Below are 57671 nucleotides of genomic sequence, written 5' to 3'. Positions count from 1 at the left end.
TAAGCCCTTGTCCCTGCCATGGCATACTTGGACACATTGCTAAGGATGTTGTCAAAGATGCGACCCATCTGCCTACCATCGGCATTAATCATCAACGGCTCGTCAGAAGTGGTGCATATCAGCTGAATGTTCTGCTTGTCCAGGCGCTCTGTCCACTCACCACCTGCCTGCGCCACCAGCACAGAAGCATCAAGCGGCGCCAGTGCAACTGAGATATTGCCTGTCTGTGCCTTGGAAGCCTCAATCAAATCCTCAATGAGCTTGCGTAGGCGCACAGACTGACGGGCGAGCACATCAGAGCATTCCTCAAGCTTGTCTTCATCGCGACCCTCTGGAGCAATAGCAAGCTCAGCAGAAAGCAAATCGGCATAGTTGATTACCGAAGTCAACGGCGTCTTGAGATCATGGCTCACATTGGCAATGAGCTCGGTGCGGAGACGCTCAGCGCGCACCTTGTCCTGCTCGGCATCAAGACTCAAGCGCAAGGCATTAGCCTGCTCATCTGCAGCCACAGAGCTCACGTGCGCTAATCTATTGATATCGCTTGCGAGCTCGCGAAGATTACCGCGCATCAAACTTTCATCCACCTGCGCTGTAAAGTCACCAGCAGCCAGACGCTTAATTGTTTTGCTTATATCGTCAAGACGGGCCTGGCGTTCACCCAGCATCACAAAGCTTAAAGAACACAGCGCTAACACCAGCAACGCGATAAAAAGACCCGAGGATACGCAAAACAGTACTACGACGACGACTGCGACATATCCCAGTGCCCAGCGCCAAAGGTGTGACCAAGCGGTTTTGATGTCGTCAGCCATCGCCCAATGCTTTGCCACAAAGAGCATAAAGAGCACTAGTGCACAATCAAGAGCGCACATAACGTAATAGCTCTCAGGGAAATCGGTCATGCCATGTGCAGCATAGATAAAAAAGGCATGGACCAGAGGAACCAACAAAAAGACGCTGATAACCGCCAAGACGCACATGAGCCAAACCCAAAGGGCACCAGCGTGCTCATTGGGGATTTGCTGGTTGTTGCGCTTCATCGTGCGCCTCCCATCTTGTAGCCGCGGCCCCACACCACCATGAGATAGCGAGGCTCAGCAGGGTTAATCTCTATTTTTTCTCGCAGATGACGTACGTGAACAGCAACGGTATTTTCACAGCCATACGAAGGCGCGCCCCAGACTGCCTCGTAGATTGCAGCTGGGCTGTAGACACGTCCAGGATGCTTCATGAGAAAATGGCAGATGTCATATTCTTTGGGTGTAAGCGCAACCGCTTCGCCATCTACGGTAACTTTTTTTGCGGCATCATTGAGTTCGATACCACCAAGCACAAGCGTTGTGGCAGCCTCCTCGTCCTGAGGATTGGCGGCGCCGAGCCGCTTGTATCGGCGCAGCGCACTACGCACGCGTGCCAATAACTCTGCAGGTACAAAGGGCTTGGTGATATAATCATCAGCACCCAAATCAAGACCGAGCACCTTGTCTGCGTCCTCACTTTTTGCGGTAAGCATAATCACCGACACATTGCTGAGCTTGCGGATTTGTACCAGTGCCGCCGGACCATCCATCACGGGCATCATCACATCAAGCAAAACCAAATCGATGGGACGGCTGTCTTCAATCCCCTGCTCTACCATCGCAACAGCTTGCTTGCCGTCATAGGCACAAAGCAGTTCATAGTCGGGATTTTGCAGATAAATCTTGAGCGCACCAACAATATCACGGTCGTCATCCACTAGAAGAATGCGATACATCTGAACTCTTTCTCACATAGACCCTTGCATTTCAATACAACGTTTCGTCAGGGCAGGTGGTATACGAACAAGAGCGTTTTCTCACGAGGATATATGAGGTGGCAGGCGGCAAGTTCTGCTTGTTAGACTTGACTTCTGCGCAGGACCCAGAGATTTTGAATCTGGCCCTCAAGCTCATCGTAGGTCCAAATCTTATTGGAGCGTTCTCTGCTATTGGGATCACGCACAACGATACCATCTTCCCTAAGACCAGCGAGAACAATAAAATGACCAGTCTTGGTAAAATCACCCCGGCCCATGATGCAAATAATGGGATTGCCTGCTTCGAGGTTTGTCTTAACACGTTTCTCTTGCAGGGGAATCTCGGTCACATCTAAACCTAATTTTCGACCGCCCTGAGATATGAGCGCCCAGGCACTACCCTCTCCATCGACTGCATAACCCTGGGCTGTTGCAAACTCGCCCATCGCAAGAGGCGACATCGATGTGTCCCCCGTAAGATAGATATAGGCCATCGATAAACAGCTCGGACCACAACCAGAAAGCGCAAAATACTGACCCGCATAGTTGGTATAGCCCCAGCGCTCATCCCACTGCAAGAAGAGCGGAACCATGGGACTGTGAGCGTATTCAGAAAGATCAATAGTTGGATGATCGTTGTGGTGCTTGTCATAATCCAAAACAAACTGGCGTGCTTCGGGATTGCGTTCAAAAAGACTGACAAGCTCGGCAGGAGTGGTCTTGGAAAGGCGTTGCCATGGCAGCAAGCCCTGTTGAAAACAGATAGCCCCAAGGAACGTAAACGTAAGGAAAAAAAGGATGATAACGCGCTTGAACCAGCCGCGATGACGATGTTGGCAATGCGCTCGGCGCTGATACGACCGAAGTGTTGAAGCGCTACGGCTATAGCGAGTTACGCCGCCTCTATAGACAACATCATTATGAGACATAGACCCTTCGCGGATAACTTCCATGCGCCCTCCTTTCCTGACTTGCGGCATTTCACGACAGGGTTGTATCGCTTAAGCACATTGTCTTCTGACCGCCCTTTAAGGAACCAGAAGCAAAATTCGAAAGATTTCCTTAACTTCAGGCATACAAATGGGTCTGACAAATCAAAGGACTACTTTGCAAAGACATTGAGCCCTATGCCCAGGCAGGGGGAGAATATGAATTACGTCACTATCAAATAGTGCGATATTGCCAACGGCATTGGCGTAAGAACAACGCTGTTTGTATCTGGCTGCCGTCGCGCCTGTCCGTTTTGCTTTAATCCCGAGGCTTGGTCTTTTGAATATGGCAATCCGTTTGATAAGGCGGTACAACAGCAGATTATCGATAGCCTCACGCCAGACTATATCCAAGGCCTTACTCTATTGGGTGGCGAACCCTTCGAACCAGCCAATCAACGTGGTTTGGTAGATTTTCTTGAGCGCGTGCGTCATGAATGTCCGCGCAAGACTATCTGGTCATATTCAGGCTTTACGTGGATAGCTGGTCTGTTGAGCGCTCATCTTGTCGGGAGCCTTGCCACTAGGCACATTACTAAAATCATCCATACGGTCGTCAGTGGTGAACTCAAGACTCAACGCCACAGGAGACAAGCTACCAGAGCAAAGCTCAGCGGCATGACCGTTGTAGGTAAACTTACTTGCCTTTTTGAGATTGTGGCCCGTATTCTCATAATCCATCTTGAAGCGCAAGTCCCACGTGCCTTTTTGCACCGTAGTCTTGTCCGCGCCTTCACCCGTACGGCTAAGGTCTTTAAGGTGAACATCCATCGTGGCACCAGCCCGTAACCCAACAGCGGTTAACGCTCATGACAGCGTGAGCGATGGCGTTCTCGTCAACCATGCAGAAAAGCCGACGGACAATCACTACACCTATACCGTTAAGGAGAATGGCGAGCTCGTCATCGGTGAGCGAAACGGCACCGGCAAGGACGGCAAGACGACCCCTCACCCGACGCTGGTCGGCGGCAGGGAGCCACGAGTCAAAGTGCTGGAATGATTACAAGGTCGAACGGTAAAGCTGTCAAGCATGACAATGAAGGCGGGCACTTCAAGGCAAACAACCTTTCGATGCCTGAGGCTGGCCTTCACAAAGTCATTCTTAGTGCTCGCAGGATGCAGAGGATGCGTATCGTATGGGACTGCATCGATGAGTTTATGCCACCTCAGAAAAAGAAAGACGAAAAAACGGTATAGCCGCATTTCACGACTATACCGTTTTGTTGGGATGGCAAACTCCCTATGTTGCACTGCCTAACCTATTGGTTGTTATTTTTCTTAAGCCCCCGTGCTAGCGCTAATAGAGCAGATCCAATCAGTGTCATAACACCTACATAGAATGGTGTACTCGTTGCATCGCCAGTTTTTGGTAGAACATTTGCAGAAGATGGCTTTGCTGTTCCTGGGTTCTTTGGATCTTTCGGGTTGGCCGGTTCTTCCGTGAACGTCCAGGAGCCCGTGATGGTCGCGTCCCCGTCGCCCATGGTGCCGTTGTTCGGGTCGGTCCAGCCGCTGAAGGCCCACGTGCCCTTCTTGCCGTCCTTCTCGCCCTCTGCCGTGTCGCCAGCCTTGTAGGTGGCGTCCACGTCGTAGTGGTCGCCGGCGTAGTAGCTGCCGCTGTCCTTCGGCAGGTCCTTCCCTGCCGGCGCGTCGGCGCCCCAGTCGTAGGTGACCTGGTGCTTGGCGGCCTCCGTGAACGTCCAGGAGCCCGTGATGGTCGCGTCCCCGTCGCCCATGGTGCCGTTGTTCGGGTCGGTCCAGCCGCTGAAGGCCCACGTGCCCTTCTTGCCGTCCTTCTCGCCCTCTGCCGTGTCGCCAGCCTTGTAGGTGGTATCTACGGTGTAGTGATCACCCTTGTGGTAGCTGCCTGTATCTTTTGGAACAGCCTTTCCTTCCGGTGCCTCTCCGCCCCAGTTATAAGTCACTGTGTATGTAGGGAGTTCATACACAACGGCTATCTCATGGTTTTTATCGAGATTCGTAAAGGTATAGCTATTTGGATACGTAGATATATCCACTTCCGTGCCATCGACGGTTACGCTCTTTAGCTTGTAACCATCGTTTGGCGCATAGTTTATGGTCTTGTTGTCTCCCTTATAAACATCGCAGCTCGGATCAATGGTTCCGTTTGTTACGGATGTAGTGATTTTTAGCTTGACCCGGCTCTCCTTCCAAATTGCTTTGACTTGCGTATCTTTGTCAACCGTAATCTCAGTGCCTGGCGCTAGTTTTTTGCCATTTACTTCCCAGGTGTCAAATTCCTGATTTTCAGGAGCGGTGAAAGCATTGCTCAAAATCTTGTACTTTGAGCCCTTGTTGAGCTTCTTGCCATCCATTTTGCCAGCGCCGCCGTTGCCATTGTAGCTAACAGTGGCCGTTTCGAGCGTCTTGCTTTCCTCAACTGAATCGAGCTTGTCGGTGTCTCCCTCGAGACCACCATTATCCTTTGCGGTTGCCTTGATGGTTCCAGCGAGTTCGATGTCTTCGACACTCAGAGTAATCACGCCGGTGTTCTCATCAACGCCAGTTCCGCTCCATTTATTGGTTTTCAAATCTCGCGTTGCAGTGACGGTTTTCTCCGCTCCAGAAGCATCTTTATAGGTAATCGTGTAGGACAGCAGGTCGGTATCATCACCAGGTACTTTGTAAGCTGGTGGGGTAATAGTTACTTCGCCATTATCCGTATCTACCGCAATCGCAGGAGATTTAGGTGCAATATTTTTCACTAGATCTTTGGCAAGGTATTTAATGACTTCAGACTCATCTTTTACATCAAGTGAACCATCAGCCTTTTTATTAGGTACAAAAGTTCCGCCTGACCAGCTAGCGTTTACATTACTTGGGTTGATTATTCTTACGTTTCCATCTTTATCAAACTCTATAAATGCAGGTATGTCTTTATAGAATCCAGTTCCGTTTGGTAATTTAGATTCTCCATTTACTGTATATGCTTCTTTAATAGCTGCAACTATAGCTGTTTTATCATCTTCTGTTAGTTTTCTAGGGTCTCTAACTTCTGTTTTTCCTACTGGTGCCGGTTGAACAGTTGTTGTGGAACAAGATATAAATTTATGGGGTTCTTTTACAGAAACACCAACTATTTGATCAATTTTTAAGTCAGGATTTGGAATTGTATATGAAAACTCTCCTGTTGTAGTATCTACAACTGTATCTACCGGTTTAGATGAGTCTTTGTCAACTAGACACTTATTTTCATTACAATATTGATCTAATTTATTCTTATTAACATTAAGGACTAATTGTACTTTTATGCCATCAAAAGGTCCTGGTCCAGCCAGTTTTCCTTTAATAACATTGTCGACAACTGTGATATCACCAATGGTAGCGCCCATTGAAGTTTCGGTTACCTGTTTGATTTTTAGGTCCGGAGCTTCAATTTTTCCGGAGGTTGATCCATCGGTATAGGTTACTTCATAGTAAGCATGTTCCGTGCCATTGATTGAGAATTTGACACTACTAAAGTCTCCCGCAATGTCCGGATTGGCGTTCTTCAACATTTCAGTAGCTTCTGCTTGCTCATCGTCATTTACAATGTTAGCGTTCGTTTGTTCAATCCAGATTTCGCCGACGGGCATCTTCAATTTGTCTTTATTCTCGAAGGCTTTTGATGGCTCAGCATTTGCGGTCACCACATCAGATGTATCGCCAGCCAAGGTTTGATAGGCAGTGACGGTATCGCCTTCTGCAACGGTAACGCCGCCAGGTAGATTTACCGTCCACGTAACTCCACTGCTGGGGGTGACGGAAACAGTGGCTTTTTCGTTACCGTTCTTATCTTTTAGGGTCACATATACAGTCGATCTTACGGTCTTTCCACCAACTCTTTTTCGTTGTACATTACCGCCAGATATAGTTGTGGCATCGTAAAAGACCTTGCCAATGGTCGGTGCCGGTAAAGTTGATCGACGCACGGGTTGATCAACAATCTCCGGTCCTATTTCTAGGCCATCACCCTGTTCCTCGTTGGATTTGATGCTTGATGGTTCTTCCTTTGCAGGAGTATCAATTGGCGTTTCAGATTGAGGTTGGTCTTGCAAGTTTTTGGCATACGTAATTGGTGCCCATGACAGGGACAAAACCATCAGGGGCATCAATGCGAACGAAAAAACTTTGATAACATTTTTATGCTTTTTTATTATCATAACTACGTTACCCAACTACGCTATAGCGTTGGGTTTTCCTTTCTCTGACGTCTCCTATTAATTTGATTAATCCCATATGATTTTTTACAAAGCACGGTAGATTTGTTGCCACCTTTGAGTAGTATTTACATCCTTCGTTACAAATGAATACGTCATACAACTCCAACGATTGATACGTATACACTATAATCATGCACTCGCCACATCTCAATTGTGGCCTCATTTTTATTTTTTATCAAAATAGTACACTTGTTTTTTGCCATTTTGGCTCTTATTGCCATTTGGGACTGCGGTGGTTTTTCTGGACCACCCAACATTGCCTTTAAACCGAAGCTCGATGTCGAAGCCATCCATGACGACCTCCTGGTGAGCTACGGCCGCGCGCTCCGCCAAGGGCAGGACGGTGAGGCGCCACGACTACGGCTCAAAGCCCTGACCGAATACGAGACGCGCATTCTTGCCTCTTGCTCCGTGAAAGGAGGCGGTCGCGCTGCCTGCGCTTAGAGCAAGATAGCCGTCGAAGTTGGCGCTTCAACGGCTATCGGCTGGCGCGGGATGCCCACGCCGGATCACATCGGGAAGTGTCTCACGCCAACCCTTTTCTGCCATTGGATGTGCCGATGTTCGGCGGAAAGGACTGGTGAAAACCATGTCTCATAACGCGTGCCCCTATCAGGGCGCGCGGCGTGAGCATGCAGGCGCCCGCGGCTACGGCCGGGCGTCCCGATGAAGCGCCGCAGTAAAGTCACCCTGCCCGACGGAAGCACGGGCTGCCAGGACATCGACCTGCGCAAGAGGCTCAACCTAAGCTACCTGCGCTACACCAACATGCTGGGGCGGAGATATGTGGATCTGCTGCCTCCTCGACATCCGAAGCGAACGACCTGCCCGACGGCCTCATGGACGTGCCGCAGATCGCGGAGCGCTTTATTCCACTACGCTTTCAACCCAATCGACGAGCGCGTCGTAGCCTACCGACCCATCCGCAACACCTACATGACCTTGAGGAAGGCTGCGTGGTCAGGCCTGAAGCCAATGCCAGACATCCTGAGGTATGTGCCAAGTAGGGCGGCACCCGTTCTCTTGTTGCCATCGAAAAACGGGTGGTCGGATATGATGCCGAAGGCGTATCTGCACGCCCTGTCGATAGCGCTTGGGTACAGGCTTGCCCCACCGAAGGTTTGGAGCGGTTGCGCCAACGCCGAGTCGAGGAGCCCCTCGTCGCGTAAGCCATCAAGCCCGCCAAACCGCTCGATTGCAGACGCGTGGATAGCCAGGACATCTTCTTTGGAGAAGGCTAGGACGCTCACTTGGCAAGCTCTTCGAACACATCTGCGTACTCGTCCATAAAGTCGACTGCCACGTCCGTGGCGTTGCTATTCTCCCGAGCCGGTTGGATTACGACCCAGGGCTTGTTGTTTTTCAAGATGGTGACTGACTTGCCCGTCCTGTTCACCTCTGCCGTCAAGCGCGAGAAGTTGTTCTTGGCCTCTGCGAGCCCCATCGTCAATGCCGCCATTTCTGACCTCCTATAATGTTAGCCAGAATTATAGCTAGCATTCGAGGCAGCATCAATTGAAGATGCAGATGGCAGAGACCTGTAAGCAAAGTCCGCAGACTCGCACTGGGAGGGCAGTTGAACGGCTTTTTACGGGGACACTTTCTTAGAAAAACGTAAAAGTGTCCCCCTTAACAGATGATTTTTGGACAAAACTCTATTCCCACTCAGTGATTAATCCAGTCCGAGTGATTTCAATGAGTGTCGCACCGTGCTACCGAGGGGCTGATTCGTGCGCAATTTGGACAAATCAGCCCTTGATTCGCTGTATTGGAATGACTCAATTGATTCGCAAAACCGCAGGTCACACCTTTGATCACTCCCAGGTTTCCGCCGGGATTCGTAGCAGGCAGCTTGAAATGAGGTGATTCAAGTCAGGCTACGCCCACGGCACCTCAGGCTCGCCCCAAGGTACACTCGAGCAGAACGAGTACGCCGCCAAGGCCGCCGAGAACGGGGCAAAGCTAAAGGAGCTTGCGTCGCAGCCGATGATCGACGAAGCGCTGGTAGCAGAGCTCAAGCGCGACGGAGTAAAATTCACCCGTAAGGACATGCTTTTCGTCACACGCGACAAGACGGGGCAAATCGTCTGGTTGAAAAAGGGAAATGCTGGCTCCGGCATGGGACACATCAAATCCTGAGGCCACGATGTGCAGATTGCCAAGGCTTTCGGCGTTCCAAAAACCGAGGTTGAAGCCTATTTGAGGAAAGTCATAAGTCAAGGCAGCATCGTGAAAAACGAGCTCAAGCCCATCGGAAGCCGCATGGGATACGAGCGTGTCTACTACTACGAAGGCGAGTACTGCATCATTACGGGTGTCGGTACTAACGGTTTCATCGTGTCGGCTTATCCTCACCGCCGCAGAAAGGAGAAGTGATGGTCACCATCAAGATTATGAACGAGTTCCTGCATGGCCCCGTCTGGACCTGCGAAGAGGGAACCGGCATCGCGACCGATGACTTGCCGCTGGTTCACGAGGACCCGATTGTAGCTTCGCTGAATAGGGAAATCAGCGAACTGTTCGATTCCTATTACGAGTTCGACTCGCACGACCAGGCCTGCTGGTTCAACGAGGAACAGGAGAGGGTCGACAAGCAGAAGATGCTCGATCTTTTGGGCAGGCTCAACGCCCGTATCGCAGAGCTGAACGACGGCTCCTTCGTCGTGGACGACCAAGAAACCCCACGCGTCCAGGCTCTGTAGCAACTCCACGGCTCCGGCATCCCTGCAGACGCCGGAGCCCACTCATCCCATGTCTGACCCGAGCACCTCCAGTCTGCTCAACGGCTCAGAGGGCGCTCATTTTTACCAAAAACCGCCCGCGACTATTCTGTTTTGCACCAAAATCATGTACAAATTATCCCGCTCGAAGCGTTTTAAACCGTAGAAAAGGGTGTCCTCGAAGTCACGAAGATACCCTTTTCTACCTGCACTTATGTTGCTATTCGCTATCTACTGTCGCGAACCGTAAGCTCTATCGGCTTACTCCCACTCAATCGTCGCGGGGGGCTTGGGCGTCACGTCGTATACCACTCGGTTGACGCCCTCCACCTCGCCGACGATGCGCGTGGAGATGCGCCCGATTACCTCAAAGGGCAGCTTGGCCCAGTCGGCGGTCATGGCGTCGCTCGACTCCACCGCTCGAACGATCACCGGACGACGGTAGGTGCGCTCGTCGCCCATCACGCCCACGGACCTGATGTCGGGCAGCACGGCAAAGTACTGCCAGCAGCTATGCTCCGAGTTGCGCTCGCCCGTCTCCTCGAACAGCCGCGCGTTATAGGCGTCCAGCTCCTCGCGGACGATGGCGTCGGCGTCCTTGAGGATGGCGAGCTTCTCGGCCGTCACCTCGCCGATGATGCGAATGGCAAGGCCCGGACCGGGGAAGGGCTGGCGCCAGACCATCTTGGCGGGCAGCCCCAGCGCGATGCCCAGCTCGCGGACTTCGTCCTTAAAGAAGTGGTCCAGCGGCTCGACGAGGTCAAAGCGCACGCCCTCCGGAAACGGGATCAGGTTGTGGTGGCTCTTGATCGTGGAGGCCTTCCCGCCCGTCTTGCGCGCGCCCGACTCGATGATGTCGGGATAGATGGTGCCCTGGGCCAGCATCTCCACGTTGCCGATCTTCTGCGCCTCGTCAAAGAAGACCTTCCAGAACTCGGTGCCAATGCGGCGACGCTTCTCCTCGGGGTCGCTCACGCCGGCAAGCAGCCGTCCGTAGCGCTCCTCGGCATGCACGTGCACCAACGGCACGTTGAACTGCCCGCGAAAGACCTCCTCCACCATCTCGGGCTCGCCCTTGCGCAGCAGGCCATGGTTCACGAAGACGCAGGTGAGCTGGTCGCCTATCGCGCGGTGCACGAGCGCCGCCACGACGGAGGAGTCCACGCCGCCCGAGAGGGCCAAGATCACCTTCTTGGCACCCACCTGCTCGCGAATCTGCGCGACCTTCTCCTCGATGATGTTGTCCATGTTCCACGTGCGCGAAAGACCGCAGACGTCAAACAAGAAGTGCTCGAGCATGGTCATGCCGCAGGCGGTGTGGCGCACCTCGGGATGAAACTGCGTGGCAAAGAGCCGACGCGACGCGTCCTCCATGGCGGCGACGGGACAGGCGTCCGTGGAGGCAGTCACCGCAAAGCCCTCCGGCACCCGGCTCACGGCGTCGCGATGGCTCATCCACACGGTCTGGTTCTGGGGCGTCCCGTCCAGGATGCGCGAGCTTCCCCTGCGGTGGAGCTCGGCGGGGCCATACTCGCCCTTGTCGGTATGACCCACCGCGCCGCCCAGGGTGACGGCCATGATCTGCTGTCCGTAGCAGAAGCCGAACACCGGAATACCCAGGTCAAAGATCTTGTGGTCCATCGTTGGGGCGTCCTCGGCATACACGGAGGCGGGACCGCCCGACAGGATGATGGCGCTGGGAGCCAGGGCGCCGAGCTCCTCGGCAGAGATGTCGCAGGGAACTATCTCGGAGTATACCTGCAGGTCGCGGACGCGCCGGGCGATGAGCTGCCCGTACTGGGCGCCAAAGTCGAGAACGGCGACGAGTTGGGTGGGTCTGGAGTTCTGCATGGACGCTGCCTCTCTGCCAGAGGCGCAAGCCGGTCGGCACAGGGCTTGGCCCCCGCGCCGCAGACCCTGCGCGCCTCGGATGTTCACTGCTCCGTACCCATGATACCGCCCGGCCGTCGTTCGGGGGACAAGAAGCGCCGACCGTGACCTGGCGAACAGGACCTGTCGCCTGGGTCCGGGAACATGCCCTGTCGCCCGCTGCCTGGAGGCGCGCAGTGCCGCGCTGGCCCGGCGGACACGCGCCGCGGACCGCCCTTTATGAACTTCGTGCGAGGATTGTTCAATAAGCCTATTATTTATTAGTTATGCGTATGTCCTGCCGTTTCTCTTACCAGGTCACATGGTGAGACATGACGATGGAGGGACCACATCGTGGCGCGCCACAAGAAGACCCCCACAGAGACTCATGGCAACGGCGACCTCGCCGCAAAGTCCGCGACGCTCTCCCGCAACGCATCGGCATCCGTTGACCACTACGTGGCCAAGCGCATCAGGCGGAGGCGTCACAAGGTCGCCCGCAACGTCCTCATCACCCTTGCCTCCCTCATCGTGCTGGCGGGCGCGGCCATGGCAGCTTACGTTTACCACATCAACACCCAGCTCACCGGCGGCCTGAGCCCGGACCTTTCCTCCGCGCTGACGTCCACGGAGGCAGGTAGGCCGTTTTACGTGCTGCTTCTGGGCATCGACAAGGACGAGGGCCGTTCGGAGGGCCCTGAGTACGGGTCCAGCGACAGCGCGTATCGCTCCGACTCCATCATGCTCGCGCGCGTTGACCCGCAGGAGAAAAAGGTGACGCTGGTGTCCATCCATCGCGACACCCTAGTCAACCTGGGATCATACGGCGAGCAGAAGATCAACGCCGCGTTCGCGTTTGGGGGCCCCGCCTACGCCACCCAGGTCATCTCGCAGTTTTCGGGTGTGAGCATCTCGCATTACGCCCAGATTGACATGGACGGCATGGCGCAGGCGGTCGATGCCGTCGGCGGCGTGACCGTCAACCTGCCCACCCCCGTCAAGGACCCTCAGTACACGGGACTCGACCTGCCGGCGGGCGAGCAGACCATCGACGGCCGGACGGCGGCGCTTCTTTCCCGCGCGCGTCACGCCTATGACGCCTACGGCGACGGCGACCTGTACCGCGCCGCCAACCAACGTGCCGTGATCATGGCCGTCATGAAGAAGGTGCTGGCAAGCGACCCCGTCACCATGGTCAACACGATCAACACGATGGCCGGCATGATCAAGACCGACATGGACGTCAACACCATAGCCTCGCTTGCGGCGCAGTTCAGGGGCATGAACGTGGACACGGACGTCATGGCGGGCATGGAGCCCACCACCTCGCAGTACAAGAACGACACCTGGTACGAAATCTGCCAGACGAGCGCGTGGAGAAAGATGATGTCTCGCGTGGACCAGGGGCTCCCGCCATACGAGAACGACGCAGATGACCCTGCGAGGGGCGTGTCCGCCCAGGATTCAGGTGCCGCGGCGACGGGCGAGGCTGGAACGACCAAGACGGGAGAGGGGGCGTCCGCCTCCGACGCGCCCACCTACTCGGGCAGCGTGCTCGTGCTCAACGCGAGCATGACCGACGGCGCCGCGGGCAAGGTGGCAACGACGCTCAAGAACAGGGGCTTTACCGCGACGGCGGACACCGCCGCAGCACGCGAGAGCACGACGAAGGTCATCTATAACGGCAACGGGGCCCGGTCGTCGGCGCTGGGCGTTGCCCAGACGTTGGGCGGCGGCGTCATGCCCCAGGCAAATGACGGCAGCTACAGGACGGACGTGCCGGTGATCGTGATTCTGGGCGGCGACTCATACTAGGCGATGTGGCGCGATTCTCTTGCAAGGCCACCTGAGCAGGCTGACTTCTCGCGCAGAATCAAAAGGGCTGCCCGTCCTCCAAGGGCGACGCGCGACCTCCTAAAGATGGCGCGCGACCTCCTGAAAGATGACGCGCGACCTCCTGAAAGATGGGGCGCAACCTCCTGAAAAAACGGCCCCGCCACGCTATGTGACGGGGCCGAACGCAACTCAGGACGAGGTCTGGCCTATGCTTTCCCGCCCTTTTTCCGCAGGACGCCCGCAAGGGCAAGCGCAAGGCCAAAGGCTGTCAGAACATACGGGGCGGCAAGGGAAACGTCGCCCGTCCGCGGCAGGGTCGGCTCGGAAGGGTTGGCGGGAGGGTTAGCGGGCGGCTCGACGTAGCTGTTCGTGACCGTGAGCGTGCCGTCCTCCGCGTTCGTGCCGTAGCTCACGCGGTAGTCGCCACGCAGGCCGCCCTCCGCGAGCCTCTCGCCCGTGGCGGAGAGCTCCGCCACGGAGTAGGCGTACTTGCGACCCTGGGCATCGTACGTGGACACGCCCTCCCACGTCGCAGAAAGGCCGCTCGTTGTAACGGACTCGCCCACAGGCTCGGGCTCGCCGCCGTCAACGGAGCGCAGGAGCTGAAGCGTCACCTCGCCGTGGTCGCCCTCGACGCCGCCCGCCCAGGTCTTTGTCGCATGCACGTCAACCAGGGGCTCGGTCATGTGATGGGTGGTCTCGGAGACGAGCTTGACGTCCTGCCCCCTCACGGAGGTCACCTGCGCCGTGTTGTCAAAGCGCTGGGGTTTGTCGGCCTTTTGGGCGAGGCTTGTGGGCACTGTGAAGCTGATTGACTGACCTGGCTCCAGCGACGGGATGGTCCATGCGAGGGTGCGACCGTCACGCGTGCGGCTTGCCGCAATCTCGTCCATTCCCTGGGTAAGCGCGTTGCCGTCCTTGTCGGTGCCGCTCGCCGTAATGTTGCCCTCGTCAATGTCCAGTCCCTCAGGTATAGGGTCGCTGACCTTCACGTTGGCAAGAGGGAGCGTGTCATTTTTATTGGTCACCGTAATGGTGTATGCGATGGGCTCGCCCTGCTCGTTCTTAATTTTTGCGGGCGCATCTTGAGTACCCGAAGCGGGATCTGATGACTTGGTAAGCCCGAGGTTCACCGTATGGAGCTTGACCGAGCTTGCCGCATAGAGATCGTTTGTCAGGGGGTTTGCCCCACCCGTTGCGTTAACGCACCTCACCCGATGCTGGTTGACGGCAAGCTTGCCGTCCAGCTTGTCGTTTGCGGCTTCGTCCTTTGTGGGAGAGTCCATATTGATATATGCCACGAGCGCCGATCCGGGGGCAAGGACAAAGTCGTCCCCGCCCTTGGTCTTAGAGGCGTCAATCGCTATCGCACGTATGGCGTTCTTGGTTGTCTCGGGCAGCGAGGCGCCCATCTGCGTGAAATCGTCTGTCCCCTCGTATTTTGTCCACACCTGCGTGTTGGAGAGGTCGGTATCTGCCTCGCCAGGGACGGTGGTAGCGTAGTAGAGCACGGGCCGGGCATGGTCGTTTGCCCCGGTCTTTCCAAAAGAGGTGCGCCCAGCGATAGCCGAGAGGTCAACGCTTCTAAAGTGGCCCCGCCATGCAGAGCTCTGCGCCGGCGAGCCGCCGTGTGCGTCCGCACCGTTCTCGAGGGTGTCATAAAAGACGATCTGCGTGCCTTTGCTGGCTCTCTCCTGGTAGTAGGCCAGGCGATACTGATAGCTGGAGTCCGTGTAGACGTCGCTCGTGCCCTCCTGAGCATCCTCGAAGGTCTGGTCTAGCTCGACGTTGCGAACCTGCTGCTCGGTGCCCGCCTCGGTCACGTTGATTGGCTTGAAACTCACGGGTCTGTGCGTCAGGCCAAAGCCGACGGTATCGCCTGTCTTCGCGTCGCGAACCGCGTCTGCCAGCGAGGTGAAGTAATGGTACGTCTCGGGATTGTCCGTCTTCGAGAAGTCAATCTGCGCAGGGTCCCACTCGCCCTTCGAGGTGTTCACAAAGGCGACCGTGTTGAGGACATCGGCTCCCCTGTCACGAATGTTCGCATAGGAGTTGACCAAATCAAATCTGAGGTAGAGCCTAAACGTTGGCGCGTCGTAGCCGGTGTATTTCATCTTGCCGTCATCGTTGCGCACGCTATAGGCACTCTCCTCGGGCGGAAGGCCCTTGAGCGTCACCTTGAGCATGGTGAGGCCGCTGCCCTGGTAGTTGGGAATCGTCTCGACGTCGTAGTACGAGGCGTCAAAGGGAACGTACAGATGCTGCGTGTTGGGATAATGCCAGCGCCCAACCTCGATGCTCGACGTGTCCAGCGTGGTGCCTGCAGGCAAAAGATCCCAAAAGACGCCAGATGAGATCGCGTATTTGCCCATCAACCCCTCGTCCTCGCTATAGCAGGCCCTGAGGTTCATGCCGTCGCCTAAGTTACCCATGTTGTTGAAGGTCATGACGGTGTAGGTGACGCGCTGTTTTGCCTTGTCAGGGATGTCCGTGACAGCGCTCGCGGTCTTGAGGACGGAGCTGTTCCTGGAAATCTGATTGAGGCGATAGGTTATGTACACATTATGCTCGTCATCTGTGCTGGCCGTCACCCCGGAAAGCCTCCGCGCAGTCAGGTCGCCAGCCTGATCGGCGGTCTTTCCCTCCATGAGCTTATAGTCAGCCGGAGCCGTGTAGTAGGTCTCCTTGCCATCCTTGATGTTTTGGTGCACATAGTCCCTGACCCTCTTCGAGGGAAGCAGGACCTCCGTGGTTACCAGGGAGAGACTGCTTTCATAGTAGGAACTCTCATGGCTGACGCGCACGTCCACAACGTCATCTGGCAACGCAACCTGTGCCGTGCCCCTGACGTTGACGTCCTGGAAAAATTCAAAGTTATTTTGCCCCGCATGCCTGATATAGAGGCTCACGGGCTTTTGGTTGGCGTAGTCCTTGGAGGGAGATGACATGCGCTCCCACACACCCGCCTGGGAATATACCGCGTCATACTCCTGCAGGCCTATCGTTACCTTGGTGTAGCGGTAGTCGTCGTCAGAAAGGTTGATGGGGTCGATCAGCTTGTCTGTGGTCCCGGGTATGCGGCCCCTACCGTCACCGGTGGAGAGGATCTTTCCCCGCTCCGAGATAACCATGGTCCTTGGCTCACAGGAGTACGTATGGGCATCCTTGTCCCAAGTGGGCCTCACGGGGCCGCTGTCGGCAACGTGAGTGAAGGAATCGGTGCCCCAGAAGCCCCCTTGCACCTCCGCCTTCTTTCCGGCGTCAAGAGCGCTTTGGCCACCATAGTTGACCCGCGCGTCCGTATCGTTCAGGTTTTTGCCGCCAGACTTTAGGTAGGTATACTTCCTGTATCCGTAGTCGCCCTTCTCAAGGAGCAGGATGTTGGCCGCAGTCGTCGCGCTGGCCTCAAAGCGGTGCGGTTCTGCAGGATTGTTGGGGTTATCCTTGGAGGTCTGGGTGACCTTGACCGTATTGTGCACATCGATACCCTGCTTTTCCATGTCCACGCCATGGGCCTTGGCGTCCGTGATGAGCGTGTTGGGATAGCGCATCAAGAGGACGAAAGCCTTCCAACCGCCGGCGTTGCCGCTGGAAATCTTGTTGTTATATGTACCGCCAAGTTCGAGGTACGTTTGACTGCTCCAAGGGGAGTTGGCAAGGGAGGATTGGATGCCCTCATATACGATGGGGCTCGTCTTTGCAGCCCCGTCGGACCACATGCGCCCCTCCCAGTCCTTGGCTAGGCCGCTGAGCGTGGTCAGGTTAAGTCCCTGATACATGTGGGCAAGATCGCTAAACGCGACCTTTTGGTCGGCGGTCCAGGCACCAACCAGCTGCCCGCCTTCACCCGCAGCGGACCCCACGTTTTCGAAGGTGTAGGTGAAGGGCTGACTGCTGGATTCGGTCGTCGTTCCAAAGCGCCTGATCTGGGCGGCGTAGGCAACGTAGAAGTAATCGTCCGCGTCAGCCGGTCTGGGGCCCCAGCTTTGTTGCCAGGTCAGATAGGTGTCCTCGACAGGGTTGGGGGTGGCCTGACTCAAGCGCTTGATGGTGAGCTCAGGAGGCTTTGCCTCGGTGTGAACTTTGACCGTGAGCGTGACGGTCTGCGTGAAGTCGGCGTTGCCGTCCAGATCCTTGTCCACGCTCAGAGTGACGTCAAAGGTCTTCTCGTAGTTTCCCTGCGCGTCCACGCTCAGGACAGTTGGGATGAAGTGATAGTTGAACAGGAAGTTATCTGCCTTGGATCCCGAAATGACCTTGGCATTTGTGGCGATAACCCTTGAGCCGTCGTTGCTTTTTGCATAGTTGAAGCTGGTCGTATCGGCAACGGCAGGCGCAGCGGGCACCTGCGTCTGGAACTGGCTCAGGGGGCTGAGGGGGTTCTTGTTGATGTCAACGTAGGTATTTGTGTCGCTGTCCCAGGTGACAAACAGCGAGGAGGGGGCGCTCACCGTAACTGAGCCTGCTGGCAGGCTCGTGACGTTTCCCGTGTCTGTGAGATTGAAGGAGATATCTACGGAGGCAACATACGGTCTGTTGTACAGCGGGTGGGAGGCAGTGCCAAACGATAGGGTGGCGGGGTTCTCGTATTCGTAGCCCGTGGTGGTCGCATTGAAGGGATTGCCCCACTTGGCCACAAACTTATAGTCGGGCTCCGCAGGGGCGGGGGCCTTTGCGGGAGCGGAGGGCGCCGTGGCCGCAGAGGCGGAGACGGCATCGGCATCAGCAGGGGCCACCGTTGAGGCAGAGGTCTCCTCGGCGGAGGCGGCAGCATCTCCAGTGGAGGCGGGGGCTGCGGATGCCTCGGCGGGCGCAGAACTGTTCTCGGCGGCGGGAGCGGCCATGGCGGGAAGCGCCACGCCCGCAGCGACAAGGAGGACGGCGGCAAGCGCCAGGCCTGCGTTGCGGCGGAGCTCGCACAGCGCAGACCGCAAACCTCCCCGTGGCGTGTTGGTCCTAGTGTCTTGCATGGCGCTCTCCCCTCCCCGCGCGGGTGACAAGCCGCGCGAATACAACAAACGAAGACGCACGCTCCGCCGCGTCAAGCGGAGTGCGCGCCTTGCGTGACTGGTTCGCGACGACGTCGCGTGACGCGACGTCGTTTGAAGGCAGGGCTATACGAGCGTCGAGCGTCGAGCGTCGAGCGTCGAGCGTCGAGCGTCGAGCGTCGAGCGTCGAGCGTCGAGCGTCGAGCGTCGAGCGTCGAGCGTATTGATGCGGGTTCCCACGCTCGTGTCAAGCCCCCTTCAACGACATTTCACGTAGCAGCACGGCGCACGGCCGGGCGCCGGCTGATACGTGTATATCAAATCCTTTTACCATGTATTCAGCCTGCAAGCAAGCTAGGATGCCTAAATGGCCATCCGTCTGTAAACCGTTTTGGCCCAGGTCATGTCGCTCGTGCCCTCAGAATCGCGCCTTCAGCCCATTTGCACGTTCGGGACCCGCCTCGGCGGGTCCTTTTTTGCGCGATGCTCGGGGGTCCCGTTCAAAGCGTACGTCTGGACGGGTCTGAATAATCGAATCCTGGGCAAACGTAAAAGCTAGCCTCCGCGACGCGCGCTTTAGGCGGGGGGCGCCGAGCATCCAACCGCGTGCCGGGCCGCCCGTAGCCAAAACACGACGCTTGTGTCAAAATCGCGGGCTTTGGGCCGGGATTCTGACACAAATGTCGTGTTCTGGCTAAGCCCCGCAGCCCGGCAAGACGTCACGGACCGGCCAAGCCCAGCAGCCCAGCAAGGCGTCGCGGACCGGCCAACCGCTGCGGCTCGACCATGGAAGATCGTAAAAGGCCGCCAGAAGGCGCCCGGCGAGGGGCGCCAAGGGGCACCCACCCGCTCACGCGCGCAAGCGTGCCTACACGTTGAACAGGAACTCCATGACGTCACCGTCTTGGACCACGTAGTCCTTGCCCTCCATGCGGAGCCTTCCCGCCTCGCGCGCGCCCGTCTCGCCACCCAGGGCAACGTAATCGTCAAAGCTGATGGTCTTTGCCTTGATGAAGCCGCGCTCAAAGTCGGAATGGATGACTCCGGCGGCCTCGGGTGCCTTGGCGCCGACGCGCACGGTCCACGCGCGCACCTCCTTGGGTCCGGCGGTGAAGTAGCTCTGCAGGCCCAGCAGCCGATAGGCCGCCTGCGCCAAGGCCTGCAGGCCGCTGTGCTCCAGCCCCAGGGACGCCAGGTACTCCGCCGCCTCGTCGGCGTCGAGCTCGGCGAGCTCCGCCTCCACCTTGGCGCAGATCGCGATGGGTTGCCGGGTTCCCACGGGCGCCGGAACCTGGGTCACCGCGTCCTCGTCAACGTTCGCCACGTAGAGAATCGGCTTCATCGTGAGCAGGAAGAGGTCGTGCGCGCAGGCTCGCTCGTCGTCGCTCATCGGGAGGTCGGCGGCACGGTTGCCCTCGTCGAGCCATGCCTGCAGGCGCTTGGCCACGGCGAGGCGAGGCGCGCACTCCTTGTCGCGCTTGGCCTCCTTCTCGAGCTTGGGAATCGAGCGCTCCAGCGACCCCAGGTCGGCCAGGACGAGCTCGGTCTGAATCGTGTCCACGTCGGCGACGGGGTCCACGCGCCCGTCCACGTGCACCACGTCGGCATCAGAAAAGTACCTCACGACCTCGCAGATGGCGTCGCAGTTGCGGATGTTGGCGAGAAACTGGTTGCCCAGGCCCTCCCCCTCGTTGGCGCCACGCACCAGTCCTGCGATGTCCACGAACTCGACCGTGGCCGGCACGACGCGAGCGGGACTGACTATCTTGGCAAGCTGCTCGAGCCGCTCGTCGGGCACGTCAACGACGCCCACGTTGGGGTCGATGGTGGCAAAGGGGTAGTTTGCCGCAAGGCCGCCCTTCTTGGTGAGGGCCGTGAACAGGGTGGACTTGCCGACGTTGGGCAGCCCCACGATTCCGATAGACAGCGACACGGTATGCTCCTTAGCAGCTCTTCCGATGTGACGGACTCTTCCGATGTGACGGGCTCATGCGGTATGACGAACCCCTACGGTGTGACGGACCCTAGCTTAGCGCAGTGGGGACCATGGCGCGCGACCTATGCCGTGGCGTCGCTCCCATGCCGCCGTGGCGTCGCTCCCATGGCGCCGCGCGGCGGACGGCGCGCCAGCCGCGCCCGCCGACGCTACTTCGCGTCGTCGTCCAGGCGCTCGAGGGCGTCAAGCGCACGGTTGAGCTGGCGCCTTCCCTCCTTGGCGGCCTTGTGCGCCCTCTCCATCTGCTGCTGTGCCTCGCGCTTGCGACGCTCTGCCTCCTTGTCGCGCACGACAAGCTCGCTGGGGTCGCAGGTCTCCATGGTCAGGGCGCCCTCCGGGCACACCCGCACGCACGCCGCGCAATTGATGCAGTAGGCCGTCTCCACCGAAAAATGCCCCTGCGCGTCGAGCTCGCAGGCGTTGACGGGACACGTGCGCGTGCAGACGTCGCACATGGTGCAGCGCGTGGTGTCGCAGGAGGGAACCTGCAGGCGCATGCGCCCCGCCAGGGCGGGGTGGCCCTGGAGCATGCCCAGCACGGTGCGACGCTTTTGGGTGAGGATGCGCTGACGGCTGGCGGAGGTCTTGCCGCCCACGGCGTTCTCCAGAGACTGCTGCATGCGGTAGAGCTGGTCGGCGTGGTCCTTGACCTTCTTGGCGACTGCCTGGGCACCTGCCAGCGCCGGGTTCATCGACGTCAGGGCGGCCTGCCCCGCGCGACGCATCTCGTTGAGGAACTGGCCACGTCGATAGGCGCGCGTCTGCTCGTGGTTGAGCTCCTTCTCGTCCACCTCGAGGCCCACCGACGCCTGGGACCACTCCTCGGCCATGGAGATCTCCGTGGCGTAGGCCTCCTCGCCTGTGGTGGTGCGGCAGCGGTCGCAGATGCCCAGGGGCAGGTACACGCTGACGTTGTCATAGTCGGCGATCAGCGAGAACCACAGCTCGCGCGGGATGAGGCCCACGCAGGGCAGCAGCACCTCGTTGTCCTTGGGAAGCCTGCCGAGGGCGCGCGTGCAGGTGACGTAGCACTGCTCATGGGCGCTGGCGGCGCGCACGATCTTGTCATAGAGCTGTCGCGTCATGAGTCGCTGCGCCACGAAGACCTCGCTCGGGCAGACCATGGTGCACAGGCCGCACATGCGGCACGTGTCCAGGACGCGAATGCTCGCCTTGTGGATCTCGATGGCGTCCACCGGACAGATGTCCAGGCACAGGCTGCAGCAGGCGTCGGCCACCTCTTGGCTCACGAGCGAGCTGGCCTTGCAGCGCGTGCAGAAGACCGAGTTGGAGCGGGGGCGCTCCTTGTAGTCGGAGGGGTCGTACTGCCTGACCTTTGAGGGATCGATCACCGCGTCCGTCAGGCTGCCAAGAGGGTTTTGCAGACCGCTGAAGCCGTCCCGGATGTCTATGAGGTCATCGAGAACATCGTGCTCGTCACGTGCGTCAGCCATGAGGTCCCTTTCCGCCGGGGCGAGAGGTGCTCGCCGGGCGCCTGCCCTGAGCAGCCATTCTAGCACGGCGCGGGGACGCGGCGCCGGCCTGGCGGCGGCGCGGTCTGCCCCACGTGGCGCCTATCCCTCGACGATGGCGATGCTCGCGCTCGTGCCCAGACGATCGGCGCCGGCGGCCGCCATGGCATCGGCCTCCTGTCGGTTATGGATGCCGCCCGCCGCCTTGATCTGGCAGGCATCACCCACCGTCGCCTTCATGAGCTCGACGGCATGAATCGTGGCGCCCCCCGTGCTGAAGCCCGTGCTTGTCTTGACAAACGCGGCACCGGCGGCCATGCAGTCCTTGCAGGCGCGAACGATCTGCTCGTCATCCAGCAGGCAGCACTCGAGGATGACCTTGACGGGGTGGCCGTCCGCGGCCTTCACGACCTCGGCGATGTCGTTTGTCACGTACTCGTCGTCTCCGTCGATGAGCTTGCCCACGTTGATGACCATGTCGATCTCCGCAGTGCCGTCCAGCACCGCCTGGCGCGCCTCGGCAACCTTGCCCGCCGTGGTGGCGGCCCCCAGGGGAAACCCTATGCAGGTGGTCACCCCCACGCCGGAGCCGGCAAGGCGCCTGGCGGCAAAGGCCGTCCAGCAGCCGTTGATGGAGACCGTCGCAAAGCCGTATCGCTTGGCCTCGTCGCACAAGCGAGCAAGATCGGCTTCGGTCGCGTTTGCCTTGAGGATGGTGTGGTCGATGCGCGCGTTAAGATCCATGGGGTCGCCTTTCTGGTTGGCCTTGCTGGCGAAGACGGGCCGATGCTATCCCGTACCGCACGCGTCCGTCAAGATGGCCGCAGGCGGCGCCGGATACGTGGGGGGGTCCCGTTCAAAGCGCACGTTTGGGCGGATCTTAACAACCGCATCCCAGGCAAACGCAGAAGGTAGCCTTTGCAACGCACGCTTTGAACGGGGATGCCGAGTAGCCCCCTGTCTTCAGCTCAACATGCGGCACGGCATGCAGCCTCTCGTAGCAAGAAGGGACCCCACCGCGGCTGCGGCGGGGCCCCTTGAGGTCAGGCGGTGCGACGCAGGGGCGTCGCGTCCTGCGAAACGTCCCGACGCGCGGAACGTCACGGCGTGCGGCCGGGCCGCAGAGGCCTAGTACATGCCGCCGCCCTGTCCGCCGGCAGCGGCGGCACGGGAGATGGCGTCCTCGATGGAGGTGTCCTTGGGCTCATCGGAGACGGTCGCCTCGGTGATGAGAATCAGCGAGGCCACGGAGGCGGCGTTCTGGAGCGTGGTGCGGGTGACCTTGACGGGGTCAAGGACGCCCATCTCGATCATGTCGCCCCACTCGCCGTTGGCGGAGTTGAGGCCCTGACCCGCAGGCAGGCTCTTGATCTTCTCGACCACGACGGAGCCCTCGAAGCCGGCGTTCTGGGCGATGGTCTTCACGGGAGCGGCGAGGGCCTTGCGGATGATCTCGACGCCGATGCGCTCGTCGTTGTCAGCGCACTCGACGGCCTCAAGCGAGGCCTCGGCCTGCAGGAAGGCGACGCCGCCGCCGGCGACGATGCCCTCCTCCACCGCGGCGCGCGTTGCCTGCAGCGCGTCCTCGATGCGGTGCTTGATCTCCTTGAGCTCGACCTCGGTGGCCGCGCCCACCTTGATGACGGCGACGCCGCCGGCGAGCTTGGCCATGCGCTCCTGGAGCTTCTCCTTGTCGAAGTCGGAGTCGGTGTGCTCGATCTCGCCCTTGATCTGGGCGATGCGGTCGGCGATGGCCTCCTTAGCGCCGCCACCGTTGACGATGGTGGTGCTGTCCTTGGTGACCTTAACCGACTTGGCGCGACCGAGCATCTCGGCGGTGACGTCGGTGAGCTCGACGCCGAGCTCCTTCATCGCGGGCTGGCCGCCGGTGACGATGGCGATGTCCTCGAGCATGCGCTTGCGGCGATCGCCGTAGCCGGGGGCCTTGACGGCGCAGACGTTCAGCGTGCCGCGGAGCTTGTTGAGGATCAGGGTGGCCAGGGCCTCGCCGTCAACGTCCTCGGCGATGATGAGCAGCGGCGAGCCGCTCTTCTGGATGCCCTCGAGGACCGGGAGCACGTCCTGGATGTTGGAGATCTTCTGGTCGGTCATGAGGATGTAGGGGTTCTGGAGCTCCGCCGTCATGGTCTCGTTCTCGGTGGCGAAGTAGGGCGAGATGTAGCCCTTGTCAAACTGCATGCCCTCGACGGTGTCGATGTCGATGCCGAAGGTGTTGGAGTCCTCGACGGTGATGACGCCGTCCTTGCCCACGACGTCCATGGCCTCGGAGATCTTCTTGCCTATCTCGGGGTCGACAGCGGAGATGGTGCCCACCGACGCGATCTGCTCGGAGGTGGAGACGTCGCGGGAGGCGCCCTTCATCTCTTCCACGGCGATGGCGACAGCCTTGTCGATGCCGCGACGGATGGCGATGGGGTTGGCGCCGGCGGCCACGTTGCGCAGGCCCTCGTTGACGATGACCTGAGCCAGGAGCGTGGCGGTGGTGGTGCCGTCACCCACGGTGTCGTTGGTCTTGGTGGCGACCTCCTTGACGAGCTGGGCGCCCATGTTCTCGATGGGGTCCTTGAGCTCGATCTCCTTGGCCACGGAGACGCCGTCGTTGGTGATCGTGGGGGCGCCGTAGGAGCGCTGGAGCGCCACGTAGCGGCCCTTGGGGCCCAGGGTGGTGGTGACGGCGTCGGCCAGGGTGTTCACGCCCTTGGCGAGCTTGGCACGAGCGTCAGTGCCGAAGACGATGTCCTTTGCCATGATGTGTTCTCTCCTTCTTTGCTTGCCGTGATGCGATGTGCGCGACGATGGCGCGAGCGCTACTCAGAAATGATGGCGTAGATGTCATCGGCGCGGAGCAGCAGGAAGTCCTCGCCGTCGATCTTGATCTCGTTGCCGCCGAACTTGCCGTAGTAGACCTGGTCGCCAACCTTGACGTCCGGGGCGACGCGCTCGCCCTTGTCGTTGAGCTTGCCGGCGCCGACGGCCACGACCTCGCCGCGCTGAGGCTTCTCCTGCGCACCGGACGAGATGTACAGGCCGGTTGCCGTCTTCTCCTCCTTGGGGGCAGGCTTGACGAGAACGCGGTCGCCCAAAGGCTTAAGAGTCATGTTCAAGAACCTCCTTCTTGTGCGCCGCCAGGCGCGTTTCCTGCGACGACGTTGACCCCAGGCGCAAGGCTGGGAATCTTCGCCTCTCTACCGTTGAGAATAGTACCCCTCACGAGAGCCCTATACACCCACGAGATAAGAAATCTTCAGACAATGACTTAGATTTTCTGTTGTCCCAAGAAGCAGGACAATTTCTTCATGGTTTTGCGCGCGGCCTACAGGGCCTGCGGGGGCCCGCACGGCCGTGAGACGCGCGCTGGGTCGAGAGACATTTGGCCGCGCGGAATCGAGCGGCGCACGGCGCGGCGGAGTCTGAGAGAACGTCGCTGTCGGGCCGTATACTGATGGCGTCAGAATCTGACGGGGCCGACAGCACACGATGGCACGAGGGGGCGAGGATGACGTTGTGGCAGGCAATCAAGCGGAGGGCCTGCGTCTTGACGGAACGTCCCGGCATCTGGCGCCAGGCGGCGCTCGTCGGCTTCTTTGTGCTTTTTTCCACTCCTTTCTTTGCGTGCTCGGCGTACTCGCTCCAGGTGCCCGGCCTGACCAGCGCGCCTTCCTGCATTGCCCTGGGACTCCTGGCGGGCGCGGCGCCCGTCGGCGTGGCGAGCGGCGCACGCTCGCACGACTGGACGCGACCGGCACGGTATCTGACGGTCGCGGCGCTCGCGTTAGCCCTGCTGTACGTCGTGTCCGAGTTTTGTGCCCTCCCCCTCCTCGAGCATGCCGCAGCCAGGGCGACCGGAACGGCCTACGACCTTCTCGAGCTAGGCTTGCGTCTCCCGCACCTGATCAAGACCACCGTCGGCTACTGGCCCCTGACCCTCTGCGCGATGCTGCTCTCCCGACTTTGGACGGATGGGGCGGCCGAGGACGTGGGCCCGGGGGACAACGTGGACGACACCCGCGCGAAGGAGGAGGCGTCCTCTGCGCCCACGCTGCTGACGCTCGCCGTGGCGGGACTCCTTCGTCAGCCTCTTGGCCTCCTGGGTCAGACGGACCAGGCGTCGGCGCCGTTTGGGATGTTCGCCCTTCCTGTGCTCTCGCTGGGAATCGTCCTTCTCATGAGCAGGCGCGTGCCGGAGAGGCTGCGGCGCCTCGCCCTCGCGTGCCTGGGAACGGGCGTGCTTCTGTGGAGCTGCGCCGCCAGGCTTGCGCCCATCTCGACGACGCTGCCACGTGACGCCCCCCTTGCCGTCATCGCGTGCGCCCTCGCGACCGCCTGCGCCATGGCGCTCATGCTGTGGCGTCCCGCCACGCTCAAGGCCACGCCTGCCGGCAGCCGTGTGGAGGCCGACGTCACCCTTGACCTGAGCGGCCTTACCCCCGGCGAGCGTGCGTGCGCGGAGCTGCTGCTTGGGGGTGCGGCAATTTCCAAGATCGCGGAGCGGCTGGGCAAGGCGCCCTCGACGACGCGCGTCCTCTTGAGCCGCGCCTACAAAAAGCTGGGAGTGAGCAGTGCCGCTGAGCTCGCGTCGCTCTCAGCCAGGTCTGTTGACACGGGCGCGGAAGAGACGTCCCCTCCGGCGCCGGCGCGTTTATGGCTGCCCGTTGCGCGGACCTCCCTGCTTGCCCTCCTGCTGCTGCCACTGGGGGCGACCGGGCGTCCATGGGGTGCCGGGCAGACGCTCGTCCTCTCGTTTGGCATGGGACTCCTTGCGTCGGCGAGCCTTGGACGTCTGGTCGTCGCGCACGTCAGCTCCAGGGAACGTCCGGCGCAAAGGGTCGCAAGCGGCGTCTTCAGGAGCGTCTTTGTGGCTACGGGCCTGTGCGCCATCGCACTCTCCCACCTTGAGGCGTCTTGCATGAACGGTTACCCCGCTCATCCCCTGCTTGCCCTTCCTACCTGCCTCTTTGCGATTCTCTTTTGCGTGACGTCACCCTCGCGCGGCACGCCCACCGCAAGGCCGACGCGTGCGGCCGAGGGCGATGGTGACGTCTTTGCGCTGCCGCTGTTGTCGTTGCCTTTGGCGCTCGTGTCGCTCTCGCAGGTGCTGCCACCCCTGCGTCCCGCCCTCACCGTCGGCTGCCTGGGCCTTGCCGCCGCCGGGGCCATGCCCCTTGCAGATGAGCGCCTCCGCACGGCAGACCCCGTCCGGGGCATTGACGTCGCTCCTCTGGCAATCGCCGCGACCGTGGGCTTTGTGATGGAAGAGGCATGGCGGGCGACAGGCTCCTTCTCGACCCTGGAGCTCCTCATGCCGCTGTTGATTGCCCTCTGCCTGAGCTCGGCGTATCTCATGAGGGGCGCACGCTGGGAGATGCTCTGCGCCTCCGTCGCGGGCGGCGCCCTCGCGCTCGGAGCACAAGGCGCCATGAGCCTTCGCCTTGCCCTTGCTGCCGTCGCACTTGTCGCGGGGGCGGCGGCGGGTCCTGCCGCCACGCCACCAGACGCGCACGACGCCAGGCGGCTTGTTCTTCCCTGCCTGGGCGCGGGCATGCTCGCAGGCGCCGTTGCCATCAACGCCTATTGCGACCGCCTTCTTTACAACGAGGTGGCCCTGGCGTTCTTGGGCGGCAAGACCGGCCTAATATCCGCCGGCAGCATTCTTTTGGGGATCTCACTCACGCTCGCGGGGCTTTCGGTGGGCGCATACTGCGTGCGCCTTTCCAACGATGCGCGCGCTAAGGACCTTGGGCTCGGACAAGGAGCCAATGACGAGCGCCGGCGACGCATGCTTGGCTTTTTGGCGTCTCAGGGTCTAAGCAAGACGGAGTCGGAGGTGCTTCTCCTGACGGCGCGGGGAAGGAGCGGCGGGCAGGTCTCGGAGGAGCTCAACTACTCCCGCGGCACCGTCAACTCGGCCCGGCGCGACGGGTACAGAAAGCTCTCCATTCACAGCCGACAGGAATTAATCGAACGTATCATCGCAGGTACAAAGCACGTAAACTGATTTTTCTCCAATTCCATACGCCTGCTTACTGGTCATGGTCCCAAACTCGTGGCACGCTCGGCGTCAATCGGGTACCCGCCGTCACCCCATTGATGAAGGAGCATGCCATGTTATGCCCTGCCAAGCAGCTTACAACCATTCTGGGGGCAACCCTGACGAACTGACGGACCCGCCCGCCGTCCTGGCGCGCTGTCGCCGGGACGGCGGTCCTCACGAGCTATCCCCCATAGCAGATAGAGAGGCCTCACAGCCATGACCTTCAAGAAGAAGGAGAAGGTGACGCTTGCCGTCGTTGCCATCCTTTTTGCAGGCGTGCTCCTATCGCGCGTTGTCAGCAGCTTTTTTGCCGACAAGGCCTATAAGGATGCCCAAAGCAAGAAGGAGGAGGAAACGGTAAGCGTGCCCGCTGGAAAGACAATAGATCTCAGGGGCGACGCGCCTGACGATGCCGCCTCGGACGCCCTGAACCCGGATGACCTGAATAAAAACGTGTTTGGCTGGGTGGGCACCATGCGCATGAGCGTGACGAGTGCGCGCGCGTACGAGAGCGCCGCCGCCTTGGATGACCAGGTACCTGCTGACCTCGCGCAGATGTTTGATCCAGAGGACAGCCAGAAAAGCAAGCTCCTTGTCGTCACGATTCACCTTGAGAACGTGGACGCACGTCCCGCCGAAATGGACTTTGAGGACAACCCCTGCTTCCGCATAAGCACAATTGCCCAGTTAGACGAGGAGTCCAGTAATCTCGAGTATTTCTCTGGCTCAACCGTGCCAAAGGGAGACCACGACTACTTTTGCTTCCAGCTCCCTGTTGGTGGAAAGGCGGATTACACCTTGGGCTACTTTTACGGCGACCTGCTGGGGAGGCACGTTGACGTGCCGTCGGTCATAGTGCCGGGGTTGGGGTTCAACGAGGGAAAGTACCGCCTTGAGCTCAACGCCACGCTTGTGGGATAGGAGGAGCTATGAGAAACCTCATGGGCATGGAGCTGCGCAAGGCCCTCAGGAATCCCTGGCTTGCGATTGCCCTGACGATTGCGCTTGGCCTGGCCGTCGCGAGCGCGGCGGGCAACATCATCTACTTTCTTGACAACCCCATTGCGCTTTACCCGCACAAGTTCATTCCCTTTACGATAGGCAACTGCTTCAAGTATTGGGTCTCTCTCGACTTTATTCAACCTAGCTCGACCCTGCTCTTTCAGCTTATGCCCGTGTTGGCAGTCATTCCCTACGCATGGTCCTATCGCTCGGAGCTTCAGAGCGGCTATGCCAATCAGCTCATGTCACGGGACCGGAGAGAAAGGGTCCTTGCCGCAAAGGCGTTGGCGGTGTTTGTGTCTGGGGCGCTCGTCGCCGTCATTCCCCTGGTGGTTAACTTTCTTCTGCTGGCCTGCTTCATCCCCGCCTACCTGCCCGACGTCGTGGGTGTTCTGTATAACGCCGTCTATTCCCAAGACCTATGGGCCTGGTTCTTCTACAACCTGCCCGTGGTCTATGTGGTCCTCTTCACGCTTCTGGCGGGCGTCTTGAGCGGACTGTGGGCTACCTTTGTTCATGCTCTCTCCTTTGTCGTCGAAAACCGGGTCGTGCTGCTCATTGCCCCTCAGCTTGGTCTGCTGGGACTCCAGTTTGTCAACGACAAAATCTACTATGCCCTAGGAACAATCTGTGGCGTCCAACTGGGGTTGGGGCAGAACATGCGGGCAATTGCCGAAACGTATCTTCAAAGCCCCCAGGTCATCTTCGGTGAAGGGGCACTGATGTTGTTAGTTGCCCTTGTGATGACGATGTGTCAGGTGAGGAGGGACGTGCTGTGATTGTGCGCCTGATCAACATGGACCTTCGCGAGGGGCTGAGGTCGGTAGCACGGTGGTATGGCGCCGCAGTCGTTCTGGCGTGTGCGAGCGGTGGAGCCTATGTGCTGACGTCGGTGGCATCCATTCAGAAGGTCCCCTGGTCCCTGGGCAACATTCTTGCCGGTAACCTTGCCGGCATGGCCCCGTTTCTGCCTTCTCCCACCGACCCCTTCCGATTTCCCGTCAGCTGGGCGTTTCTCCTGTTGCTATTGCATTTTATTACGCTGGACTATCCCTATCGCGACCTCATGGGCTTTGGCGAGAAAGTCCTGGCCAGCGCAGGGAGCAGGTGGGCCTGGTGGCTCTCCAAATGCGTGTGGGTCGTGGCGAGCGTTCTGCTGTATTGGGCCGTGCACCTGGGGGTCTGCGCCCTGTTTGCCTGCATTCCCGGAGGAGGTCTTAGTCTGGACGTGTCTCAGGACCTGTACCACATGATGCACCTTGACATGAACGTCCGGCCTGACACGGGAACCTTCGCGCTCTTCCTTGTCGGCGTTCCCTGCATGACGGCGGCGCTGTGCCTGTTCCAGCTTTTTCTTTCACTCGTGGCGGGACAAACGCTCAGCTATCTTGCCTCCTTCTCGATCCTGTTTTTGTCGGCGTTCTATTATGCCTGTCCGCTGCTGCCCGGCAACTACCTCATGGCCATGCGCTCACCCGGAGTCGTGGGGCAAGGCTTTGGCTTTCCTCCACAGTGGGGGCTCGCGCTTGCCCTTGGCGTCGCGGTATTTTCGATCGTGACAGGCGGCATCGCCTTTGTCCGCATGGACATCCTCGGAAAGGAGGGCTAACGTGACTCTGCTCACAAAGGGCCTCGGAAAGACCATCAAAGGTCGCACCATCTTTCAGGACATATCCATCACCGCTCCCAGCGCAGAGGTCACCGGTTTGGCCGGTGTCAACGGATCTGGAAAGACCATGCTCATGCGGGCCATGGCAGGCCTCATTCGCCCTACCACGGGGACGGTGGAGATAGACGGTCAGACGTTATGGGCAGACGTCGCCTTTCCGCCAAGCGTGGGCCTGCTCATAGAGAATCCCGCCTTCCTGTCCGGCAGGACGGGATTAGATAACCTGCGCGTCCTGGCGTCCATCAAGGACGTCGTCGACGATAAACGCGTGCGGCAGGTCCTGGACCTCGTGGGCCTGGACCCCGATGACCGCAGGCATTTTTCCAAGTACTCCCTGGGCATGAAGCAGCGATTGGGCATTGCCGCGGCAATCATGGAGCTCCCGCGCCTGCTGCTGTTGGACGAACCCACCAACGCCCTTGACGCCGCCGGCGTCAAGATGCTCACGGACGTGGTCAACAAGATGCGCGAGCGGGGATGCACCATCATCCTCGCCTGCCATGACGCCCATGTTCTGCGGGGTCTTTCCGACCAGGTCTACTATCTGGCCGAGGGGCATCTGGACGGCCACGAGATGCTCGGGGGGAGGGGTTCGCATGCTAAGGCATAGGCTTGCGTGGGCGGCCTTGGTGGTGACGTTGGCACTGCTTGTGGGCATACGCATCTGGCACGTGAACCAAAGCCAGCTTCACATTCCCGTCGAGCACTACAACGTCGGCGAGGAGGTGGACCTGGACGGGGCCTTCCTCGATGACGCCAAGGAAAACACAAAGGGCTACTACCTGACGGTGTCCAAGGCGGAGGTCATGGACTCCGACGAGTACCTGGCTCGCTATGCGCCACATGCCGACCCCAGCACGATCAAGAACGGCAGCGGGGACGTCCTCGTGCTCACCTATGACGTGCGGAACGTGGGCAACGACTCCGGATACCTGGACATGGTCTCCCAGATGGTCATAGCGGATGACAGGACCACCTTCTACACGATGGACTACGACCTCTGGGGGGCAAGCGAACCCCAGCTGAACGGATCGACCTTGGCCCTGGTCCTTAAGCCCAACAGCAGCTACACGACGCACATGCCCTTCTCGTACATTGATATACCTAAACCGTTTGAGAAGATGCTCGAGGACAAGAACTACTGCCGCAGGCCCATACCAGGAAAGGCGTTTGAGCTTCTTGTGACAAACGCCCCGACGAACAAGGTCATTGACATACAGCTGTAGAGGGGCCCGGCGACCTGGCCTCAGCGCCCCTCTTCCAGCTCCGCCAGCTCGCGCAGCCACACCGCCGGGCAGGCGTCGCTCGGCATGCGTAGGTCGCCGCGGGGACTCACGGCCACCGACCCCACCTTGGGGCCGTCGGGCAGACAGCTGCGCTTGAACTGCTGTGCAAAGAAGCGACGGTAAAATGTGCGCAGCCACTTGAGGATCGTCGCGTCGTCATAGTTTGCCGCAGTTCCCCGGCCCAAGGCGTAGCGTGCCAGACGATACACCTTCCTGGGCGCAAAGCCGCGGCGCAGCACCTGATAGAGGAAGAAGTCATGCAGCTCGTAGGGACCCACGAGGTCCTCCGTGCGCTGCGCGATGCTGCCGTCCTTGGCAAGGGGCAGAAGCTCGGGCGAGACGGGCGTGTCCAAGACGTCAAGGAGCACCCGCGAGAGCGCGTCGGCGGCACAGGTGTCGGCCACGTAGCGCACGAGGTGGCGGACGAGCGTCTTGGGGACCCCCGCGTTGACGCCGTACATGGACATGTGGTCGGCATTGTAGGTGGCCCAGCCTAGGGCAAGCTCGGAAAGGTCGCCCGTGCCCACCACAAGTCCGCCCTCCTGGTTGGCGACGTCCATGAGAATCTGGGTGCGCTCGCGCGCCTGGGCGTTCTCGTAGGTCACGGAGCGATCGCTCTCGTCGTGTCCTATGTCCCGAAAGTGCTGGCGCACCGCCGCCGCGATAGGAATCTCGCGCAGGGTGGCACCCAGGGCCTTCGTGAGCTCAAGGGCGTTTCCGTGCGTGCGGTCCGTGGTGCCAAAGCCCGGCATCGTGACGGCGATGATGCCGGCCGGCGCCAGCCCCAGGACGTCAAAGGCCCGCGCCGTCACGAGCAGCGCCAGCGTGGAGTCAAGGCCGCCCGAGACTCCCACCACCGCGCATTCCGAGCGGGTGTGCGACAGGCGTTTGGCCAGGCCATGCGCCTGGATGGCAAGGACGTCCTCGCAGCGCTCGTTGCGCCTGGCGGAGCTTGCCGGAACAAAGGGATGCGGGTCGACGCGGCGGGTCAGGCGGGTCTCCTCCCGCCTGAGCGAGAAGGGCGCGCACAGGTAGCCTGCGGCGACGGGGTCCGCAAGGGTCTTGAAGGTCGTCAGGCGGCGGCGCTCCGCCGCAAGGGCGCGGACGTCCACCTCGGTCAGCGCGGAGGCCGAGCCAAAGGGCCTGGCCTCCGCCAAAAGGACGCCGTTCTCGGCAACGAGGTCGTGGGCCGAGAACACCAGGTCCTGCGTGGACTCGCCCCAGCCCGCGCTGGCGTAGGCGTAGGCGCAGACGAGGCGGGCGCTCTGGCCCACGACGAGCGAGCGTCGGTAGTCCGCCTTGCCCACGACGGCGTCCGAGGCGGAGAGGTTGACGATGAGGGTAGCACCCGCCCGGGCGTGACTGATGGAGGGAGGCTCGCTCACCCACAGATCCTCGCAGACCTCGACGGCCACCACCAGCTCAGGAAGCTCCTCGCAGCAGAAGAGCTGGTTGGCGCCAAAGGGGACGTCATGCCAGCCGGCAAGGTCAACGCGGCGCGGCACCCTGGGGCCAGGGGCAAAGTGACGCAGCTCGTAGAACTCGTTGTAGTTGGGGACGTTGAGCTTGGGCACAAGTCCCAGGAGCCTGCCATGGGCGAGCACCGCGGCGCAGTTGTGGAGCTTGCCACCCGCGCGAACGGGCAGGCCGACGACGACCAGGGCGTCGAGGGAGGCGACGTCCTGGGCCAGGCGCCTGAGGCCGCGCTCCGCCGCGTCGAGCAGGGCGTCCTGCCAGAAGAGGTCCGCGCAGGTGTAACCCGTGACGCAGAGCTCGGGCAGCACGATGACCTTGGCGCCGTCATCCTCGACGGCCTGGGTGACCACGTCAACGCACGATTCGACGTTGGCCTGGACGTCGGCAACCTTGACCTGCGGCGACGCTGCGACGACCTTCACAAACCCGTCCTGCATGGTTCCTCCCTGCGTATGGTGACGTTGGCCTCGCGCCTGCGCGAGCCTCAAGGCGGCGCTGCCCTCAAGGCGACGCTGGCCTTGTGGCGGCGCTGCCCTCAAGGCGACGCTGGCCTCGTGGGGCCATTGTCGCACGTCCGGCACGCCGCGGGGCACCAGACGCGGTGCGCGGGCGACGATGGCGCGTCACGAGGCGCCGGCACGGCGACGCGGGACCGGGCGGCGCAAGATGTGGCAAGGCGGCTACGCCTCCCAGACGATCCTCCCGCCCACGTACGTGGCAAGCGTGCGCGCCTCGATGATGCGCCCTGGGTCCGCCGTCATGAGGTTGGCGTCGAGCACGACGAGGTCGGCCAGCCTGCCCGGCGCGAGCGTGCCCAGCTCCCTCTCGCGACCGCATACGTACGCCGAGCCGCGCGTGTAGGCGTCAATCGCCGCCGCCATTGATATGCGCTGCTCAGGCAACCAGCCGCCCGCCGGACCGTCGGCGTGAGGGTCCGCGCGCGTGACCGCGCACGCAAGCACGTCCAAGGCCGAGTCCGCGACGCAGGGCGCGTCGGTGCCAAAGGCCATCATGACGCCCGACGCCTCAAAGCTCGCAAAGGGCCACATGAAGCTCGCTCTTTCTGGTCCCAGGTCGCGAACGGGCTGCGTCGTGTCGATGACCAGATGCTGAGGCTGGACGGAGGCGACGACGCCTGCCGCGGCCATGCGCGCGACGTCGGCAGGCAGGAGGTTCTCGACGTGCTCGATGGCATGACGTCCCTGGCGGGGGCTGCCGTAGCGCGCACGAGCCTCGGCAAAGATGTCGATGGCGGTCGAGACGGCCTTGTCTCCGATGGCGTGGATGCGCGTGGCTAGGCCCCTCTCTGCCGCCGCGAGGACGTACGAGCGCATCAGCTCGGGCTCCACAGTGGGCCGGCCACAGTCGCCCGGGACGTACGGGTTTGCGTACGGCTCGTGCAGCCACGCCGTGTGAGCGCTCGAGATGCCGTCAAAGAACTGCTTGGTGCCGGGCACTCGCAGGTAGCTGCCCGCCAGGCGTGCCCGCAGGGTCTCGACGCGCTGGTAGCTGCCCACGTTCTGCGGAAAGAGGCTCACGCGCACGGGCAGGCTGCCCCGCTCGTCACCCAGCCCGACCTCCCCCTCGTCCAGGAGGTCCTCGTAGATGCCCTCATAGACGTAGTCCACGCCCGGCACGGCGCAGAGCGCCATGTCGCAGACGGAGGTGATGCCCTGCGACACGCTCATGCGCATGTAGGAGCGATAGGCCGCAAGCACCTCCGCGCGGGGCAGGGTGTCAAAGACCTTGGCCGCATACACCATGGCAGCAGCCTCGCGCAACACGCCCGTGAGCTGGCCGACTGAATCCCTCTCAAAGCTGCCGCCGGGCGGCGGGACGCTCTGGGACGTGATGCCCAGACACTCCAGCCCGCGTGAGTTGAGCCAGAGCGTGTGAAGGTTTCCGGCATAGAGCGCAACGGGCCTGTCGGGAAAGACCCTGTCCAAAGACGCCCTGGTAGGGGGCGTAAGGTCATCCCACAGGGCCGAGCGCCAGCCCTGGCCGACGAGCCATCCGTCCTTGCCCGCGGGCGACTTGGTGGCGGCAAACGCGCGCATGATGCTGACGCAGTCCTCCTCGCTTGCGCCGTCGCAGTGGCAGGCGAGTGGCGAGCGAAAGAGCGCCGTGTGAAACACGTGCTGGTGGGCGTCGTGAAAGCCGGGACAGACGAAGGCGTCACCCAGGTCGCGCACGCGGACGCCATCGGTTGTCAGGGCCGCGAGCGCGGGGCTGCGAGGGTGCAGGACGTCGCGGATGCGATCGCCTTCGATCACGAGGGCCGCAGGGACGTCGGGACGGCGCTTGTCAAGATAGACGTGGCGAGAGGTGATGACGGCAAGCGAGGAGCCTGGTCCGGCCATGGGACTTCTTTCCTTGCGGCGGGGCATGCGCCACCTGCGGGCGGCACGTTGAGAAACGCATCCCCCACCTTAGCCAAAACACGACAAACGTGTCAGAAAACGCCGCCAGGAGGCGTATTTTTGTTTCAAACGTCGTGTTTTGGCTAAGCGACGGCACGCGACGGCACAACAGCCGCCCGCGCGGCGCGCCTAGTCCTTCAGGTAGCGCGCAAGAAACTCGCGAGTCCGCGGCTGAGTGGGGCTGGAGAACATCTTCTGTGGCGCCCCCTCCTCCACGATGACGCCCTGGTCCATGAAGACCACCCTGTCGGAGACGTTCTTGGCAAAGGACATCTCGTGCGTCACGACCACCATGGTCATGCCGTCTGCGGCCAGGCGCCTCATGACCTCGAGCACCTCCCCCACGATCTCGGGGTCGAGGGCGGAGGTGGGCTCGTCAAAGAGCATGAGGTCGGGATTCATGCAGAGCGCCCGCGCGATGGCGACGCGCTGCTTCTGACCGCCCGACAGCGTGGAGGGCATGGCATGGACGAAATCCGCGAGACCCACCTCGCCCAGGTGCTCGAGCGCCATCCGCTCCGCCTCGGCCTTGCTCGCCTTCCTGAGCGTGACGGGCGCGAGCGTGCAGTTGCCCAGGACGTCCATGTTGTTAAAGAGGTTGAAGGCCTGAAAGCACATGCCTATGTTCTCGCGCAGCCTGTTGACGTCAACATGCTCGGCAGCAAGGTCCTGCCCATGGAACCAGATGTGCCCCGCGTCGGGCGTCTCGAGCAGGTTGATGCAGCGCAGCAGGGTGGACTTGCCCGAACCCGAGGCGCCTATGACCGTCACGACCTCGCCGGGCATGACCTCAAAGTCAATGTCCCTGAGCACCTCATGGCTGCCAAACGACTTGCGCAGGCCCGCGACCCTCACGACCGGGGACGCATCCTGCCGTGCCGTGGTGTTCCGCATCATCGTGCCTCCCCCTTGGCCGGCATTGCGGCGGGCGTGTCGGACGTCCCCAGCACCACCTGGTTGCCCTGCACGTCAAAGCGCCTGCCAAACTTGCCCAGCAGCCACGAGGCCGCCAGGGTCAGGATGAGGTAGACCACGGCCGCCGCCACGTAGACCTCCATCTGCTTGTAGTACACGCCGGCTATGGTGCGCGTGGCAAAGGTGAGCTCCAGGACGCCGATGGCCATGAGCACCGACGAGTCCTTGATGTTGATGACCAGCTCGTTTGACAGGGCGGGAATGGCGTTCTTGATGCCCTGCGGGAACACGACCCTGCGCATGGCCTGCCACTGCGAGAGGCCCAGCGAACGCGCCGCCTCGGTCTGCCCGGCGTCCACGGCGCCGATGCCGGCACGCAGGACCTCCATCATATAGGCCGTTGAGTTGAGCGAGACGGTCACCAGCGCGGCGACGAACGGCGACCACACCACGAGGATCTGCGAGGCCGAGAGGCCCCGCCCCGCCAGGACGCCCGTCCCCGCGTAGTAGATGATGAGACCCTGGATCATCATGGGCGTGCCGCGCACGACCTGCGAGTACACCTTGGCAAAGCCGGCGCCCACGATCTTGAGGAGGCGCACGAAGTCGTTGTCGGAGCGGTCGGGCAGCTGCAGGCGCAGAAAGACGAGCGCCAGCGCCAGGAAGAAGGCGACCACGGTGCCCACCAGGGCGATGATGACAGTGTTTGCGACGCCCTGGACGAAGGTGGGCCACATGTTGCACAGCATGTACGCCATGGACCCAAAGAAGTCCGTGGGGTTGGTCGTCTGGGCCGCCGCCCAGCTCACGAGGCTGATGCCGCCCATGACCACGCGATCGACCGCAAAGAGCAGGACGATGAGCCATATGACGTACGAGGCATACCGCTCCGCCCGGAGCGCCCGGGGACGGCAGAAGGGAGAGCTTGCCCTATACGCGTCGCCCCTCCAGCGCAGCAGCTTGTTGACGAGCGCGACGAGCGACACCGCGACCCAGGCCAGAAGCAGGTAATACAGGATCGACTCCACGACATAGGACGCGGCGAGAAAGCTCATGCCGGGATGCGGCGTGTTGGCAAGCCAGAGGCCGCACAGCGCGAGGGCGCTCGTCCCCAAGAAGACGTAGCGGTGGTCGCGCGTGACAAAGCGCGTCATCGACGCGCGTCGGGTGGGATGCGCGGCAGATTCGTGGCTCATGTGCGAGGCTCCTTGCGACGGGACAGGCAAAGGCGCTACTGGGGCAGGCGTTCCTGCACGGCGTCCCAGGCGGCCTGGCGCTCGTCCTGCGAGACGGACTTGATGGCGTCGTTGATCTTGGCGAGCACGTCATCGTGCCCCTTGGCGATGCCGACGTTGATGGGGACGTCCTCCTGGAAGAGGATCTTGCTGCCGTCGATCTGAACGGCCACGAGGTCGGGGTTGGCGGCCAGAAGGCCCTTCTCGTTCTCGACGTCAAAGGTGATGGCGTCGCAGGTGCCCTGGTTGAGGGCCGAGAGCTGCGCGGGGACCGAATCGACGGGCGTCATGTGATTGACGCCGTCAATCTCGTCGATGACCGTGTCGAGCAGCGTGTCGCGCTGGCCGAGCACCGCCGCGCCCGAGAAGACGCTCAGGCTCGTTGCGCCCTCGTAGGAAGAGCCCTTCTTGACGAGCAGGCCATAGTGGCCCACCCAGTAGGGGTCAGAGAAGTCGATGGACTGGCGGCGCTCGTCCGTGGCGGTCATGCCGCCGCAGATGACGTCGATGACACCGTTGGTCAGACCCTCGACCAGGCCCGAGAACTCCATCTTCACCGCGACGGGCTCAAGGCCCAGGGCCGTGCCGATCTTCTTGGCAAAGACGATATCGTAGCCGTCGGCATAGGCGCCGTCCTGCCCCTGCACGGGAATGGTGTCGTCGGTGGACTCGGAAGTCTGCCAGTTGTACGGCGGATAGGCAACCTCCATGCCCACGCGCATCGTGCCGTTGTCGCCAAAGCCCGACGCCGCGGATGGAGAGGACGAGCCCGTGTTGGCCGTCTGCGTGGAGGGGCCGCACGCGCTCAGGAGCGTCGAGCTGGCAAGGGCCGCAGCGCCAAGGCCCGAGGCCTTGAGGAAGTCGCGGCGGGTGCTGGCGTTGGCTGCGTTCATGACGGAACCCCTTCCTGGCTAGTGAACTGTCGGACCAGTGTACGACCGTCTTTCGGGCGATCGGAGGAGGCGAGCAGAACGTAATGGCCTTGAAACCGCATGAACATCTGCGCGAATTATCAGAAACGCAGAGGTCGTGACAAAAATATGCACTCTGACCGGCGAGGACGCGCGTCAAGACGACACGTTGGACACGGCCTCGTGCGCGTCGGCGGCCTCGTGCGCGTCGGTGGCCTCATGCGCGTCAGAAGGGCACGAGCACGGCGTCAGGCTCCTGGATCAGCCCAAAGGGCGTCGTCATGACCGTGACGCAGAGCGCAAGGACGACGACGGCAAGGACGAGCCCCACGACCGTGACGACAAGCTTGAGCCCATGCCTGGTCAACCACACCACCCCGCCTGAACGTCACCTTGTCATTGCTCGTGCAGACTTCATACCGTATGCCCTGACGGCAGGGGCTTCAAGCAATTTTTCAAATTGACCGACAATTACACAATTCATCACGCCGGTGCGCGACGGAGGCGCCTTTCGTTACGTGCGGCGCCCAGGCGTCATGGAACGTCAGGGGGACGGGGACGCGGCCCGAAGCCCCCCGAGGCTCGCTTGTTCGCAAGGGCCTAACGCCCCGGCCACCCGGGCGCGACGACGGGCTGCGCCTCGGACGACCAGCAGCCGAGCCTGGCGTTGGGGTCCGCGTCCTGGGTGAGCTCGACGAGCACGCCCGACTGCCAGTTGCGCAGCGCCGCCAGCGCGATCATGGCGCCGTTGTCGCCGCAGACCGCCAGGGGCGGCACGGTCACGCGAATGCCCCGTCGCTCGAAGGTGCGGCGGTATGCGGCCCTGAGCTGCGGGTTGGCAGCGACGCCGCCGCCCACGCAAAAGTCGTTGACGCCCGTCTCCTCCACCGCCGCGACGGCCTTGGCAACCTGCACGTCGATGACGGCGGCCTCAAAGGAGGCGGCGAGGTCGGGCAGGTTGATGGCGCGCCCCGCCTTGCTCTCGCCCTCGATGTAGGTGATGACGGCCGTCTTGAGCCCCGACAGCGAGAAGCGGTAGTCGTGACTGTGCAGCATGGCGCGGGGAAAGTGAATGGCCTTCTTGTTGCCCTGCGCCGCCAGCCTGCTGATGACGGGGCCGCCCGGATAGCCCAGGCCAAGCGCCTTGGCGACCTTGTCAAACGCCTCGCCCACCGCATCGTCTATGGTCGTGCCCAGGATCTCGTAGCGACCCCAGCCCTTGACGTGCACGAGCATCGTGTTGCCCCCCGACACCAGGCTCGCCACGAAGGGGGGCGTGAGGTCGGGCGTCTCGAAGAGGTTGGCCAGAAGATGCCCCTCCAGATGGTTGACGGAGGTGAGGGCGAGGTCGGCAGCGGCGCAGAGCCCCTTGGCAAATGCCAGGCCCACCACCAGCGCGCCCACGAGTCCCGGTCCCGTCGTGACGCCCACGCAGGCGAGGTCCTCCGGCGCCAGCGTGTCACAGCCAAAGTGGGCCCCCGCCTGCGCGAGCGTCTCCTCGTACACGCCCACGATGGCCTCGACGTGCTTGCGCGAGGCGATCTCGGGGACGACGCCGCCAAAGCGGGCGTGAAAGTCAACGGAGGTGGCAACCACGTTTGAGCAGATGACGCCATGCGAGTCTATGACGGCCATGGCCGTCTCGTCGCAGGAGGACTCGATGGCGAGCACGAGGTCGCCCGCCTCGCTAAGCGCCCGACGCGTCGCCTCGTCACGCGGTTTGGGCTTGATGGGCCAGGGGCGAATCGAGGCGGAAGGCTCGGGCATCCGCTCCTGGAGCCTCTCGTCCGCCCGCAGGGGCAGCGGCGAGCGCAGGACGAGCGCGTCGACCGGCGTTCCCGTGGCGTCAACGCCGTAGTAGCCGGGTCGTTCGCCCACCTGCGAAAAGCCGAGCGAGCCATAGAGCGACCTGCCCGCCTCGTTGCCCCGCTCCACCTCAAGGGAGGCGCTCGTGGCGCCAAAGGTCTGGCCGTCATAGGCGACGCGCGCCACGAGCCGGCTCGCCACCTGCTGCCGCCGACGCTCCGGAGCTACGACCACGTCCGTGATCTCGAGGTCCGAGCCCGCAAGCCGCCCGCCTGCAAAGCCGACTATCCTGCCTTGGTCATGCGCCACCCACCAGCTGCGCCGTGGCTGGGCGAGCTCGTCGGCGAACATCTGTCGCGTCCAGGGGGTGTGGGCCGCCGCGGCAAAGACGCACCCCTCAAGCGCCGCCACCGCATCGAGGTCAGTGGCGATGAGGGGCCTCAGCTGCAGATGACGCCCGGCAAGGGCATCGCCCACGCCCGTGAGTCCCGCGGACGCAAGACGCTTGAGCCCCAGGCGGGCCCGTTCGTTTTCCTCGGCGTCCGAGAGGCGCGTGTAGATGGGAAGCACCAGCGCGGGGTCCCCGTCGCCGACGGCCGGCCGCGCGTCGGGGGCGGCGGCGGCACGCGCGAGCCCCTCCCCCGTGGGATGCCACAGGCTCTCGTCAAGCCGTCTCGTGAGTCCCGCCTGGGCGAGCAGCTCCGCGTGACGGCTGAGGCCGTTTCCCGTGAGGATGAGCTCGTCCGCGTCGGGGCGTGCGGCAAGCTCCTGCGCCGCTGCGGCAGCCTTGAGAACGCGCTCCACGTCAAAGCCGCGATGGGCGCCTCGCTCGTCAAGCAGGTAGACGCCGGGATACAGCTCGCCTCGCATGGCGTCGCCCACGACGGCGAGCCTGCCGCGCACGCCCGACTGCCAGGCGGTCCAGGCGACGGCGTCAAGGGTGGAGGCGCCGTGCAGGGGCACGCCGCGGCCGCAGGCAAGGCCCTTTGCCGTCGCGATGCCAATGCGCACGCCCGTGAAGGAGCCGGGGCCCCGACCCACGAGAACCTTGGTCACGTCGGCCATGGTGAGGCCGGCGGCGGCAAGCGTCGAGAGGGCCGTGGTCGTCAGCTCGACGTTCGCCCGACGGCGGCAGAGGTGGTCGGACGACGCCAGCACGTCAAGGCGCCCCTCGTCGACGCGCACGACGGCGCAGGCGAGCATGTCGGTGGAGCTGTCAAGGGCAAGGACGATGGACATGATGGCATCAGCCAATCCGTCGGCCGCGCACGCCGCGGTCGGCATCGGTCGGTGGGTACGGGGGCTAGTGTAGCCCTCTTGCAAAGAGCGGGCGGGTCACGCCTGCGGTCCAGGGCCGGGGGGCTGAGGCTGTGGGCGACCGGGGGCGCCAAGGACGACTACACCCGGGCGCCGCCTCCCACCATGTCGCGCAGCGCACCAACCAGCTTGTCGCCGCGCGCGTCGTGAGACACGAGGCGCAGCGACCGCGGCGGCTCCACGCCGGGCGCGACCTGCCCGTCAAGCCGAGACACGAAGACGTCCACGCGCTCGTCGCCGATCTGCTCGACAAACTGCTCGCCCCATTCGATGACGCAGGGCCCGTCGCCGCCGAGCACGTCGTAGAGGCCCACGTCGACGAGCTCGTCGGGGTCAGAGAGGCGGTAGAGGTCAAAGTGGTACAGAGGCAGCTCTGAGCCCCGATAGACCATCTCGATGGTGAAGGTGGGGCTCGTCACGTCGCCAGCCACCCCCATGCCCGCCGCGATGCCCTTGGTGAGCTGCGTCTTGCCGGCGCCCAGGTCGCCTGTGAGCACGAGCACGTCTCCCGGGCGCAGAAGGCCGCCCAGGCTGCGACCAAGCGCGATCGTCTCGTCCTGGGACGTCGTCACGAACTCAGCTTCCATCCTTTGCCCCCTCGTCAGACGCCTCGGGGTTGGCCCTGAGCCACGCCCCCGCCATGGCGAGGTCCTCCCTGAGCAGGGGCAGCCAGTCGGCGTGGTAGATGCAGGCGGCGGGATGGAAGGTGGGGCACACCACAAAGTGGCCCACCTGATAGAGCGCGCCCCGGAGCTTGGTGACGCCCCGCTCGGTCTTGAGCAGCCACTGCGAGGCAAAGTTTCCCAGCGTCACGATCATGTCGGGCCAGACGCTGCGCACCTGCTCCCTCAGGAAGGGCGAGCAGGCCTCGATCTCGCCGGGCTTGGGGTTGCGGTTGCCCGGCGGACGACACTTGACCACGTTGGCGATGTAGACCTCGTCGCGCGTGAGCTCGGCCACCGAGAGCAGCTCGTCGAGCTTGTGGCCCGCCGCGCCCACGAAGGGCTCCCCCTGAAGGTCCTCGTTTCGTCCGGGACCCTCGCCGATGAACATGACGCGCGCGTGCGGGTTGCCGACGCCAAACACGATGTTGGTGCGCGTCTGTCCCAGCTCGCAGCGCAGGCAGTCGCCCATGACCGCCCGAATCTCGTCCAAGGCGACCTCGCCGGGCGCCGGGGCGTCATGCCCGGGTATCTTGAGTGCGCTCATGTCAGGGGGCTCCCTTCGCCCACGGCCACCGTCCCTCACGCGCTCACACGTAGACCTTGGGCAGCCGCTGCCCAAAGTTGCAGGTGACCTCGTAGTTGATTGTGTCTCGGAGCGTCGCCATCTCGTCCGCGTCGATGTACTCGTCTCCGTCGCGACCCATGATGGTGACGACGTCGCCCGGGGCGACGGGCGCGGTCGTCTCGACGCTGTGAGGGCGCCTCTTGCTGACGTCCACGGAAAACATGAGCTGGTCCATGCAGATGCGTCCCACCTGGCGCTGGCGCTGGCCCGCCACGATCACGTCCATGCGGTTGGACAGCGAGCGAGCGAGCCCGTCGGCATAGCCGATCGGGACGGTGGCGACCTGGATGTTGGGCGTGGGGACGCGATAGGTCAGGCCGTAGCTGACCCCCTCGCCGACGGCAGGGAAGATCGCCCTGGTGACGCGGGCGCGCACGCTCATGGCCGGCACGAGGTCAATGCGCCTGACCGTCGTGTCGGCGGGATGCAGGCCGTACAGGCCGATGCCCACGCGGCACATGTCAAAGTCAAGCTCGGGATGGAGCACCGTGGCGGGCGTGTTGTCGCAGTGCACCAGGCCGTGCTCCAGCCCCGCCTCCTCCAGGGCGCCGACGGTCTGCGAGAAGCGTCGCGCCTGCTGCTTGAAGTCCCAGTCGCCGATCACGTCCGCCGTGGCAAAGTGCGTGAAGGTGCCCGCGCACGCGAGACCGCGATGGAAGTCGATCATGCGCCTGAGCTCCACCGCCTCCGAGGGGAGCACGCCGATGCGCGTCATGCCCGTGTCGATGGCAAGATGGTACTTGCCCACCGTGCCCAGGGCGGCCGCCCGCTCGCCATAGGCGAGCGCGAACTCGCTCGTGTACACCGTCGGCATGACGTCATGCTCGATGAGGGTGTCAAGCACGGTCGCAGGGGGCTCCCCCAGCACGAGGATGGGCCAGGTTATGCCCGCCTCGCGCAGCGCCACGCCCTCGGCCACGGTGGCCACGGCAAACTGGTCGGCGCCTGCGTCATGCATGGCGCGCGCGCAGGCGACCGCGCCATGGCCGTACGCGTCCGCCTTGACGGCGCACATCATTTTGGTGCCCCGCGCGAGAAGCGCCCTGAAGGCCCGCACGTTGGCGCGGACGGCGTCAAGGTCCACCTCGACCCAGGCCCAGCGGTCGTCGGGGCAGTTGCGCAGCGCGTCGTCCTGGGCCAGCCCCGTACGACCGATGCGAGACGCGCCGCCCCTCGGGCGCCTCTCGTCCCTGACGCCCCATCCCTCGTCCATTCGGGCCATCGTCTACTCCTTTGGATTGCCTTCGGGGAAGGCGATGTCCTCTTCCAGGGCGTCCTGCGCAAGCCCCAGGCTGTCGATGATGTCGAGCGCCATGACGCCCCTCGACCCGCGCCGCTCGACGGCGAGCTGTCCGGCATAGCCGTGAATCTCGCAGGCGAGCGCGCTGAGCACGGGCAGGTCGGCGTTGTCCACCTCGCCTCGCGAGAGCAGCGCCGCCAGCACGCCCCCCAGCACGTCGCCCGACCCGGCAGTGGCGAGGGAGGCGGGGCCGGGCTTGGGCAGCACGGCCACCTCCGTGCTCACGCACGCGGTTGCGGACCCCTTGGCCACCACGCAGATCTCGCTGCCCCCGTCGGACCACACGATGCGCCGCGCCGCCTCCATGGCCGCCGTGAGGGAGGCCGGCGGCGTATCCTGAAGACCCACGAGCCTGCCGAGCTCGCCGCGGTGCGGCGTCAGGACGAGCGGCCTCTGCCTTCGGATCAGCTCGGGGAAGTCGTCAAGGGCGTTTGAGGTGAGGCGCGAGATGCAGTTGAGGCCATCGGCGTCCACCACCAGCGGCACCTCGGTCGTGAGCAGCCGGGACACGACGGCGACCGTGCCGGCGTTAACGCGCATGCCCGGCCCCACCAGCGTGCAGGAGCGCTTGCGGGCCAGCTCCGCCACCTTGTCGGCGGCCTCGGAGGAGAAGGTGCCGCTGTCCGAGGCGGGAAGCGCGAGGACGGGTATCTCGAGCAGCTGAGACTGGACGATGGGTGCGATGGGCGCCGGCACGGCCAGCGTCACGGCGGCCAGGGCGGCCATCACCGGAGCGCCCACGAAGCGCTGCGACCCCCCCACCACCAGCACCGACCCGCGGGTGAACTTGTCATCCGCATACGAGAGCGGCGCGAGCATGCCGGCGTAGTCCTCGAGGTCGGCCCGCCAGGCCACGGGGTCGGCATCGACGACGAGGCGTTCCGTCTGCTCGGCGAGCGGCGCGACCACGATGGTCCCGCAGACGTCGCGCCCGCAGTCGGCGAGCAGGCCCGGCTTGAGCACGAGCATGGTGATCGTCAGGTCCGCCGCGACGCAGGCCCCCTGGGCGAGCCCCGTCTGCGCCGAGAGGCCGCTGGGCACGTCGATGGCGACGACGCGCGCGCCGGACTCGTTGACGCAGCCGATCCAGATGTCAAAGGGCGCACGGGGCAGACCGTGAAACCCCGTCCCCAGCATGGCGTCGACGATGACGTCGCTGCCCGACAGGAGCTCCTCGAGCTGGTCGCGAGGAGGCGCCACCATCACGGGCACGCCCGAGCGCTCCGCGCTGCTGGCGACGACGCGCGCGAGGTCGCCTCGGATGTCATCGGGGGCCAGGGGGCTCACGCAGGTCACGTTGACGCCCTTGCCGCGCAGATGCTCGGCGCACACCCACCCGTCGCCGCCGTTGTTGCCCAGGCCGCAGAGGACCGCCACGTTCTCCACCTTGGGAAGCCCCAGCACCTCGCGAGCCGCGGAGATGCCGGCACGGTGCATGAGCTCGGAAATGCTCACGCCTACGTCGGTGAGGGCCTCCTCCACCCGCCTGACGTCCTCGACGTTTAGGACTGGCTGCATGCTGTCACGCTCCCTGGTCGCTCATGGTCGTCCGCCGGAGTCGTCGCCCCCCGCGCGAGAGCGCCCTCGGCCGTCGCCTGCCCCGCAGGGTCATCATCCGCGCTGGCGTGAGGGCCCTCGCCCGCGCGGCGCACGGAATCCGGCGTCCCCTCTAATGTATCCGTTATGCCGTCCTGGAGGCGGTCAAGTTCGTCAATCACCGAGCGGGCGCGCTTGAACGACCGCGCCAGCTCCTCCCGGGGGGTGGGCCTCTCGTCCTGGCGGGGCCTGACGTCCTGCGTCACGGCGAGCGCGTTTGCCACGGCAAGCTCGCGCGTGAACGAGAGCGAGAGCTCCACCTCCTGCACCCCCCTCTCGCGGGCGATCTGGGCGGCGCGCCCGTTGAGCACGCACGAGGGGCGACCGTACTCGCCGCGCGCGACCGAGACGTCGGCCAGGCCCACGCCCTCGGAGAAGCCAACGCCCAGCGCCTTGAGAACGGCCTCGCGGGCGGCGAAGCGGGCGGCGTAATGATGGGCGGGCCGGGCGCTGCCGTCGCAGTAGGCGCGCTCCTCGGCGGTGAACACGCGGTCGAGGAAGCTGGGACGTCTCTCCATGACCCGCGCCATGCGCGCGATCTCCACCATGTCAACGCCAATGCCGGCAAACGCCATCTGACACGTTCCCCTCTTCCGCGCGCCCGCGCGCGCCACGACCCTACAGGCTGGACCTACTCCACCGTGACGGACTTCGCCAGGTTGCGCGGCTTGTCAACGTCGAGCCCCTTGGCCTTTGCCACGTAGCGTGCGAGCATCTGAAGGTGCACCACGGCGACGATGGGCACCAGGTACTCGTCCATGGGCGGCACCCAGAGCACCTGGTCGCAGAGCTTGGCAAGCTTCTCGTCACCGTCAGTCGCCACGGCGACGACGCGGGCGCCGCGGGCGATGGACTCCATGACGTTGCTCACGGTCTTGTCGTGCACGTGGTCGGCGGGCACCACGGCCAGCACCGGAAACCCGGGCTCGATGAGGGCGATGGGACCATGCTTCATCTCGCCGGCGGGGTAGGCCTCGGCGTGGACGTAGGCGATCTCCTTCATCTTGAGAGCGCCCTCGTAAGCGGTCGTGGAGTTGGTGCCGCGGCCCAGGTACAGCGCCGCAGGGGCGTCGCGGAAGATGGGCACGGCCTGCTTGTCCTGCCAGCTGCGGCTGAGCACCTCGCGCATGAGGTCGGGCACCAGCTCAAGCTCGTGATAGACCTTCTCGACCTCCGCCTGGCTCATGCTGCCGTTGGCCAGCGCCAGACGCAGGCCGACGAGGGCGGAGGCCACCATCTGGGCGGTGTAGGCCTTCGTGGAGGCGACGGCCACCTCGGGGCCGGCCTGCACGTAGAGGGTGCCGTCGCTCTCGCGGGCGGCGGAGCTTCCCAGGACGTTGGTGATGGCAAAGACCTTGCAGCCCATGCCCCTGAGGCGGCGGGCGGCCGAGAGCGTGTCGGCCGTCTCGCCGGACTGCGTGATGATGAGGCAGAGCGTGTGGTCGGTCACGAGCACGTCGGCGTAGTTGAACTCGGAGGCATACTCCACCGAGACTAAGACCCGGGCCCAGTGCTCGATGAGCGTCTTGGCGATGATGCCCACGTGGTAGGAGGTGCCGCAGCCGACGATGTAGATGCGGTCGATCTGCGCGAGCTCCTCGTCCGTCATGTCAAGCTCGTCCATCTCGATGCCGTGGGCACCCAGGCGTTCCTTGAGCAGACGCTCGATGGCCTCGGGCTGCTCGGCGATCTCCTTGCCCATGAAGTCGGGATATCCGCCCAGCGTGGCAGCGGAGGCATCCCAGTCGATGTCGAGCGTCGCAGGCGAGTGCACGGGGTTGCCGGCGGCGTCCGTTATGGCGACGCCGCCGTCCGGGGAGAGAACCGCCACGTCGCCGTCGTCAAGCTGCGTGACGTGGCTCGTGATGGCCGAGAGGGGCATGACGTCGGAGGCGGCGTAGGCGCCGTCGTCGGTGGAGGCGACGACCAGCGGGCTGCCCTTGCGGGTCACGACGACCGTGCCGGGGTCGTCGGAGCAGACGGCCGCGATGGCCCAGGAGCCCTCGAGGCGCGCGACGGCGTTGCGCACGGCGCCGGCAAGGTCGCCCTTGGCCGGACCGTTCCAGGCGTCCTCGATGAGGTGCACGATGACCTCGGAGTCCGTCTCGCTCTTGAACTCGTGGCCGGCGGCGAGCAGGTCGCGACGCAGGTCCTCGAAGTTCTCGATGATGCCGTTGTGGACGATGGCGATCCTGCCCGTGCAGTCCACGTGGGGATGGGCGTTCTTGTCGGCCGGAGCGCCGTGCGTGGCCCAACGGGTGTGGCCGATGCCGCACGTTCCCACGAGGTTGGCGTTGTCACAGCGCTCCCGCAGGGTGGCGACCCTGCCCTGGCATTTCACCACATGCAGGTTGCCCGACGGCGAGACCACCGCGACGCCGGCGGAGTCATAGCCGCGATACTCCAGCGTCGCCAAGCCCTGGAGCAGGTAGTGGCTTGCCTGGCTCGTTCCCGTGAACCCAACGATTCCGCACATGCGCGGCTCCTTTCGACCGTCTGTGCCGCCCGCATGCCCGCGCGGGGGCCGTCGTCACACCACGTTTCCCAAATGCTATTCCTGCGTCGCAAACGGCTGGAGCGCGCGCAGGACGATCGCGTTGGCCTCGGCGCACAGGTCGTCCGTCGGCGCCTCCGCCAGCACGCGGACCAAAGGCTCCGTGCCGCTCGCGCGCACGAGGACGCGCCCGTTGCCCGCCAGGAAGCCCTCCGCGCGCTCGACGGCCGCCTTGACCTCCGCGGCCTCCATGGCGGCGACCTTGTCGGCAACTCGGACGTTCACGAGCTGCTGCGGATAGAGCTTGACCGGCGCCACGAGCTGGCTGAGGGTCTCGCGCTCCGCCCGGATGACCTCCATGATGCGAAGGCTGGTCATGATGCCGTCGCCCGTGCGCTCGATGTCACCAAAGATGACGTGACCGGACTGCTCGCCGCCCAGCGAGTAGCCGTTCTCGCGCATGCAGGCATAGACGTTCTTGTCGCCCACGTCGGTGGTGGTGTACGAGAGGCTCGCCTGGTCAAAGGCCTTGAGGAGGCCGTAGTTGCTCATGATTGTGGGGACGACCATGCCTGCCGCCAGACGGCCGTGCTTGTGCAGGTACTTGCCGCAGACGTACAGGATGAGGTCGCCATCGACGACGCGGCCCCTCTCGTCCACCGCCAGACAGCGATCGGCGTCGCCGTCATAGGCAAAGCCCACGTCAAGACCCTGCTCGAGGACGTGGCGCTGCAGGCGCTCGATGTGGGTGGACCCGCAGTCCACGTTGATGTTGAAGCCGTTGGGCGCGTTGTTGATGACGCGGACGTCGGCACCCAGCGCGTCAAACACGGGCTTGGCAACAGACGACGCCGCGCCGTTGGCGCAGTCGAGCCCCACCTTGACGCCCTGGAGGGAGAAGTTGGCGCTTGCGATGAGGTGTGCGATGTAACGGTTGCGCCCCTGCATGTAATCCACCGTGCAGCCGATGGCGTCCGCCGTGGCGAGAGGCACCTCCACCTTGCCGTCGATGTAGTCCTCGATCTGCGCGAGGACGGACTCGTCCATCTTGTATCCCTCGCCGCCGACCAGCTTGATGCCGTTGTCCGTGTAGGGGTTATGGCTGGCCGTGATCATGATGCCGCAGTCAAACTGGCCGTCCACCGTTTCGTAGGAGACGCCGGGCGTGGGGATGACGTGCAGCATGTAGGCGTCGGCGCCCGAGGCGACGAGACCCGCGACCAGGGCCGACTCAAACATGTAGCTGGAACGGCGGGTGTCCTTGCCGATGACGACACGAGCCTTCTTGTTCAGGCGAGCGCCGTAGTACCAGCCCACGAAGCGACCGATCTTATAGGCATGGTCAACGTTGAGGCCCTCGTTCGCCCTGCCGCGAAACCCGTCTGTGCCAAAGTACCTCATGGATGCGTCCTCCCGTGTCACCTGCTGCGAATGAACTGCGATGGATACGGACGCGCTTCATTCTAGCAGCAGACTCCCATGGGCCGGCGGCGCACAGCGGCGCTCCATGCCGGGGCGCGGGTATCTTCACAATTGAGCGGGCGCGGATGGATTTACGTCCGTGGCCGGGGCACGGCGGCTGGCCGGGCCGCGGCGGCTGGCCGAGCCGCGGGGCTTGGCTGGTCCGTGACGCCTGGCCGGGCCGCTGGGCTTAGCTGGGCCGTGACGCCTGGCTGGGCCGTGACGTCTTGCTGGGCTGCTGGGCTTGGCCGGTCCGCGACGCCTGGCTGGGCCGCGGGGCTTAGCCAAAACACGACATTTGTGTCAGAATCCCAGCCCAAAGCCCGCGATTTTGACACAAGCGTCGTGTTTTGGCTACGGGCAGCCCGGCGCATGCGGACGGATGCCCGGCACCCCCCGGCTAACGCGCGCGTCGCGAAGGCTACCTTTTACGTTTGCCCAGGATTCGATTATTCAGGCCCGTCCAGACGTACGCTTTGAACGGAACCCCCGAGCATCGCGCAAAAAAGGACCCGCCGAGGCGGGTCCCGAACGTGCAAAATGGGCTGAAGGCGCGTAAAGGCGCGGGTCGCGCCGGAGGCCTTAGCGCTTGGAGAACTGCGGACGCTTGCGAGCCTTCTTCAGGCCGTACTTCTTACGCTCGACTGCGCGGGCATCGCGGGTGAGGAGCCCTGCCTTCTTAAGGTCGGCGCGATACTCGCCGGCCTCGAGAAGGGCGCGGGCAATGCCCAGGCGCAGGGCGCCGGACTGGCCGTTGATGCCACCGCCGTCGCAGTTTGCGAGGACGTCGAACTGGTCAACGGTGTCAGTGACCTTAAAGGGGACGAGCGCGTTGTCAACGAGCTGCTGACGGCCAAAGTACTGGGCAGCGTCGCGACCGTTAATGGTAACCTTGCCGGTGCCGGGAACCAGGCGAACGCGCGCCCTGGACTCCTTGCGGCGACCGGTGCCGGTGTAAACAGCGGTGTTGTCAGCCATCGAGTTACGCCTCCAGATCGATCTTGACGGGGTTCTGCGCGGCATGCGGATGCTCGGGCCCAGCATAGACCTTGAGCTTCATGCCCTGCTGACGGCCAAGCGTGGTCTTGGGCAGCATGCCCTTGACAGCGTGCTCGATGACGCGCTCGGGATGCTTGGCCATGGCCTCCTTGAAGGACTCAATCTTGAGGCCGCCCAGCCAGCCGGAATAGCGCCAGTAGCTCTTGTGCTCCGCCTTCATGCCGGTCAGCTTGACCTTGTCGGCATTGATGACGACCACGAAGTCACCGGTGTCCGCGTTGGGGGTGTACTGGGGCTTGTTCTTGCCTCGAAGAATCGTGGCGGCCTTGGTCGCAAGACGACCGAGCGTGGCGCCATCGGCGTCGATGAGCACCCAGCGGCGCTCGACCTCGCCCTTCTTGGCGTACTGAGTCGATTTGTTCACGTGACTCCTCCTACGAACCTGACTATCGGCGACCTCTGGACAAGCCGTCGCATGCTTTTCTGTGAGGTTACGGGGCTCAGTGGAAAAGCCCTAGAAGTATACAGCACTCAGCTGACGTTGGGAGAAACGCACCAAAAAAGCCTCGTTTTCAAAAGGTCTGCACGAGAGGCGCGCGAGGAGGCCTGCGCGCGGGAGGTCATCACGCAAGATGCGCGGGGGCAGACCGACGGCCACGAACAACCACTTGGACGCCCTCACCAGGCCGGCAATTGCACAAGCCGTCACGGCGCCCCTTTGTCGAGACGCCCTCAAGAGACCCGACGACCTCGCCATGCCTCAGCCTCTACGCCTCCGCCATGATCCTCTCGCCCATGAGAAGCCCCATGACGCTCGCCATCATGAGGCCGCGCGTCCAGCCGCTGGAGTCGCCCAGGCAGTGCAGGTCCTTGACGTTGGTGTCAAAGCGCTCGTCCATGCCCACGCGGTTGCTATAAAACTTGAGCTCCGGGGCGTAGAGAAGGGTCTCGTCAGCGGCAAAGCCGGGCACCACCTGATCGACCGCCTTCATGAACGCCACGATCTCGACCATGGCCCTGTGGGGCATGGCGGCCGTGATGTCGCCGGCCTCGGCGTCCGTCAGGGTCGGGACCACGTTTGAGCGGCCCAGCTCCTTGGGCCAGGTGCGCTTGCCGTCCATGATGTCGCCAAAGCGCTGCACCAGGATATGCCCCGCGCCCAGCATGTTGCAGAGGCGCCCCACGTGCTGCGCATACGAGATGGGCTGGTCAAAGGGCTCGCGGAAGTTGAACGAGACGAGCACCGCCAGGTTGGTGTTGGGACTCTTGCGCTCCTTGTAGCTGTGGCCGTTGACCACCGCAAGGCTGCCGTCGTAGTTCTCCTGGCTCACGAAGCCCCCGGGATTCTGGCAGAAGGTGCGGACCTTGTTGCGGAAGGGCCCCGGATAGCCCACGAGCTTGCTCTCGTAGAGGACGTCGTTGACCTCCTGCATGATCTCGTTGCGCACCTCCACGCGCACGCCCAGGTCAACGGGACCGGACGAGTGGTCGATGCCGTGCCTCTCGCACATGTCGTCAAACCAGCTGGCACCGCGACGTCCCGTGGCGACGATGGTCCTGCCGGCGGCGACGCGTTGCTCCTGCCCGTCAGGCCCCTTGAGGACGGCGCCCACGCAACGACCGTCCTCCACGCACACCTCCGTGCACTCCGTCTGAAAGAGCATGCGCACGCCGGCGTCAAGCAGCGCCCGCTCAATGCGCAGGTAGATCTCTTGGGCCTTCTCCGTGCCCAGATGGCGAATGGGGCAGTCAACGAGCTTGAGCCCCGCCTTGATGGCACGACGGCGAATCTGCGCCACCTCGGCTCGATGCCCCAGGCCCTCAACATGGGGGTCCGCCCCAAAGTCCAGGTACATCTGGTCAACACGATCGATGGTGGCCTGAGCGCAAGAGGGCCCGATGAGCTGCGGCAGGTTACCGCCCACCTCGTGGCTCAGCGAGAGCTTGCCGTCCGAGAAGGCCCCGGCGCCCGAAAAGCCCGTCGTGATGCGGCAGGGCGAGCACCCGACGCAGCGCCCGACCTTCTTCTTGGGGCAGCTGCGCCGCTCGACCGGAAGCCCCTTCTCCGCCATGACGATGGAGCCGGAAAAGCCGCCGCGCACCAGGCCGAGGGCGCAGAAGATGCCCGCCGGCCCCGCCCCTATGATCAAGACGTCCGCCAAGGTGGGCATCGTCTCTGAAGCTGTCGCCATGGTCTCTCCCTTGCTCAGTCTTTCCCTGCTCAGACGTCGCCGCATCCAGAGCTCGCCAAAAGACGTTGCTGAGCGCTGAGATGAGCATAGACCAAAAAACGGCTGCTTGCGATGCACGCCTGGCCAGACGCTGTCTCGGCTTGCCACGGGGCCCTGGCCCGAGGCTTTACCTCGGGACTCTGGCTCGGGACTCTGGCTTGGGACTCTGGCTCCCGAACAGTGGCCATGCTCGCGTCCCTCTCGCTCATCTTGTCGTTTGACTCACTTTTTGCCCGAAAGAGGCCGGATTCTGAGTCAAAAAGCAAGATTAGCGCTGCGAGGTGCCTTATCGTGCGACGCTTCGGCGCGGGCGCCCCATCGCGAGATACCCCACGCTTCGGTCCGACGCGACATTCAAGCAAAAAACGAGGCGCCCGTCTCAGCGAGCGCCTCGTGTTCGTGCCTTGACGTGAGTTGGCGAGAGGGGCCCTAGCCAGCCGCCTACTCGGCAGCCTCCTCGGCGGAAGCCGGCGCGACATCCGCAGAAGCCTGCGCGGCCTCGACGGTCTCGGCGGCAGTCTGCGCCTGGGCCTCGGCCTCGGCCTTCTTCGCGAACTCAGCGGCGCGCTTGGCCTTCTCGGCGGCCTTGGCCTCCTTGGCGGCCTTCTTGGCAGCAGCCTCCTCGGCGGCCTTTGCGGCCTTGGCGGCCTTGGCCTCCTCGGCCTTCTTGAGCTGGGCGGCAGCTGCACCGCCAAACTTGCTGGAGAAGCGCTGGACGCGCCCGCCGGTATCGACGAGCTTCTGCTGGCCGGTATAGAACGGGTGGCACTTGTCGCAGAGGTCAACGGTCATCTCGCTCTTGGTGGCGCGGGTGACCCAGGTGTTGCCGCAGGTGCAGCGAACGGTGCACTCCATGTACTTGGGATGGATTCCTTGCTTCATGTTCTGGCACTCCTTTGATTGGCCTGGTTTCCGACCAGGCAAGGGGGTGTCTCGACAGCATGCGAGACAGTGAGCCTAAGCAGTGTAGCAGATTGTCCGCACTTCTTCCCCATCGCCTGCGCAATCTTGCATACTATGGAGAGACCATGCAGGCATCCGGCGCGCATGGCGCGCCCTCCCAGACTTGGAGACCTTCCGTGCTTCTGACCGTCGATATTGGCAACACCCAGACCACCCTCGGCCTCTTTGACGAGGCGGGCTCCTGTCGTCGCCAGTGGCGCATGGCGTCCGACAAGACGGACACGGCGGACGAGCTGCATGAGCGGCTCTTTGGCTACTTCCTGATGCTTGGCCTGCGCCTGGGCGACGTCACCCACGTGGCGCTGGCGAGCGTCGTGCCCATCCTGACCCGCGAGTGGCAGTACATGCTGGGCCACATCCTCAAGCAGGAGGACGTCCTGGTCGTTGACGCCACGCGCGACTGCGGCATCGCCATCGACATGCCCGACCGCCGCCAGGTGGGCGCCGATCGCATCGCCAACGCCGTCGCCGCGCGCGACAGCTACGGGGCGCCGGTCATCGTGGTGGACTTTGGCACGGCCACCAACATAGACGTTGTGGACCGCAAGGGCGCGTTCAGGGGCGGTGCCATCATGCCGGGCCTGCTGCTCTCGGCGAGCGCGCTCTTTTCCCAGGCGGCGCGGCTCTCAAGCGTCAACATGGTGGCGCCGGCGCACGCCCTGGGCGACAGCACCGAGACGGCCGTGCAGTCGGGCCTCGTGATTGGCGCCGCCGCCCAGGCCGAGGGTCTGGTCAGGCGCATCATCGACGAGCTGAGGGCGGAGGATTCTCAGCTTGGCAAGGTGACCGTCGTGGGCACGGGCGGACTCGCTCACGAGATTTCCGGCGTCACGGACATGTTTGACGCCATCGACTGCGACCTCACCGTGCGGGGCATCTATCGCATCTGGGCGCACCGCAACCAGAAGCGTCGGGCGTCGCAGCGCGACCGCTAGGTAGCGAAGGGTGTCGCGTCTCAGATGACGGTAGGCGCCGCGCCGCAGATGATGGTAGACGCCGCTCCGCAGGCGCCAGCGCGCGGCGCGTCGTCGGGCGGCGGTCGTGGGCGATCCTAACGAGCCCTGCGAAGGCGCGCCTGCTCAGGCGCGATCTGCAGCTCCGAGCCGTCGGCGCGCCTGACGGTGGCCCGACCCCAAACGTCCAGGCCGACAAGGGCACCCCGGTCAAACGCCCTTCCGTTGGGGTAGAGCACGTCAACGTCTGCCCCCATGAGCATCATGCGATCAAAGAGCTCGGGCAAGAACGAGGCGAGGGGCCCCGCCACGCAGCGCCCCTCGCTGACGTCGCGCTCCCAGGCGTCCACGCGACGACGCACGGCGGCATCCAGGGCACCGACGTCCATGCCCGACGCCTCGCCCTGCACCCGCAGCGTCACGTACATGCCCTCCTCGTCCGCGCCGCCGGAGGCGGCCATCGCTAGGAGCACGCCGTCGCCACGGTCGATGTCGTGGGGCCAAAAGACGCCCGCCCGATCAAAACCGGCGTCGCGCAGGCAGTCGACGACGCCGAGGGCGACGCACCAGGGAACGCCATGCACGTAATGCAGGGGAAGCTTGGGATGCAACGTCAGAGACCAGCACAGCTCCGGTGCGCCTGCAGTTGGGGACACTGGGGACGTCGGAGGCGGCGTTGGGTTCGACGGCCGCGCCGCCGGCGTGGACGGCGGCATCATGCCTCCTGCCAGTCGAGCTCCCCCAGCTCGGAAAGGACGTGCCCCACCCGCTCCTCCGGCGCGAAGACAGGCACGCCGGCATGCATGAGAAAGCGCACGGGGTCGTGCATGAGGTCCTCCATGGGCACCAAGACGTAGTCCCTCTCGCCCAGGTGCGGATGGGGAAGCGTGAGCTTGAGCCCGGCATGCCGCTCGCCCTCGACGAACGCGAGGTCGCAGTCGATGGTGCGCGGGCCATGCCCCGCCTGACGGGGGTCGCGGACGCGCTGGAGCTTCTCCTCGACGCCCATCAGGGCATCAAGGAGCACGAGGGGATGAAGCTCGGTGCGAATCTCGGCCACGGCGTTGGCCACGGGAGTGTCGATGCCATAGGCGGGCTCGGTCTCGTACGCACGGCTCACCAGGACGACGCGGGTGAGCGGAATCTTGTTGATGAGCTTGACCGCGCGCGTGAGATTGTCAACGCGGTCGCCCACGTTTGACCCCAGGGACACGAAGCCCTGGCGCGCGTCGGGCTTGGCAACCGACCAGTAGCCGTTGACGGCCTGGGTCGTGGAGGCGACGTCGTGAACGCGCACGATGCGCGAACCCGCCTCGATGGCCGAGAGGACCATGCCAATGGTGGCGGCATCACGCCGGGCGGCATCCGCCACACCCGACACGGCCCCCACGAAGCGCTTGCGCGAGACGGCCGTGACCACGGGATAGCCCATGGAGACGAGCTTGTGCGTGGCTCGCTGCACGACAACGTCCTCGTCGGCCGTCTTGTCAAACCCGGGCCCGGGATCGATGCAGATGCGGTCGTGGCTCACGCCCGCTCGCATGAGCGTGCGGGCCTGATCGCCCAGAAAGCCCATGATCTCGCGCATGATGGGCGCTTCCTCGGGCAGCGTGAAGCGACGGGTGCTCGTGGGAACCACGCGCGGCTGGGCCGGCCGGCGCGAGCGCAGGCGCGGTGAGTCAAGCGTGACGGAGCGGCGCGTGCTCACGCCACTGAGCCTGTTCCAGTGCATGACGATGCAGCCGCAGCGCGACTCGGCGGCAACCTCCACCATTGCGGGGTCCGTGAAGCCCGAGACGTCGTTGACGATGGAGGCGCCCAGGCGCACGGCGATCTTTGCGACGGCGGCGTGGCGGGTGTCAATGGAGACGATCGCCGAGGGCGCCGCCGCAAGGATGCCCCTGACCACGGGGACGATGCGATTGCCCTCCTCCTCGGGGTCCACGGGCGTGTGACCCGGGCGGGTGGACTCGCCTCCCACGTCGATGATGTCGGCGCCCTCGTCGAGCATCTGAAGTGCCCGGTCTATGGCAGCCCTCGCGTCAGCGTCCTGCCCGCCGTCCGAGAAGGAGTCGGGCGTGACGTTGAGGACGCCCATGACGCGGGGGCGCGTCAGTGACAGCTCGTGCCGGCCACAGCGCCAGGTAGCGTAGTCCTCTCGAAGCATGGGTGCCAGACCTCCCGGAAAACGGCTGCGCGCGCCCCGCATGCCCATGGAGCCGAGGCGGGTCGGAACGCGCATGGTTCCTGTAGATTGTACCTGCTTGGGTGTGACCCGCAAGCCGGGGCACACCCCACACGACCATCCTACGGCGTGCGGACGCCCTCCCACGACGATGGAACCGCGAGAGGCGCCGCCAAGGGGCGGGCGTCGCCCCTCTCGGCCTTTCTACCACGCAAAGGCCTGGGCTATGTCGCAGTC

General features: G+C 63.2%; 47 protein-coding genes (2 of these 47 only partly in view). 12 read left to right on the top strand and 35 right to left on the bottom strand.

The window, feature by feature from the left end; all coding sequences use genetic code 11:
• The 3 genes from BN3001_RS06310 to BN3001_RS08225 form a co-directional block, all read right to left on the bottom strand.
• A protein-coding gene (locus BN3001_RS06310; RefSeq protein WP_058270911.1) for a sensor histidine kinase crosses the window boundary here: on the bottom strand, window positions 1-1043 show its 5' portion. It extends 334 nt beyond the left edge of the window; the window shows 1043 of its 1377 coding nt (coding positions 1-1043); the start codon lies at window positions 1041-1043; the stop codon falls past the left edge of the window.
• Entirely contained in the window at window positions 1040-1759 is a 720-nt protein-coding gene (locus tag BN3001_RS06305; protein WP_058270910.1) for a response regulator transcription factor, read from the bottom strand. The genes BN3001_RS06310 and BN3001_RS06305 overlap by 4 nt, the downstream gene beginning before the upstream one ends.
• Window positions 1760-1881: 122 nt before the next feature.
• Window positions 1882-2733, bottom strand: coding sequence for a C39 family peptidase (locus BN3001_RS08225; protein ID WP_197407464.1), 852 nt, complete (start codon window positions 2731-2733; stop codon window positions 1882-1884).
• A 225-nt stretch (window positions 2734-2958) separates the two neighbouring features.
• Between BN3001_RS08225 and BN3001_RS08220 the strand changes: the two genes are divergently transcribed.
• Together BN3001_RS08220 and BN3001_RS08385 are read left to right on the top strand one after the other, a co-directional pair.
• The gene (locus BN3001_RS08220) at window positions 2959-3558 is read left to right on the top strand and encodes a 4Fe-4S cluster-binding domain-containing protein (protein ID WP_235815091.1); all 600 of its coding nucleotides are present in this window, start codon (window positions 2959-2961) and stop codon (window positions 3556-3558) included.
• Window positions 3542-3769: a hypothetical protein gene (locus BN3001_RS08385; RefSeq protein ID WP_148362961.1), complete on the top strand. Its 228-nt coding sequence runs from the start codon at window positions 3542-3544 to the stop codon at window positions 3767-3769. Before BN3001_RS08220 ends, BN3001_RS08385 begins: the two co-directional genes overlap by 17 nt.
• A gap of 259 nt (window positions 3770-4028) precedes the next feature.
• Here BN3001_RS08385 and BN3001_RS08380 read toward each other — a convergent pair whose 3' ends face one another.
• The 4 genes from BN3001_RS08380 to BN3001_RS06280 all read right to left on the bottom strand — a co-directional run bounded on the left by BN3001_RS08380 (window position 4029) and on the right by BN3001_RS06280 (window position 8451).
• The gene (locus BN3001_RS08380) at window positions 4029-6932 is read right to left on the bottom strand and encodes an SHIRT domain-containing protein (RefSeq protein WP_148362960.1); all 2904 of its coding nucleotides are present in this window, start codon (window positions 6930-6932) and stop codon (window positions 4029-4031) included.
• Between the two features lie 225 nt (window positions 6933-7157).
• Window positions 7158-7286, bottom strand: coding sequence for a hypothetical protein (locus tag BN3001_RS08630; protein ID WP_268872526.1), 129 nt, complete (start codon window positions 7284-7286; stop codon window positions 7158-7160).
• 638 nt (window positions 7287-7924) lie between these two features.
• Window positions 7925-8242 carry a type II toxin-antitoxin system death-on-curing family toxin gene (locus BN3001_RS06285; protein ID WP_148362959.1) on the bottom strand — a complete coding sequence of 106 codons (318 nt, stop codon included), beginning with the start codon at window positions 8240-8242 and terminating at the stop codon, window positions 7925-7927.
• Window positions 8239-8451, bottom strand: a complete 213-nt coding sequence (locus BN3001_RS06280) for a type II toxin-antitoxin system Phd/YefM family antitoxin (protein ID WP_058270906.1) — start codon at window positions 8449-8451, stop codon at window positions 8239-8241. The genes BN3001_RS06285 and BN3001_RS06280 overlap by 4 nt, the downstream gene beginning before the upstream one ends.
• A 689-nt stretch (window positions 8452-9140) precedes the next feature.
• On the opposite strand from BN3001_RS06280, the gene BN3001_RS06275 reads away from it, so the two are divergent.
• Both BN3001_RS06275 and BN3001_RS06270 read left to right on the top strand, forming a co-directional pair.
• A complete protein-coding gene (locus tag BN3001_RS06275) occupies window positions 9141-9368 on the top strand; it encodes a hypothetical protein (protein ID WP_058270905.1) in 228 nt (75 codons plus the stop codon).
• A complete protein-coding gene (locus tag BN3001_RS06270; protein WP_058270904.1) occupies window positions 9368-9694 on the top strand; it encodes a hypothetical protein in 327 nt (108 codons plus the stop codon). The genes BN3001_RS06275 and BN3001_RS06270 overlap by 1 nt, the downstream gene beginning before the upstream one ends.
• A 279-nt stretch (window positions 9695-9973) precedes the next feature.
• Here the strand turns inward: BN3001_RS06270 and guaA are convergent, their stop codons facing one another.
• Window positions 9974-11563, bottom strand: a complete 1590-nt coding sequence (guaA, locus tag BN3001_RS06265; RefSeq protein ID WP_058270903.1) for a glutamine-hydrolyzing GMP synthase — start codon at window positions 11561-11563, stop codon at window positions 9974-9976.
• A gap of 372 nt (window positions 11564-11935) precedes the next feature.
• On the opposite strand from guaA, the gene BN3001_RS06260 reads away from it, so the two are divergent.
• A complete protein-coding gene (locus tag BN3001_RS06260; protein ID WP_058270902.1) occupies window positions 11936-13396 on the top strand; it encodes an LCP family protein in 1461 nt (486 codons plus the stop codon).
• Between the two features lie 227 nt (window positions 13397-13623).
• On the opposite strand, the gene BN3001_RS06255 is transcribed toward BN3001_RS06260, so the two are convergent.
• The 6 genes from BN3001_RS06255 to BN3001_RS06230 all read right to left on the bottom strand — a co-directional run bounded on the left by BN3001_RS06255 (window position 13624) and on the right by BN3001_RS06230 (window position 24992).
• Window positions 13624-18387, bottom strand: coding sequence for a Cna B-type domain-containing protein (locus BN3001_RS06255; RefSeq protein ID WP_148362958.1), 4764 nt, complete (start codon window positions 18385-18387; stop codon window positions 13624-13626).
• Between the two features lie 886 nt (window positions 18388-19273).
• On the bottom strand, window positions 19274-20338 hold the full coding sequence (gene ychF, locus BN3001_RS06250; RefSeq protein ID WP_058270900.1) for a redox-regulated ATPase YchF: 1065 nt from the start codon (window positions 20336-20338) through the stop codon (window positions 19274-19276).
• A 212-nt stretch (window positions 20339-20550) separates the two neighbouring features.
• On the bottom strand, window positions 20551-21855 hold the full coding sequence (locus BN3001_RS06245) for a 4Fe-4S binding protein (RefSeq protein ID WP_058270899.1): 1305 nt from the start codon (window positions 21853-21855) through the stop codon (window positions 20551-20553).
• A 120-nt stretch (window positions 21856-21975) separates the two neighbouring features.
• Window positions 21976-22617 (bottom strand): deoxyribose-phosphate aldolase, encoded by a 642-nt coding sequence (gene deoC, locus BN3001_RS06240; RefSeq protein ID WP_058270898.1) that lies wholly within the window; start codon window positions 22615-22617, stop codon window positions 21976-21978.
• Between the two features lie 384 nt (window positions 22618-23001).
• Complete coding sequence (gene groL, locus BN3001_RS06235; RefSeq protein ID WP_058270897.1) at window positions 23002-24642, bottom strand: chaperonin GroEL; 1641 nt, start codon at window positions 24640-24642, stop codon at window positions 23002-23004.
• 59 nt (window positions 24643-24701) lie between these two features.
• Window positions 24702-24992 carry a co-chaperone GroES gene (locus tag BN3001_RS06230; RefSeq protein ID WP_058270896.1) on the bottom strand — a complete coding sequence of 97 codons (291 nt, stop codon included), beginning with the start codon at window positions 24990-24992 and terminating at the stop codon, window positions 24702-24704.
• Window positions 24993-25429: 437 nt separating this feature from the next.
• On the opposite strand from BN3001_RS06230, the gene BN3001_RS06225 reads away from it, so the two are divergent.
• From BN3001_RS06225 to BN3001_RS06200, 6 genes are all read left to right on the top strand, one after another.
• Entirely contained in the window at window positions 25430-27889 is a 2460-nt protein-coding gene (locus BN3001_RS06225; protein WP_197407463.1) for a LuxR C-terminal-related transcriptional regulator, read from the top strand.
• A 252-nt stretch (window positions 27890-28141) separates the two neighbouring features.
• Complete coding sequence (locus tag BN3001_RS06220) at window positions 28142-28846, top strand: hypothetical protein (RefSeq protein ID WP_058270894.1); 705 nt, start codon at window positions 28142-28144, stop codon at window positions 28844-28846.
• Between the two features lie 8 nt (window positions 28847-28854).
• The gene (locus BN3001_RS06215) at window positions 28855-29706 is read left to right on the top strand and encodes a hypothetical protein (RefSeq protein ID WP_058270893.1); all 852 of its coding nucleotides are present in this window, start codon (window positions 28855-28857) and stop codon (window positions 29704-29706) included.
• Window positions 29703-30536 (top strand): hypothetical protein, encoded by an 834-nt coding sequence (locus BN3001_RS06210; protein ID WP_058270892.1) that lies wholly within the window; start codon window positions 29703-29705, stop codon window positions 30534-30536. Before BN3001_RS06215 ends, BN3001_RS06210 begins: the two co-directional genes overlap by 4 nt.
• A gap of 1 nt (window position 30537) precedes the next feature.
• Complete coding sequence (locus BN3001_RS06205) at window positions 30538-31206, top strand: ATP-binding cassette domain-containing protein (RefSeq protein WP_058270891.1); 669 nt, start codon at window positions 30538-30540, stop codon at window positions 31204-31206.
• Window positions 31193-31822, top strand: coding sequence for a DUF5028 domain-containing protein (locus BN3001_RS06200; RefSeq protein WP_058270890.1), 630 nt, complete (start codon window positions 31193-31195; stop codon window positions 31820-31822). The genes BN3001_RS06205 and BN3001_RS06200 overlap by 14 nt, the downstream gene beginning before the upstream one ends.
• 20 nt (window positions 31823-31842) lie before the next feature.
• On the opposite strand, the gene BN3001_RS06195 is transcribed toward BN3001_RS06200, so the two are convergent.
• The 18 genes from BN3001_RS06195 to rpmE form a co-directional block, all read right to left on the bottom strand.
• Window positions 31843-33795, bottom strand: a complete 1953-nt coding sequence (locus tag BN3001_RS06195) for an NAD(+) synthase (RefSeq protein ID WP_058270889.1) — start codon at window positions 33793-33795, stop codon at window positions 31843-31845.
• A gap of 243 nt (window positions 33796-34038) precedes the next feature.
• Complete coding sequence (locus BN3001_RS06190; RefSeq protein WP_058270888.1) at window positions 34039-35718, bottom strand: amidohydrolase; 1680 nt, start codon at window positions 35716-35718, stop codon at window positions 34039-34041.
• Window positions 35719-35907: 189 nt separating this feature from the next.
• Entirely contained in the window at window positions 35908-36675 is a 768-nt protein-coding gene (locus BN3001_RS06185; protein ID WP_328585291.1) for an amino acid ABC transporter ATP-binding protein, read from the bottom strand.
• Window positions 36672-37889 carry an amino acid ABC transporter permease gene (locus BN3001_RS06180; RefSeq protein WP_082630030.1) on the bottom strand — a complete coding sequence of 406 codons (1218 nt, stop codon included), beginning with the start codon at window positions 37887-37889 and terminating at the stop codon, window positions 36672-36674. Before BN3001_RS06180 ends, BN3001_RS06185 begins: the two co-directional genes overlap by 4 nt.
• Window positions 37890-37924: 35 nt before the next feature.
• Window positions 37925-38821: a transporter substrate-binding domain-containing protein gene (locus tag BN3001_RS06175; RefSeq protein ID WP_058270887.1), complete on the bottom strand. Its 897-nt coding sequence runs from the start codon at window positions 38819-38821 to the stop codon at window positions 37925-37927.
• 244 nt (window positions 38822-39065) lie between these two features.
• On the bottom strand, window positions 39066-39212 hold the full coding sequence (locus BN3001_RS08375; RefSeq protein WP_156410038.1) for a hypothetical protein: 147 nt from the start codon (window positions 39210-39212) through the stop codon (window positions 39066-39068).
• Window positions 39213-39439: 227 nt separating this feature from the next.
• Window positions 39440-41884 carry a tRNA (adenosine(37)-N6)-threonylcarbamoyltransferase complex transferase subunit TsaD gene (gene tsaD / locus BN3001_RS06170; RefSeq protein WP_058271274.1) on the bottom strand — a complete coding sequence of 815 codons (2445 nt, stop codon included), beginning with the start codon at window positions 41882-41884 and terminating at the stop codon, window positions 39440-39442.
• A gap of 158 nt (window positions 41885-42042) precedes the next feature.
• Window positions 42043-42549 (bottom strand): tRNA (adenosine(37)-N6)-threonylcarbamoyltransferase complex ATPase subunit type 1 TsaE, encoded by a 507-nt coding sequence (gene tsaE / locus BN3001_RS06165; RefSeq protein WP_058270886.1) that lies wholly within the window; start codon window positions 42547-42549, stop codon window positions 42043-42045.
• Complete coding sequence (locus BN3001_RS06160) at window positions 42539-43171, bottom strand: uracil-DNA glycosylase (RefSeq protein WP_058270885.1); 633 nt, start codon at window positions 43169-43171, stop codon at window positions 42539-42541. The genes tsaE and BN3001_RS06160 overlap by 11 nt, the downstream gene beginning before the upstream one ends.
• A gap of 43 nt (window positions 43172-43214) precedes the next feature.
• Window positions 43215-44474 (bottom strand): alanine racemase, encoded by a 1260-nt coding sequence (gene alr, locus BN3001_RS06155; protein WP_235815066.1) that lies wholly within the window; start codon window positions 44472-44474, stop codon window positions 43215-43217.
• A gap of 3 nt (window positions 44475-44477) precedes the next feature.
• A complete protein-coding gene (locus tag BN3001_RS06150; protein WP_058270884.1) occupies window positions 44478-46070 on the bottom strand; it encodes an NAD(P)H-hydrate epimerase in 1593 nt (530 codons plus the stop codon).
• Entirely contained in the window at window positions 46055-46723 is a 669-nt protein-coding gene (acpS, locus tag BN3001_RS06145) for a holo-ACP synthase (protein WP_082630028.1), read from the bottom strand. The genes BN3001_RS06150 and acpS overlap by 16 nt, the downstream gene beginning before the upstream one ends.
• Window positions 46724-46779: 56 nt before the next feature.
• Window positions 46780-48624 (bottom strand): glutamine--fructose-6-phosphate transaminase (isomerizing), encoded by a 1845-nt coding sequence (gene glmS, locus BN3001_RS06140; protein ID WP_058270883.1) that lies wholly within the window; start codon window positions 48622-48624, stop codon window positions 46780-46782.
• Window positions 48625-48699: 75 nt separating this feature from the next.
• The gene (gene glmM, locus BN3001_RS06135) at window positions 48700-50043 is read right to left on the bottom strand and encodes a phosphoglucosamine mutase (RefSeq protein WP_058270882.1); all 1344 of its coding nucleotides are present in this window, start codon (window positions 50041-50043) and stop codon (window positions 48700-48702) included.
• A 642-nt stretch (window positions 50044-50685) separates the two neighbouring features.
• Window positions 50686-51081, bottom strand: coding sequence for a 30S ribosomal protein S9 (gene rpsI / locus BN3001_RS06130; RefSeq protein WP_058270881.1), 396 nt, complete (start codon window positions 51079-51081; stop codon window positions 50686-50688).
• A 4-nt stretch (window positions 51082-51085) separates the two neighbouring features.
• Complete coding sequence (gene rplM / locus BN3001_RS06125; RefSeq protein ID WP_058270880.1) at window positions 51086-51526, bottom strand: 50S ribosomal protein L13; 441 nt, start codon at window positions 51524-51526, stop codon at window positions 51086-51088.
• 343 nt (window positions 51527-51869) lie between these two features.
• Window positions 51870-53294, bottom strand: a complete 1425-nt coding sequence (locus BN3001_RS06115) for an NAD(P)/FAD-dependent oxidoreductase (protein ID WP_197407462.1) — start codon at window positions 53292-53294, stop codon at window positions 51870-51872.
• A 480-nt stretch (window positions 53295-53774) separates the two neighbouring features.
• Entirely contained in the window at window positions 53775-54215 is a 441-nt protein-coding gene (rpmE, locus tag BN3001_RS06110; protein ID WP_058270877.1) for a 50S ribosomal protein L31, read from the bottom strand.
• Between the two features lie 197 nt (window positions 54216-54412).
• Between rpmE and BN3001_RS06105 the strand changes: the two genes are divergently transcribed.
• Window positions 54413-55231: a type III pantothenate kinase gene (locus tag BN3001_RS06105; protein WP_058271272.1), complete on the top strand. Its 819-nt coding sequence runs from the start codon at window positions 54413-54415 to the stop codon at window positions 55229-55231.
• A 116-nt stretch (window positions 55232-55347) separates the two neighbouring features.
• Here the strand turns inward: BN3001_RS06105 and BN3001_RS06100 are convergent, their stop codons facing one another.
• The 3 genes from BN3001_RS06100 to BN3001_RS06090 all read right to left on the bottom strand — a co-directional run.
• Window positions 55348-55905 (bottom strand): hypothetical protein, encoded by a 558-nt coding sequence (locus BN3001_RS06100; protein WP_148362956.1) that lies wholly within the window; start codon window positions 55903-55905, stop codon window positions 55348-55350.
• 59 nt (window positions 55906-55964) lie between these two features.
• Window positions 55965-57416: a dihydropteroate synthase gene (folP, locus tag BN3001_RS06095; RefSeq protein WP_058271271.1), complete on the bottom strand. Its 1452-nt coding sequence runs from the start codon at window positions 57414-57416 to the stop codon at window positions 55965-55967.
• 222 nt (window positions 57417-57638) lie between these two features.
• On the bottom strand, window positions 57639-57671 hold the 3' end of the coding sequence (locus BN3001_RS06090; protein WP_058270875.1) for an NAD-dependent protein deacylase. It continues 711 nt past the right edge of the window; the window shows 33 of its 744 coding nt (coding positions 712-744); the start codon falls outside the window, past its right edge; it ends in the stop codon at window positions 57639-57641.

It is taken from the genome of Olsenella massiliensis, from assembly GCF_001457795.1.
GTDB lineage: Bacteria > Actinomycetota > Coriobacteriia > Coriobacteriales > Atopobiaceae > Olsenella_F > Olsenella_F massiliensis.
The sequence above is the reverse complement of the archived record's forward strand: the minus strand, read 5'-3'. Positions and strand labels throughout refer to the sequence as shown.

Excerpts from the sequence above, each read along its gene's own strand:
- BN3001_RS06185 (WP_328585291.1), bottom strand. The coding sequence starts at position 36,675 with ATGATGCGGAACACCACGGCACGGCAGGATGCGTCCCCGGTCGTGAGG.
- BN3001_RS06200 (WP_058270890.1), top strand. The coding sequence starts at position 31,193 with ATGCTAAGGCATAGGCTTGCGTGGGCGGCCTTGGTGGTGACGTTGGCA.
- BN3001_RS06180 (WP_082630030.1), bottom strand. The coding sequence starts at position 37,889 with ATGAGCCACGAATCTGCCGCGCATCCCACCCGACGCGCGTCGATGACG.
- BN3001_RS06215 (WP_058270893.1), top strand. The coding sequence starts at position 28,855 with ATGAGAAACCTCATGGGCATGGAGCTGCGCAAGGCCCTCAGGAATCCC.
- BN3001_RS06305 (WP_058270910.1), bottom strand. The coding sequence starts at position 1,759 with ATGTATCGCATTCTTCTAGTGGATGACGACCGTGATATTGTTGGTGCG.
- tsaE (WP_058270886.1), bottom strand. The coding sequence starts at position 42,549 with ATGGAAGCTGAGTTCGTGACGACGTCCCAGGACGAGACGATCGCGCTT.
- BN3001_RS06195 (WP_058270889.1), bottom strand. The coding sequence starts at position 33,795 with ATGCAGGACGGGTTTGTGAAGGTCGTCGCAGCGTCGCCGCAGGTCAAG.
- BN3001_RS06270 (WP_058270904.1), top strand. The coding sequence starts at position 9,368 with ATGGTCACCATCAAGATTATGAACGAGTTCCTGCATGGCCCCGTCTGG.
- BN3001_RS06115 (WP_197407462.1), bottom strand. The coding sequence starts at position 53,294 with ATGGCGACAGCTTCAGAGACGATGCCCACCTTGGCGGACGTCTTGATC.
- acpS (WP_082630028.1), bottom strand. The coding sequence starts at position 46,723 with ATGGCGTTTGCCGGCATTGGCGTTGACATGGTGGAGATCGCGCGCATG.
- BN3001_RS06160 (WP_058270885.1), bottom strand. The coding sequence starts at position 43,171 with ATGAGCGCACTCAAGATACCCGGGCATGACGCCCCGGCGCCCGGCGAG.
- BN3001_RS06175 (WP_058270887.1), bottom strand. The coding sequence starts at position 38,821 with ATGAACGCAGCCAACGCCAGCACCCGCCGCGACTTCCTCAAGGCCTCG.
- BN3001_RS06245 (WP_058270899.1), bottom strand. The coding sequence starts at position 21,855 with ATGGCTGACGCACGTGACGAGCACGATGTTCTCGATGACCTCATAGAC.
- BN3001_RS06220 (WP_058270894.1), top strand. The coding sequence starts at position 28,142 with ATGACCTTCAAGAAGAAGGAGAAGGTGACGCTTGCCGTCGTTGCCATC.
- deoC (WP_058270898.1), bottom strand. The coding sequence starts at position 22,617 with ATGGATCTTAACGCGCGCATCGACCACACCATCCTCAAGGCAAACGCG.
- BN3001_RS08630 (WP_268872526.1), bottom strand. The coding sequence starts at position 7,286 with ATGGATGGCTTCGACATCGAGCTTCGGTTTAAAGGCAATGTTGGGTGG.
- rpmE (WP_058270877.1), bottom strand. The coding sequence starts at position 54,215 with ATGAAGCAAGGAATCCATCCCAAGTACATGGAGTGCACCGTTCGCTGC.
- tsaD (WP_058271274.1), bottom strand. The coding sequence starts at position 41,884 with ATGTCCATCGTCCTTGCCCTTGACAGCTCCACCGACATGCTCGCCTGC.
- BN3001_RS06150 (WP_058270884.1), bottom strand. The coding sequence starts at position 46,070 with ATGCAGCCAGTCCTAAACGTCGAGGACGTCAGGCGGGTGGAGGAGGCC.
- alr (WP_235815066.1), bottom strand. The coding sequence starts at position 44,474 with ATGGCCCGAATGGACGAGGGATGGGGCGTCAGGGACGAGAGGCGCCCG.
- BN3001_RS06230 (WP_058270896.1), bottom strand. The coding sequence starts at position 24,992 with ATGACTCTTAAGCCTTTGGGCGACCGCGTTCTCGTCAAGCCTGCCCCC.
- glmM (WP_058270882.1), bottom strand. The coding sequence starts at position 50,043 with ATGAGGTACTTTGGCACAGACGGGTTTCGCGGCAGGGCGAACGAGGGC.
- glmS (WP_058270883.1), bottom strand. The coding sequence starts at position 48,624 with ATGTGCGGAATCGTTGGGTTCACGGGAACGAGCCAGGCAAGCCACTAC.
- BN3001_RS06255 (WP_148362958.1), bottom strand. The coding sequence starts at position 18,387 with ATGCAAGACACTAGGACCAACACGCCACGGGGAGGTTTGCGGTCTGCG.
- BN3001_RS08380 (WP_148362960.1), bottom strand. The coding sequence starts at position 6,932 with ATGATAATAAAAAAGCATAAAAATGTTATCAAAGTTTTTTCGTTCGCA.
- BN3001_RS06280 (WP_058270906.1), bottom strand. The coding sequence starts at position 8,451 with ATGGCGGCATTGACGATGGGGCTCGCAGAGGCCAAGAACAACTTCTCG.
- guaA (WP_058270903.1), bottom strand. The coding sequence starts at position 11,563 with ATGCAGAACTCCAGACCCACCCAACTCGTCGCCGTTCTCGACTTTGGC.
- groL (WP_058270897.1), bottom strand. The coding sequence starts at position 24,642 with ATGGCAAAGGACATCGTCTTCGGCACTGACGCTCGTGCCAAGCTCGCC.
- folP (WP_058271271.1), bottom strand. The coding sequence starts at position 57,416 with ATGCTTCGAGAGGACTACGCTACCTGGCGCTGTGGCCGGCACGAGCTG.
- rpsI (WP_058270881.1), bottom strand. The coding sequence starts at position 51,081 with ATGGCTGACAACACCGCTGTTTACACCGGCACCGGTCGCCGCAAGGAG.
- BN3001_RS06190 (WP_058270888.1), bottom strand. The coding sequence starts at position 35,718 with ATGGCCGGACCAGGCTCCTCGCTTGCCGTCATCACCTCTCGCCACGTC.
- BN3001_RS08225 (WP_197407464.1), bottom strand. The coding sequence starts at position 2,733 with ATGGAAGTTATCCGCGAAGGGTCTATGTCTCATAATGATGTTGTCTAT.